The sequence below is a fragment of the Flavobacterium sp. ACN2 genome (assembly GCF_002303885.1).
Lineage (GTDB): Bacteria > Bacteroidota > Bacteroidia > Flavobacteriales > Flavobacteriaceae > Flavobacterium.
In genome coordinates this window covers 403,699-453,940 of record NZ_MRCM01000002.1, presented here as the reverse complement: position 1 = coordinate 453,940, position 50,242 = coordinate 403,699, and the positions used below count along the sequence as shown (strand labels likewise).

The following is a 50,242-nucleotide window of genomic DNA, read 5'->3' as shown; positions in this document are numbered from 1 at the left end:
TAACATATAACTTTATTTATGTGACTTTTTTGTATTTTCTGTTGTCAAACAAAAATAATATAACAAATTCGCGTATAAGGTTGTAAATAAACAAATTAGAGGCGGTTATTTTTTTCTTTTTATAATTTTTAAAGTGAAATTTCTCTTTTTTCATATAAATTAAAGTGAAATTTAAGTATTTTAAAAGAAATAAAAATAAATCTGTAATTTTGCTTTAAACAAAAAATCACACACAACTTAAAAACTTATGGACACTAATACAGTTTTCGCGCAATCGATTTCGTTAAAAGAGTTAGGAATTGAAAATGCAAAAGTTCGTTATCAACTATCTGCAGATGAATTACATGCGATTACTTTGCAGTCAGGACAAGGTGTTGAGAATTCTACAGGAGCGTTAGCAATTAATACAGGCGAATTTACAGGTCGTTCTCCACAAGATCGTTTTATCGTAAAAGATGATATTACAAAAGATCAAGTTTGGTGGGGAAATGTAAATATCCCTTTTGAGCCCCAAGCTTTTGAAAAGCTTTATAATAAGGTAACAGCATTTTTATCAGACAAAGAGGTTTTTGTTCGTGATTCTTATGTTTGTTCAGATCCAAATTATAGATTAAATGTTCGTGTTGTAACAGAAACTGCTTGGTCAAACTTGTTTTGCTACAATATGTTCTTACGTCCAGAAGATTCAGAACTGGCAAATTTTACTCCAGAATGGACTGTAGTTTGTGCTCCAAGTTTTATGGCAGATCCTGCTGTAGACGGAACACGTCAGTCTAATTTTGCTATTTTAGATTTTACTAAAAAAATTGCTTTAATTGGAGGAACAGGTTATACGGGAGAAATGAAAAAAGGTATTTTCTCTGCATTGAACTTTATTCTTCCGGTTTTCAAAAATACACTTCCAATGCACTGTAGCGCCAATGTTGGTGAAGCAGGAGATACAGCAATCTTTTTCGGATTGTCTGGTACAGGAAAAACAACTTTATCTGCAGATCCAGAGCGTAAATTAATTGGAGACGACGAACATGGTTGGACAAACGAAAACACTGTTTTCAATTTTGAAGGCGGATGTTATGCAAAAGTGATTAATTTAACAGAAGAAAACGAACCAGACATTTTTAGAGCAATCAAAAAAGGAGCGCTTTTAGAAAATGTGGTTTTCAAAGAAGGAACAAACGTAGTTGATTTTGACGATGTTTCTATTACTCAAAATACTCGTGTAAGTTACCCAATTACACATATTGATAATGTACAGCCAGGTTTGGTTGGACATAATCCTAAAAATATATTTTTCTTAACGGCCGATTCTTTCGGAATTCTGCCTCCAATCTCAAAATTAACTCCAGGTCAGGCGGCTTACCACTTTATTTCTGGATATACAGCAAAAGTTGCTGGTACAGAAGCTGGTGTAACAGAGCCTCAGCCTAATTTCTCTGCTTGTTTTGGAGCACCATTTATGCCTTTACACCCAACGCGTTATGCTGAAATGTTGAGTAAGAAAATGAAAGATGCTGGAGTAAAAGTTTGGTTAATCAATACAGGATGGACTGGAGGACCTTACGGAATAGGAAGTCGTATGAAGCTTAAATATACTCGTGCTATGATTACTGCTGCATTAAAAGGAGAATTAGACAATGTAGAGTACGTAGATCACAAAGTGTTTGGAATTGCAAAACCACAATCTTGCCCGAATGTTCCAGAAGAAATTCTAAATCCTAGAAATACTTGGGAAGACAAAGATTTATACGATAAAAAAGCGTTAGAATTAGCTCAGAAATTCAAAGCTAATTTTGCCAAATTTGAAGAGTTTGCAAATGCTGAAATCTTAGCAGGAGCACCAATTACAGAATAAAGGGAATTATTTAATTCAAAGTAAAAAAGCTGTTCAGAAATGAACAGCTTTTTTTGTTTTTTGTGTTTGTTTGATACTTCTTCCTTGTCTCCCTGAGCGGAGTCGAAGGGCATTTCAATTGGAAACTTGGCTTCGACTTCGCTCAGCCTGACAATAAGTACTTTTTAAAGACATTGAAACGCAGTTTTCAGTACAGTTTAAAGGAAAGTACCGAAAAACTGCAATTTCAAATCAACACTGAATCTTTATTTCTTAGCTTCGTCGATGCGTTTTTGAATTAAATCCCAAGCATAATAATGGAAAGTCATTCCGTTGCTCATCGCTACAAAAAGTCCGTTTTTATATTTTGGTCCTAAGTTTACGCTCGTAACATCTGCACCATCACATTCGATTGTAGAAGTCGGAACTTCTGCCAATAAAGGATGATTGTTTGGATTTTCTTTCGAACCTTCTCTTGGATAAACCATAAAAGAATTGGCCTGCTGATTGGATACTAAAATATATCCTGTAGAATCTGTTTTTTTGTAAATCGCAATTCCTTCGTGATCTGCTTTGAAATCTTTCTGACCAAAGAAAGCCAATTCTTTATTATCGTTTAAAGCTGGATCTGCTTTGTATTTTCTAATTCCAGCTTGCTCGTCGCAATAGTAAACAAAACCTAATTCGTTGTCCACAGCAATAGCTTCAATTTCTTTTTTACCGCTGTATGTTCCGAATTTGCGAACCACTTTTGCTGCAGCAAATTTTCCGTTTCCAGAAAGTTCATATTGCCATAAATAACTTCCAGAAGGACCCGTTTTTCTGCCTACAATAGCAAAGATTTTCCCATCAGTTGGGCGTGTGTATAAAGCAACTCCCATTGGGTCGCGTTGTGCTTCTCCATCAAAAACAGGAATTCCGCCGTTATCAATAGGTTCTAAATCAGGTAAACTGAAAATTCTAATTTTATTTTTTTCACGTTCAGTTGTAACCGCAACGTCTACTTTTTTTCCGTCAATAATCAATCCGTAAGCGATATCAACATTGTTTGGACGTTTTAATGGAATTGATTTTTTAAGGATTTTTCCATTCAAATCAAAAGCATACAAACCTCCGTCTGTGTCTTTATCTGTTCCAACAATTATGCTTTTTGAAGGATCTGTTGGGTTTATCCAAATAGAAGGATCGTCTGTATCGTGAGGTAAAGCTTCTGTAACAGCTGTAGGTTTTACAGCGTTTGGCTGAACTGGGGCTAATTTATCGTCTTTACAAGCTGTAAATGAAACAGCTAAAAGTAAAAGAGCAATTAAAGATTTATTTTTCATTATGTTATATATTTTAATGCAATTAGACAGAGCGCTAAACTCTGTCTAATTTAAGAATTTTAAAAAAGTTCAGATTACAAGTCTAATTTCAATCCGAAATTGTAACGTGGCTGGTAATATTCAGCTTGTTTTGTATGAGCAGCAACCCCTTGGTAGTAACGTAACGGTTGGTTGGTTAAGTTATTAGCTTCAGCAAAAAAGCGCAATTTTGGAGTAATCTTATAAGCAGCATTGGCATCTAAGAAAAACTGTTTATCATAGTAACTGTCTTTGTAAGACTCAGAACCTAATTCGTCTAAGTAATCAGATGTAAAGTTGGTTGAGATTCTTGCAGAGAAACGTTTGTTTTCCCAAGATAAAGATCCGTTAAACATATGTGGCGTTGTACCAGGAAGACTGATGTCATTTCTTTCGTTTCCGTCCTCATCGGCAATACCTTTTGCCTTAGATTGTGTGTAAGTATAGTTCAAATAGATGGCAAAACCTTTTAGGAATTTACCTGGCAAGAAATCTAACTGACGTTGGAATGCAACTTCAAATCCGTAAACATCTACATTTTCTCCATTTCTTGATTGTAAGAAAGACCAGTTTTCTCCGGCTGGAACTGGGTTTACTTGATTAGGGAAATCTGCAGCAAATTTCGCATCTGTATATTGATTATCGCTGTAGTTATAAATGAAATCGTTTAATCTTTTGTAGAAAACACCTCCAGAAATTAAACCAACAGATTTGAAATAGTTCTCAGCCATGAAATCATAATTGTATGAATAAGTAGCTTTAAGATCTGGATTTCCAGCTGTAATTTCTTTATCGGCAGCAATATTGTTTACATAAGGAGCCAATGCATAATAGTTTGGTCTAGCCAACGCAGTTGTAGCAGCAGCTCTCAAAACTAAATCTTTTGTTGCGTTGTATTGGAATGAGATACTTGGCAGTAAATTAGTGTAAGAGTTGGTGTTGTTGATTTTGCTCTCTAATTCTTCCTCGTCTAATACACGGTTTCCTGTATAATCGATATGAGTATTCTCCACACGGAAACCTAAAACCATAGAAAGTTTATCGTTAAAATCCTGATCCCATCTTACATAAGCTGCAGTAATTCTTTCTTTAGCATTATAGTTTACAGCCAAATATTCTGCTGGATCTGTTTCTTTTTCAAATAAAGAAGCATTGTTCAAATCTAAACTTCCTAAGAAAGCTGCCGAAGCAAAAGTTCCTGGTACATATTTGCTTCCTGGATTAAAATCTTTTCCGTCATAATAACTTGTTGGAACTTGCGATAATAATTCCATGTCGTCGTTTAACGGAGTGTAAGAATAAAACATATTGTTTCTCTCTTTCTCTTTCAAACGAAGTCTAAGACCAGTTCTTAATCTTCCTTTTTCTCCTGCAATAACAGAGAAAGGGAAACGAATGTTTACTTTAGCACCAAATTCGCTCTCGCTTGTTTCGTCTGTGTTTTCAGTAACAGAGTCAAATTTAAATTCGTCAACAGATTCGCCAACAGTTGTCATCAAAGGAAATCTGATGTCAGATAAGTCTTCAAACATTTCTAAACCTTTTTGACGGTATTCGATGTAACGCTCACCCGGACGGTATTCTCTAGCTTTTGCATAGTTTGCAGACCAGTCTAAATCTAATGTAGAATTGATTAAGTGCTCTCCACGAATAGAATAGTTTTGAACTCTCTGATCTTCTAATCTTCTGTTTTTGTTTCGGTTGTTGTCTAAACCACCTTTTGTCTGACGTTTTACACGGCCTTCAAAACCAACAATTTCTTCACCATTATAAAGTGGCTCAATATCATCGTAAGTAGTTCTAAAACGGTTTTCTCTATCATCTCTCCAGTTGTAGATTGCATTTGCAAAAATGGTATTGTTGTCATTGAATTTATAATCTAAAGCAACAGAAGCACTACGACGGATACGCTGTACATCATACTTTCTAATTTCAGAAGCTTGTAAATAGTCATTTCCAAACTCATCTTTTACCCATTCGTTTTCGATGTTGTCAGAACCGTAATCCACATTGTTATAAGATCCGCTAAAAACTACTCCTAATTTATCATTTGCAAAACGGTTACCATAAACAAAACCAGCAGTATAAGAAGCATGGTCACGAATTGGTAAATAACCTCCTGCAAGAGTTGCAGAAATTCTTTCTCCGTTTGGAGTTGCTCTTGTAATTAAGTTTACAGAACCCCCAATTGCATCAGCATCCATGTCTGATGTTAGTGTTTTGTTTACTTCGATTGTAGAAATCATATCAGATGGAATTAAGTCCATTTGTACGTTTCTGTTGTCTCCTTCAGCAGATGGAATACGGTCACCATTTAAAGTTACAGAGTTCAAAGATGGAGCTAAACCTCTAATAATAATGTTACGCGCTTCACCTTGATCATTCTGCATTGTGATACCTGGAACACGTTTTAAAGCGTCTCCAACGTTAGCATCTGGGAAACGTCCCATTTGATCTGAAGAAATTACGTTTCCGATGTTTTTGTTATTTTTCTGTTGATTCAGCGCTTTTGCCTGACCTTTTAAGATATCTCCAACAATAACTTCTTTCAGTTCATTCTCAGAAGCTTTAAGAGAAAAATCAATTACATTGTTTTTTCCTTGCTCCACTTTTATTTCTTGAGATAAAGAAGTATATCCAATATATTTTACTTCAACTTGGTAAGTTCCTTCATTAATATTTAATAATTCAAAACGACCGTTGTAGTCAGAAACGGTATATTTTTTCTCGCCTACAATTTGAACCATTGCTCCAGGAAGAGGCAGTTTGTCATCGGCGTCCAATATCTTTCCAGATATAATAGCCTTCTGAGCAAAACCTGTAAAGGCGAATAAAAAGAATGCTGTTAATAGATAGAATTTTTTCATTGTGTGTGTTTAGTTTAATTTCGGTTGCGAAACTAAGACCCGTGTATTACTAAAGCCTTGAAAAAAAATTAACATAGTGTTATGATTAGTCAGTTATTGCTTATAATTATTAATGTTTAACTAACATTGCGTTTTCAAACGTTTGATTCACAACTAAAAAGAAATTGATATTTTGACTGTATTTGAAAATTTGGCGTTAAATTTGCCATATCAATCACAATCAAAAATCATCAATCATGTTAAAACAATTTTTTATCCTATGTTCAGGAGCCGACCGTGATCTCTTGAAAGACTGCTCAGAAGGCGAACAAACCAAATACGTTGGTATTGGCGCCACCGTGTTCTTTACGGCAGTTATGGCTTTTCTAGCCAGTGCTTATGCGCTTTTTACTGTTTTCGATTCTATTTATCCCGCTTTAATTTTCGGATTTGTTTGGAGTTTACTAATCTTCAATTTAGACCGATTTATCGTTTCTACGATTAAAAAAAGAGATCGTTTCTTAGACGAATTCCTTCAGGCAACTCCGCGTATTGCTTTGGCTATTATTATTGCAATTGTAATTTCGAAGCCTTTGGAGATTAAGATTTTCGAAAAAGAAATCAATACCGTTTTATTGAAAGAGAAAAACGAAATGGAATTGGCCAACAAAAAACAAATTGGAACGTATTTCAAAACGGATTTAGATAAAAATAAAGCTGAAATTGCTGCGCTTAAAGCGGATATTGTAAAGAAAGAGAAAGAAGTAAACGATTTATATTCAGTTTATATTACTGAAGCCGAAGGAACAACCGGAACTAAAAAATTAGGAAAAGGTCCGGTTTATAAAGAGAAACGCGAAAAACACGATGCGGCCTTAAAAGAATTTGAAATACTTAAAAAAGCAAACGAAGCTAAAATTGCCGAAAAAGAAAAAGCTGGCGTACAGCTTCAGGCCGATTTAGATAAAAAAGTTTCGCAGACACAGCCTATTATTGAAGGTTTCGACGGATTAATGGCGCGCATCAATGCCTTAAATAAACTGCCTTGGCTTCCGTCATTTTTCATTATGTTGTTGTTTCTTGCTATTGAAACATCTCCGATTATCGCTAAATTATTAGCGCCAAAAGGGGAATTCGATTTCAAGCAAGAAGAAGCCGAAACCGCAATGAAAGCAACTTTGACACAAAATAAATACCAACGTGAATTATTGGTTAAAACAAGTGCCGAAATGCATGATAAAGTGTACGCTGATATTGCAGAAGATAAAGGTTTATTCGATCTGCAACGAAAAAATGCAAAAGAGTTACTGGAACTGCAATCTCATAAATTTGTAGAAAAGCAAAAAGCGACTTTATAAGTACAAAGTGCAAAGTTTCTAAATACAAAGCTATAAATGCAAAGCCCGAAATAGAATCTCTATTTCGGGCTTTTTTATTTTAGACAAAGTCAATAATCTTTGTACTTTGTACTCAGAACTTTGTACTTTAAAATTACATATAACTTAAAATCTCTTTTTTGTAAGCATCATATTCTCCTTGCATGATCAAACCATTATCAAGAAGTTTTTTGTAATTCTGTAATTTATCAAAAAGTTCTTCTTTAGATAAATCACTTAATCTACGTTCTCCAGCAGGTTGAGTTGGTTGCGTCGGAAGCGGTTCAAAAGTTTCTGTCACAGCTGGAGCTGCAGGTAAAATTTCTGCAAAGCTTGTTACTTCTTCTGTTTCTACCTCTTCGATTTCGTCTTCAACTTCTGCTTCTTCCACAATTTCTTGAACTGGAGCTGCTGTCTGAACAGGATTTTTTAATAAATCTAATTGCTCTTTAGCATAGGTATACATTTTTCTAGCCTGAATTTTCGGAATATAATCTATAGAAATAATCAGGTCTGTATTAGTGCTAAATGAAAATTCAGAACCTAAAATATTTTCTTTTACAAATGAGCTTGTAATATCATCCCAAGTATAATCTGTAAAATTCATTGAAAGACCTAAGTTTTTAGGCGTGCAAATAATAATACGTTTATTGGTTAAGATTATACTATCAGGAAAAACAGTAATTGCAGGCTTTTTTTGCACGGCGATATAACCAACTTCTTCACCTTTCATTAATAAATCAGTAAGTTTCGAAGTTATTTTTTCAATCGCTTTTGGATCTTGTTCTTCGTTTAGAAATTTTTTAAATTGTTCTTTCATTGTTTATTAGTTGCTAAGTTTCAAAGCGGCTAAGCTGCTAAATTTTTTTTCTTACGATGCAAATGTAATGCCTAATTTTCTAATTCGATAATTTCATTTTGAATTTTCTTTGTCAAACTTTTGAAAACCAATTCGTATGAATGGTCTATAAGTTCCTTCACGAATTTATCAGGTAAATTTCCATTCAAAGCCACGGTATTCCAGTGTACTTTACTCATATGAAATCCAGGTTGTATTTCGTCATACTCTGCTCGAAGTTCCTGTGCGCGGTCTGGGTCGCATTTTAAATTTGCTGATTGCTCATTTTTTTCCCATTGAGAAAGCGAAGACAAAGCAAACATTTTTCCGCCCACTTTAAAGACCAAAGTGTCTTCATCAAAAGGAAAATGTTCGCTGACTCCTTTTTTTGAAAGACAATATTCGTAAAACGTTTCTAAATTCATAACTGTTTATTTACCAATTTCACCTAAATGCGTGTATTTAAAGCCTTTTTCATATTTAAGACCATAACCAAAAATTCGATCCATTGCCGAATGTGAAAATAAAATAATTCCCGCTAATTGCACCATTTCAATACTTAAATAAAATCCGATGGCATAAATTAAAAGCGCAATTCCTTTGTGATGAAAGATGTTATAAAGAAATGCTCCAGCTTTGTTTCCAAAAACATAGCCCATCATTGATAAATCGGGAGCTAAAATTAAAGTAAGAAACCACCACCATTCATAATTTAAGCGGTTGAACAAAAAGATTCCAAGAAGGAATAAAGCGACTTCCTCAAGTTTTAAAACTGTTTTCATTAGACTATTTTTTCCATCATCTTTTCAGGATGATTTAATTTTGTAAATCCGAATTTCTCGTATAAAAAGTGAGCATCAGTTGTTGCCAATCGCCAGATTTTAACTTCTTGCAGTTGAGACTCATTCATCATCGCTTGAATTAAAATTGATGAGTAGCCTTTTCCACGATGTTCTTCATCAATAAAAACATCCATTAAATAGGCAAAAACGACATAATCGGTTATCACACGTGCAAAGCCAATTTGTTTGTCCTCTAAATAAATTCCAAAACAAACCGAAGCATCAATAGTTCGTTGCACTTCGTCAATCGTTCGTCCCGCAGCCCAATAAATGTCTTTTAGAAAATTTTGTATAAACAGAACGTCGAGTTTGGTTTTATCTGTAGAAACGGTTATCATTTTTATTTTTTATTTTAGATTGTAGATTTTAGATTTTGCAGTAGAATAATCTAAAATCTACAATCTAAAATCTGCAATTTTATAGAGAATCGGTTTTGATGGACTGGCATCATTTTCAAACGAAGCGATTTGAAGATTTAGTATATAATTTCCATCTTCAATTTCGTCTGGAACATAAATCATCTCAGTAATTGTAGCATTTAATCTTGCATCAGAATTTAGATTTACTGTGTCTTTTACATTCCAAAATGCTTTATGCGCTAATAATTTTCCTTCGTCATGTTCTTTGTCCACACTTGGGAGATCAATCAGTAAATGCTGAATTTCGCTTTCGCGGATGAAAATTGCAGCATCTTCAGACAAATACGGTGGATTGGTATTCGAATATTTTCTTGATTTTTTATCTTTTTGATTGGGAAGAGTGCGAATAACTAAGGCTTCGTTTGTCACGCTGAGCGGAGTCGAAGCGCTATCCACTGCTGTCACATTGAGCGAAGTCGAAATGTTTTCTTTCGTAATCACAAAATCATCTCCAATCTTTTCAGGTTCAACCGTAATCAGTTTAGCAAAAAAGAAAAATTGTTTTAGAGATTGGTTAATACTGTAAAAATCATTGGTAATATGCCCCAAGCATTCCGTATGCGTTCCATGCCCATGTGGATTGAAGAAAATATTGTTGAAATTCGTAGATGATTTTCCTTCAGAAACTTTTCCAATCCAATCGCCAAAAACTACAGGCTCAATAATAGGTTTTTCGATGTACCACGCAATCGGATTTTCATCTGTATTGGTTAATGGAATAGAAATATCAATGGGTTTTGATAAGTCGATTTCGAAGTTGTTGATTTTTGCTAACACAAATTTGGATTTTATGCCGCAAAGACGCTAAGTCACAAAGTTTAATAAATTTGAGCCTTTATGCCTTCGTGGCTAATTTTTATTCATCCAAATTTAGATAAAATAAATCTGAAGCAATTCCATCTGTTAAAAATTTTCCTTTTGGAGTTGGTTTTAAAATGTTGTTTTCTATTGAAAGTAAATTGTCATTTAAGAACTTTTGAGCTTGTTCCAGTAAATAATTCAAATATTCTGATCCGAATTCCTTTTCAATTCTTTCTAAAGAAACGCCCCAAATGGTTCGCAATCCCGTCATGATATATTCATTGTAACGATCAGAAACAGTTAAGATTTCGGTTTCGATTGGAAGTTCGTTGTTCTGAATAGCTTTTAAATACAATGAATTATTAGCAATATTCCAGCCTCTTTTTACGCCGTCATAACTATGTGCCGAAGGTCCGATTCCGATGTATTTTTTGCCCAGCCAGTAAGCCGAATTGTTTTTGGAGAAATACTTTTCTTTTCCAAAATTTGATAATTCGTAATGAATAAAACCATTCTGTTGAAGCATTTCGACCAAAATCAGAAAATGGTTGGAAGCCACTTCGTCTTGAGGTTCAGCAACTTTTCCGGTTTGAATTAATTTGCTTAAAGCCGTTTTGGGTTCAACCGTCAAAGCATAACTCGATATATGCGGAATGCCGAAATCTAAAGCCGTTTGAATATTCTGTCTCCACATTTCGTCACTCATTCCTGGAATTCCGTAAATTAAATCTAATGAAATATTATCGAAATACTTTTTCGCTTCTTCTAAACATTTTTTGGCTTCCGCCGAATTATGGGCACGATTCATCATCTTCAAATCCTCTTCATAAAAAGACTGAATTCCGATGCTTAATCTATTTATTGGGCTTTTAGATAATTCCAGAATTCGTTCAGCAGACAAATCATCCGGATTAGCTTCAAGTGTAATTTCAGGGTTTTCTACAACTTTATAGTTTTTATAAACTTCAGAAATTAAAAAGTTTATTTCGTCATTGGTTAAAACAGAAGGAGTTCCTCCGCCAAAATAAATGGTTTCTATAATCTCATTGTCACTTCGAGCGGAGTCGAGAAGCTCATTTTTGCGCATGCCAATTTCTTTGGCTAATGCCAAAACCATCTCGTCTTTCTTTTTCATCGAAGTCGAAAAATGAAAGTCGCAGTAATGACAAGCCTGCTTGCAAAAAGGTATGTGGATGTAGATACCGCTCATTTTTAATTAGATAATTAGAGAGTGTGTCAATTAGATAATTTATTTGTTGTCTATAGAAAATATCTAATTATCAAATTGGCACATTGGCTCATTTCTTAACTCGATCCTCATTCTGTTTCACAAAAGCATCCCAACCAGAATAACTTTTTCCAGCCACAACTTTTCCCGAATTAAAGAAATGACAAACCGCTGCCGCTAAACCGTCTGTAGAATCGAGATTTTTTGGTAATTCTTTTAAGCCTAAAAGCTGTTGCAACATTTTGGCAACTTGTTCTTTACTGGCATTTCCGTTTCCGGTAATCGCCATTTTTATCTTTTTAGGTTCGTATTCCGTAATCGGAATGCCTCTTGAAAGTCCTGCTGCCATTGCAACACCTTGCGCTCGTCCGAGCTTTAACATCGACTGTACATTTTTGCCGAAGAATGGTGCTTCAATTGCAATTTCGTCAGGACAATGCGTTTCGATTAGTTCAATCGTTCGCTCGAAAATGATTCTTAGTTTTTGGTAATGATTGTCGTATTTGGAAAGCTGCAATTCGTTTAATTGCAGAAATTCCATTTTTTTATTGATTACTTTAATCAATCCAAAACCCATAATTGTGGTTCCGGGGTCAATACCTAATATGATGCGTTCTTGTGTCAAGAGATTTTTGTTTCAAGTTTAAAGTTTCAAGTTAGAAAATTGACTCATTTTCTAATTGTCACATTTTCATTGCCACATTTTCAAATTGATTACTTTTGCGGCATGATTTCAATTCCTCACAAAGCTAAGCAATTCCTAGTTCTCGTAGTCAAACTTTTAATTGTTGGCGGCGCATTTTATTTTATTTATAATCAGTTGGCTAACAACGATAAATTAGACTGGCAGAAGTTTATTGCTTTGTTCCAAAAAAATCAGTCGGTTTTAGGGGTTTCATTTATCTTGCTTTTGAGTGTTTTAAACCGTTATTTCGAAATTTTGAAATGGCAGAATCTAGCGCAGGTTATTCATAAAATATCGGTTTATGAAGCGACAAAACAGGTTTTGGCTGCTTTGACGGCAGGAATTTTTACACCGAATGGAGTAGGAGAGTATGCAGGAAAAGCGCTCTATTATCCGAAATCAGAAACCAAAAGAGTGGTTTTCTTAAACTTAATCTGCAACGGAATCCAAATGATTTTAACGATCATTTTTGGGATCTTCGGATTACTCTATTTCAACGCGCAATTTAATGTAATTACGACCAAAACAGTCTTGATTCTTTTTGGCGGATTTGTTCTGATTTTGATTTTATTGTTCTCCATTAAAAAGATAAAAGTCAAAGGATATTCGATAGAAAAACTGATTCATAAAATCAATGAAATTCCGAAATCGGTTCATCAGAAAAATATCTTTTTAGGTATCTGTCGTTATTTGGTTTTCTCGCATCAGTATTACTTTTTGTTTTTAGGTTTTGATGTCGATTTGCCTTATTTAACTTTGATGGCAGCGATAACATCAGTTTACTTTTTAGCTTCTTCATTGCCAACTTTTCAGTTTTTAGACTTTGCAGTAAAAGGAAGTGTTGCGATTTACTTCTTTGGAATATTGGGCGTAAACGAATGGATTGTTGTATTTATAAGCACTTTAATGTGGTTTTTAAACGTAGTTCTTCCAGTAGTTTTAGGAAGCTTTTTTGTGCTGAATTTTAAAACGAAAACTCCAGAATGATTTTCGGATTGTTTGCCATATTAGCCATTTATATCGTTAGCATTTCTTTGCTGATTTATGGTTTTTTCAAGGTGAAACAATACCAGAAAAGTAATTTAAAGCCAAAAACAAGTTTTACGATAATTGTTCCTTTTAGAAATGAAAAAGAAAATCTGCCCCTACTTTTGGAAAGTTTTTCAAAGCTAAATTATCCAACAGATTTATTTGATGTAATTTTAGTTGATGATGCTTCAGATGAAAAATTTCAATTCTCACATTTCACATTTCACATTTCGCAAATAAACAATATTCGGGTTTCCAATTCTCCTAAAAAAGATGCCATTACAACGGCAATGCAGCACGTAAAAACCGATTGGGTTATTACAACCGATGCCGATTGTATTGTTCCCGAAAATTGGCTGTTGACTTTTGATAATTACATTCAGCAGAACAAAGTTTCCATGCTTGCTGGAGCTGTAACGTATCAGTGTGAAAACTCATTTCTAGATCATTTTCAGCAATTGGATTTAACGAGTCTGCAAGGCGCTACAATTGGAAGTTTTGGTTTAAATAAGGGTTTTATGTGCAACGGAGCTAATTTTGCTTATACAAAAGCATTCTTCGAAAGTTTAAATGGTTTTGAAGGGAACGATAAAATTGCCAGCGGAGATGATGTTTTTTTACTGCAAAAAGCGATTCAAAAGTTTCCTGAAAAAGTATATTATTTAAAAGCAGAAGAAGCGATTGTAACAACAAAACCAACCGAAAACTGGAAATCTTTATTTTATCAAAGAGTACGTTGGGCGGCTAAAACAAGTTCGTATAACAGCACTTTTGGAAAGTTTCTTGGATTGATTATTTTCTTCGGAAATCTGAGTTTTGTAATCGGATTTTTCTCTCTTCTTTTAGGGATTTGCTCTTATCCAATTTTTGTAATTTTTGCTTTTTCTAAAATTTCAATTGACTTTATTTTGCTTTCAATAACTAATAGATTTTTGACAAAAACCAGAATTAAAAGTCTTTTGTTAAGTAGTTTATGGTATCCGTTTTTTAGTTCGACTGTTGCTTTGTACAGTTTATTTGGTTCTTATAAATGGAAAGGACGTCAATTTAGAAAATAACTCATTTTGAAATTGAATGCCCTAGCCCTGATGGGAGCGGCATCCTTTTGCTTTTTTCTTTAAAAAGCAAAAGATATAGCGAACAGCAGGAATTAGCTCCTTATAAAATTACTTCTCGTCTTTTGCTTTTATAATAACAGGCAGAATAAACTGTGTTTTTACCGGAATACCGCGTTTTATGGCTGGATTTACTTTCGGAAAATCGACTAGTCGTGCGTGCAGAATGCTGTCAATTTTTATGGTATCGTAAACTACAGAATCTTTAGGAAACTGAGGTTCAAACTTCATAGTTGAGTTAGGAAAAACGGTTACTTTGACTTCGATGGTGTCCAATTCTGGATATAAAATAGATAAAGTATCAACGTTGAGTTTTTCTTGAATAAGATTCGACATCACTTCAAAAAAACATTGCTGGCGAAGCTTTTTATCACCAATTTTATCGCAATCAGGCAAAGAAGGATATTCATCAACTTCTTTCCAGTTAATAGATTTCAACTCTTTTTGAAGTAATTCTTTTTCAGACGGAACCTGCTTCTCAAAGTATTGACAAGAATTAAAAAGGATACAAATAAAAAAAGGGAAAAACTGCCTCAAAGTTTTAAAATTGGATGATATAACAAAAATACGATTATTTTTTTTGAGAAGCTTTGTATTCTAAATAATCTTCATAGTTTTCCGAAAGCCAATTTTCTTTGTTTTTTTCTGCAACTTCCTTTTGATCAGGGTATAATTTGATAAGTCTGTCTGAAAAAGCTGCTATTTGAACCGTATAGGTGTAAAATTCAATTTTACTCAGAAGGATATTAGGATTGTTTTTTTTATTAAAAAAATCGAAAAACAGATTATCAAAGTCTCTCATAGAAAAATTTATTACTTTTTTCTTATTGCTGGTGTAAAGACTGTCCTGTATTGCTTTGTCATCTGTAGAAAGTTTCTTAGATTGAGCTATCGTATTTTCGCTAATGGAGAATACAAAGAATAGAAAAAAAACTATTTTTACAAGAGTTCTCATACTATTAAAATGTTTAAAATAATAAGTACAAACTTACAAAAATATTATGGATTTACTTTTAGTACTGCTAGGATTTATATGTGTAATCGTTGGTGTTTTTGGAAGTTTTCTTCCTGTTCTTCCTGGATTATCTAGCTCTTGGGTTGGAATATTATTACTTTACCTGACTAAAGCAGTCGAAAATAATTATTGGGTTTTAGGAATTACTTTTGTTCTAATGGTCATCATTACTATATTAGACTATATTATTCCTTCAAAAGGCACTAAAAAGTTCGGAGGAAGCTCTTATGGAGTATGGGGAACCAACATTGGTTTGATTGTGGGAATCTTTGCTCCAATTCCTTTTGGAATTATAATTGGACCATTTTTGGGCGCTTTAATTGGGGAATTAATGTATGATTCTCAAAATCATAATCGAGCTCTAAAAGCAGCCGCCGGATCGCTATTAGGATTCATTGCTTCAAGTTTTGTTAACTTTCTGTTTGCGGTGGTTTATTTGGGCATATTTTTGAGTATTGTGTGGGAATATCGAAACATTTTATTTTAATTCTATAACAATTTCAGCTTTTTAGCGTTGCTAGCAAAAATAAACATCAAACTTTTCTTAACTTTTTTTCTTTTGTATTTGACAACGAAAGGGTTGTGTTTGCTAGTGTTAAGACGTTTTTAGTGTTAAGAACTGGTTATTAAGAAGGTAAATTTTTAACTTAATTTTTGGAAATGTTAAAATTTTTTATATTTTTATCTCGATAAACGATAAAAAGCCTCATTTTATCGATTATTTTAAATCAGTATAAATAATTATTTTTTAAGTTATGAGTATGACCCCAAACCTACAAATTGAACTTAGACGCTTTATTTCTTCTAATGTTGTCTCCAAGTTAAACAAGTTTTATTTTGAGAATGATGCACTTTTAATAAAGGGAATAGACGTCTCGATCGGTACAATTTTAATGGGACTCTACAACAAAGCCGAAGAATCTGATTTTTATTCTGAAATCGTTTCATTAATCCAAGAAGATTCTACTTTTTACCAAGAAATAGACTTTAATGCAGGCAGAATTTTATCAGTCGACGACTGTTACCGCATAGAAGGAAATGCTTTACTGAAAGAATTATTCTCCAACAAAAAAGGCAGAATTTCAGAAATGGTTTCAAACGAAGTTGGTATCAAAAGCGAAACAGCCAGAGAAATACTTAACTTTTCAGCATTACTTGTAATGTCTTATTTAAGATACAATCTTCAATTAATAGAAAGTTTAAAACTCCTTTTAGAAGACCAAAAAAGAGATATTTTAAACAGCATTCCTCCCGGAATTAAAATCATCCTAGGTTTTTCATCTTACGAAACTGTAGAAGATAAAAACCAATCTATCGGAAGATCTATTTTTACCCTTTTCGGACATAATTTCTTTAGTTTTTAAAAATAAAAAATCCCATTTTCTAGAAGAAAACAGGATTCATTTATGACTTAAATTTGAAAAATGCTTATGTGTTTTTCAAATTGATAACTTCTTGATCGGTCAAAAAGCGCCAGTTTCCACGAGGAAGATTCTTTTTGGTTAATCCAGCAAACGAAACACGGTCAATACGCAATACATTGTATTCGAAAGATTCAAAAATTGAACGCACCACTTTTACGTTAGCAGTACGCAGTTTAAGACCAACTTCGCTTTTTGGTTCATTATCAATATAGCTTACTTCTTCAACAAAAACGCGGTGTCCGTCAAGAACTAAACCTTTGCTGATTTTTTCTAAATCTTCAAATTTTAAGTTTTTGTCTAAAGAAACCTGATAGATTTTAGACGATTTCTGGTTTGGCAATGTAAACTTACGAATCATATCAGTATCGTTTGTAAACAATAATAAACCAGTTGTATTCTTGTCCATTCTTCCTACAGCAGCAATTTTTGCATTTGTAGCGCCACGAACAAGTTCTAGAACGTTACGATATTCCTGACCTTCGTCAAAGGCAGTCGTAAAGTTTTTAGGCTTATTTAATAAAATATATTCTTTCTTTTCAGGAGTTAATGTAACACCGTCAAAGTTTACAACATCATTTAGTTTTACCAAATAACCCATTTCTGTAACTACAGTACCGTTAACTTTTACGTTTCCAGACTGAATATAAATGTCGGCGTCACGACGAGAACAAACACCAGAATTAGAGATGTATTTGTTCAGACGAATTTCATCTGAAGCCTTTTGTCTCTTTGCTGGCTGATTTTGTTTTCTCAATTTTTCAGCAGCAGCTTCCTGAGCAGCTTTAACTTCAGGTTTTACTTTTTTAGGCCCTTGCGCGCGCTTAGCCATAGGAGGTTTTGGCTTGTTAGAGTTTGGTCGTGAGCTATTTGGTCTCGATCCGCCTCTTTTATTGTTGCCTTCCTTGTTGTTCATAGAATCATTAATTTGTGCAAAGATAGTTTTTTCCTGCTAATAAATCTTAAGTTCAATGTTCTTAGATTAATAGCGCTTTATTTTAAGAGGTTTAGTAGCAATACAATTGGCTTTTTTTGAGGCATGGTTTCCCGCTTTCCGTTTCAATTTTTTATTTTTTAAAGAAAAAAATAAAAAGATTTCCACTATAATCGGGGCTAAAAAACAATCAATTGGCTTCTTTTAAAGATTGTTATTTCACAGAGATTCGCAAAGTTTGCACAGAGCCACACAAAGAAAAAAATCTGCTAAATCTGCGGGAGATTAAAGAGCTTTAGTAATTAGAAATCAATTCGCGACCATGCCATAAGACGCTCGGGTTAATCAGAACAATGCAGCAAACGCCAGATACAATGAGGAACTTAAGGACATTATGAAGTCTTAAATATTGTTCCTTAGAGTCCGATTTCCATAAGTAAATCAAGAAGAAAAGAAGAACTCCAAAACACACATAAAAATAAATGTCCATATAGCCTACATCATAAATATTAACCAAAACGTAAACAGGTAAAATGGTAGACAAAGTCAACCCCGTGATAATTTGCTTAGAAATTTTTTCTCCATATAAAACTGGAATTGTTCTATAGTCGCTTACTAAATCGCCTTTCAGGTTTTCTAAATCTTTTATCATTTCGCGAATCAATAAAAGCAGAAACAAGAAAACCGCATGTGCCGAAATCACCACAAAATGACTCATATGATTCTCAATTTCTTCAAACGAAATCTTATTATAGAAATATAAAAGAATGGCAAAAAAAGGTGTTACAGCAAGCAAAGCAGACATTAAATTTCCAATAATGGGATATTTTTTAATTTTATGAGAATAAAACCAAATCATAAAAATATAACCTGAAAAGAACAAAAAAGCTCTCCAGGAAACAATAAAAGCCATTAGAACGGCAAGAAAATTCAAACTGAAATAAACGTTCAATTTAGTTTTCTGACTAACCAAACGATCCAGCATCGATTTATTCGGACGATTAATCAAATCCTTCTGACTGTCGTAAAAATTATTGATGATATATCCTGAAGCGATTGTAATAGCCGAAGCAAAAACAATTAAAAACAAGTGAAAATCAAGCAAAATATCCAATGCTCTAATTTCTGGCGCCAATATAAAAATTGCTGATAAATACTGGGCTAAAACGATGATTGGAATATTGTAACCTCGAACTACAGAGAACAGACTAACAATTTTCATTACTAAAAGTTTTTGTTGTCTGCTTAACATAGATGATATAGTGGGATTGATTTGATGTAGGGAAGTTAAAGTATATTTTTTGATTCTGAAAACTAGAGCTTGTTTTTTAACAATTCTTCAGATCCGTAACCTAATTTTCGAATGCAGGCCAAAGCTTGTTTTTGCGTAATATCGATTTCTGTAATATCTTTTTTATCTACAAAAACCACCGACCCGCTCCAAGGGTTTGGAGCATCTGGTATAAAAACTGTAGATTTCTCATCACTGATTTGTTCTATTAAAAAAGCAAATTGTAAACCAGCATCAGTAGGAACTAATATTACTTTTAAATCGTCTTTAGATTCTAAACCCAATATGTTTTCATTCATGCTTTTCATAAATGAATAACCGGGAACAAAACTTAAAATTCCTTCTTCTAATTTCTGAACCAATTTTTCTGCCGCTGCAGTTCTTGCCAATAATCCAGCAACCAGACAGATTAGAATTATGATTAATAATCCAACAAGTTCTTGAATTGCAAGTCCTAAAACGCTTACTTTTGGTAAAGCACTTACTAACGGAAGTGTTGTTTTTTGTACAATACCATATCCTTTTTCCAAAACAATTAATAGTACAACTAAAGGCACTAAAAAAAGAATTCCTCCTAAAAAAGTTGCTTTGATAATCTTTAAAATACTTTTCATAGGCAATAATTTTTTAAGATTAAATGTTAGGAAAGGGTATTCAATAAATCACAACAATATTTTTAAGAGGTTTAACTTTAAAATTGATAAACTACTTCTAATTTATAGTCTTTTAAGGATGCTTTGGCTCTTTCTAGATCTTCGGTAAAACCAAGGATATAACCGCCTCCTCCAGAACCGCAAAGTTTTAGGTAATAATCGTTAGAATCAATTCCGTGTTGCCAGATTCCGTGAAATTGTTCAGGAATCATTGGTTTAAAATGATTTAAGACAACTTTAGAAAGTTTTTTAGTATTGGTAAACAAAGATGTCATATCGCCATGCAGGAAGTTTTCTACGCAGGCATCTGTATATTTCACAAACTGATTTTTAAGCATAGCACGGAAACCTTTATCTTTTAAGTTTTCCATAAAAATACTTACCATTGGAGCAGTTTCTCCAACAATTCCTGAGTCTAACAAAAATACAGCACCTTTTCCGTCAAAACTTTGAGTCGGAATTCCAGTTGCTTCAATATTATCTTTCGAATTGATCAGGATTGGAATGCTCAAATAGCTGTTTAAAGGGTCTAAACCAGAACTTTTTCCGTGGAAAAAGCTTTCCATTTGAGAAAATATATTTTTTAAATGTAATAATTTTTCGCGAGTCAGATTTTCCAGAACAGTGATTTTGTTGGTAGCATATTTATCGTAAATAGCTGCTACAAGTGCACCGCTGCTCCCAACGCCATATCCCTGCGGAATACTAGAATCGAAATACATTCCAGTTTCAACATCATTTTTTAAAGTTTCTAAATCGAAAGTAACCAATTCAGGCTGTTGCGTATGTAGCACTTCAAGATAAGAAGCAAAACTTCTTAAGCTTTTGTTTGATGAAATGGCTTCTTCTGTAGGCTCTTCAGATTTTTTTAAAGCGCCGTTGTAAAAATTATAAGGAATAGAAAGTCCTTTAGAGTCGCGGATAATTCCGTATTCTCCAAAGAGTAATATTTTTGAGTAAAATAGTGGTCCTTTCATGATTTATTTTATGTCTTTCTTTATTTTATTTGGGTTTTGTCTAGTGTCGAAAATGTTGTGAATCCTGATTTCGTTTGCGCTAAAACTATATAATAGGCTCGATTGCTTTGTTATAACACATTTTCGATATTTTTTATTCACAGTTGATTTTGGAAAAATTTCTGGATTCATCACCATTATTGAAATTGCTTTTTCAAATTTGACAATAAAAATCTTTTTTGATTTTTCTGACCATCTTGCTTCAATGAACTTTAAAACTGAATCTAAATTTTTCTCCGCTGTTTTTGAAAAACTTACTTTAAGATCCACTATCTGTATTTTTTCATCACATCCTCATAGCTCGTAAATTCTCCTCTTTCAAATTCTAATTCACTTTGAGCTATATCCTCTTTTTGTTGATCGGTCAAATCGTCCCACCAATCTTTTTTGTTTTTTCTAAGCAATTTTGCAACTGCCATAATGATTGAAGGATCATCAGTTTTTTTCAACATCTCCATCGCTTCGCGTTTTTCTAATTGAATATCCATAACCAAGAAAATTTAATTAAAGATACGGAAAATTATAATGCAATTGCACCGTGTCCAATTTTGTCGCAAATGTATTGACTATTCTGACAAAATACAACTAATTCGTCCTGAATAAATTGAAGTACTTTTTCGCTAACGTTTTCGGGATAAAGTACGTGCACATTTGCTCCAGCATCTAGCGTAAAACATACTGGAATCTGGGTTTCATTTCTAAATTTCCAGATTGCATTTATGATCTGCAGCGTGTTTGGTTTCATCAAAATAAAGTACGGCATAGAGGTCATCATCATAGCGTGTAGTGTCAATGCTTCACTTTCTACAACTTTTATAAACTCGTTTAAATCTCCGTTTTCAAAAATGGAAATTAATTTATCCAGATTTTCATGTGCCTGAGCAAAACGTCTTTCAGCATACGGATGGTTGTGCATTAAATCGTGCCCAACTGTGCTCGAAACTTGTTTCTCGCCTTTGTCAACCAATAAAATAGTATCTTGATAATTCTTGAAATTTTCATGAATCGTATATGGAAATTCTACTCCAAACAAATCTGTACTTCCTTCAATATTTTCCTGATTTCCCCAAACGACAACATTCCCTTTCACACTTCTGCAAGCGCTTCCAGAACCTAATCGAGCTAGAAATGAAGCTTTTTGATAGAAATAATCATCGGTCATTTCTGGATTCAATTTTCTTTCTAAACTCATAAAATTCATTGCTAAAGCCGCCATTCCGGAAGCCGAAGAAGCAATTCCTGAACTATGAGGGAAAGTATTTTGAGTGTCAATTATAAAATGATATTCTTTCAAAAACGGCAGATAAACTTCAACTCTTTCTAAAAACTTCTGAATTTTTGGTTTAAAGTCTTCTTTTGGTTTTCCTTCAAAAAGTAAATCAAAAGAAAAACCATTTGTCTCGCTGAGCGAAGTAGAAGCGTTCCTTTTTTCAAAACCTAATTTTGTAATTGTTTTACAGTTATTTAGAGTAAAACTAACAGAAGGATTTGCTGGAATCTGGTTGTCTTTTTTTCCCCAGTATTTCACTAATGCAATGTTGCTTGGAGCGCTCCATTCAAAGTTTCCGTTTTCGATTGCTGAAGTATATGAATTTGGTATAAAATCGGCTGCTGTTAACATGAATTATAAAATTTTGGCAAAGATAGTTTTTTCGCCCTAAAGGGATAATTTTTTATCTATATGGTTTAAACTTTTCTTTTGACTATTTTTGAATTCAAAATTTGATGTCATGAATAAATTTGTAAAAATCGCTATAGCTTTAGTAATTTGTTTAACAGTTGGATATTCTGCTAGTTTAGTAACAAGACCAAGTATTGAGACTTGGTATGTAACGTTGGAAAAACCAATTTTTAATCCGCCGAATTGGATTTTTATGCCAGTTTGGACAGTTCTTTACATATTTATGGCAATTGCAGCAGCATTGGTTTGGGATCGAATAAAAGAAAACACTGAGGAAGTTAAAAAAGCACTGCTTTTCTTCATCATTCAATTGATTTTAAATGCCATTTGGTCTTATTTATTCTTCGGATTAAAAAACCCGATGTTGGCTTTAGTCGAAATCGTGCTTTTATGGCTGATGATTTATGAAACGTATTTGAAATTCGTCAAAATCAATAAAACTTCAGGTTATTTATTGATTCCCTATTTAGCTTGGGTTGGATTTGCTACAGTTTTGAATGCTAGTATTTGGTGGCTGAATAAGTAGTTTTTTGTTTCAAGTTAAGCTATTTCAGCTTCTTAAATTCCTCATTTTTAGCATATAGAAAGTCTAACAATTCCAAATCATTTGATTTTTCTAAAAGTGTTTTAGATTTCGAATCGGCATTACAAAAGTTTAAGAAAATTTCTTTTTCTTCGGGTTTTATTTTCAAATTCTTCATAAAAAAATCCGGAGGACAAGTAGCGATGACGAGTTTCTTAAAACGGTCATCACGTGGCTCAATTTTTTTCTTCGGTTTATCAAAAATAGGGTAACTGAAATCTAATCCATTTTTGATCCTCCCGTCATAAACTGTCACTTTTGAAGTGACTTCGTCAAATTTCTTTCGAATTATAATCTTATTTATTTCTTCTTTATCATTTGCGATTTTTTTAATTTCAGCTTTATTAAAAACGGATCTAGAAACTGTAACATTCTCCAATTCTTCAGCTTTTGGAGTCATTTCGACAATGAGATAGTTTTTTTCTAGATCTTTTGCGGTTAGTTTCAATCTTGTAAATAAGTAATTATTGGAAAAAAACAATATACTGTCTTGCTCTTTCACTAAAATTGAAAATTCTCCAAATTCATTTGTTCTCGTGCTGGTTTTGGCTGTTTTATTAATGACTTCTACATTTTGAAGCGCATTTTCCTGAGAAACAACTTTTCCGTTAAGTAGTTTTTCTGTCTGCGAAATACTAAGCTGATAAGTAAGAAAAGAAATTGTAGTGAGTAATTTTACTTTCATTTACGGATTTTTTAGTTTTTAATTCCAGTATTCAATTTTTTAAATTCTTCATTTTTAGCATATAAAAAATCCATTGTATAAAGTAAATTTTTCTGTTTTAGAATAATTTCAGATTGCGGATCGGCTGTGCAAAATTCTAGGAAAAGAGCTTTTTCATCAGGATTTAATTTTAGATCTTTTGTAAAAAAATCTAAAGGACAAGTTGCTTCGGCGAATGTTTTGAAATCCAATTCAGGAGTTTTCTTTTTAGGTTTTTTGTTGCCACTATCTTCTTTTTTAAATAAACTTAAAAGACCTGCTCCCATAGCGCCAAAATTCATTCCGTTTGCAATAGTACCGTCATAAACACCAGTATATTTTCGTAAATCTTGCGAAGATCTCATTAATGTAATCGAATCCGAAACTTCTTGAGTAGGACCAACATGAGGAAATTTTATAGTTGTAATTAAGACTTCATCGAGTTCTTCCGGTTTCAAAATCATATTGACAACTAGGTTATTTTGTTCTATGTTTTCCTGAGAAATTTTAAATCTTTTAAAGAAATAGTCTTTGGAGTAAAAAAGAAGGCTGTCTTGTGGACGGACTAAAATTGAAAACTCGCCTAGCTCATTTGTTCTGGTACTAATTCGAGCTGTTTTGTTAATCACCTCTACTTTATTAAGCGGAATGTTTTGCGAAAAAACTTTTCCGTTTAATACTTTTTCCGTTTGAGAAACGCTGAGCTGATAAGTGAAAATAGAAATTGTAGTAAGTAATTTTACTCTCATATAGGATTAATTAGTTGAGAGTAAAATTATTAGAATTGTCTTAATGAAAACTTACGGAATATGTAAATTCTTGTTAATAAAATTATCGCATGTTTTGAATAAATTTTTCCAGTTCTCCATTATTAAATAAAACTGGTCCGTGACCAAAACACAATATTTTAGGTTGTAATGATGCCAATTTGAGAATCGATTTTCTATTGGTTTCTTTATTAGCAGTAAATAAATGGGGAGGTTCATGCAAACCGACTTTTGTAGTGAGAAGATTCATATTGGTCATCACATCGCCTACAATTAAAACGCCATCCTTTTCTCTGAAAAAAGAGATATGTCCGCTTGAATGTCCAGGAGTTTCAATAACCGTGAATCCGCCGATCTGATCTCCTTCTTTTAAAGTTTCAGAAACGGGATGTCCTTTTCCTGCCCAAAAGTTTTTCTGAAATTTAGAAATGATATGATTCGGATTTGGGTATTCTGTAATTACATTTCCGTTTTCAGCAAATGCTTTTTCAGGTTCACTGCATAAAAGGGGGATATTCAAAGTTTCGCAGAGTATTCTACTGCTTCCCTGATGATCGGCGTGAGCGTGCGTCAAGGCGTGTTTTGTAATGGATTTATCTTTAATTGCTTTTACTATTTTACTGGAAGAAGTTCGAATTCCGGCATCGATTAAAACATCTTCAATTACGTAACAATTAATGGCGTTGCGCGGAAATAAAGGAATCTGGTAAACTTCTTTGGCAATATTCTTCATCTTTTTCAAATTTTATTTTGACAAAGATTCGAATTCAGATTCTTAATCCACTTGATAAATGTTAAGAAATGTCCTGACGGATTCTGCTCAAAGATTCTGGAGTAATTCCGAGAAAGGAAGCGATATAAATTAAAGGCGTTCGCTGAATTATTTTGGCTGGAGCCGATGCCAAAAAAGTCTGGTATTTTTCTTTTGCCGGAATCATTTGCAGTTTTAAAACGCGATCAGCCATACAAAGGTAATTCTGCTCGGCGAGAATTCTTCCAACACGTTCCCAATTCGGAATTTCGTTATACAGAAACTGCATTTTTTCGAAAGTAATCGAAAGAACTTCGCAATCTTCAATACACTGAATATTTTCAAAAGAAACGGATTGATTTATAAAACTGGAATATGAAGCGATAAAACCCTCATCACAACTTAAATAAGTCGTAATTTCTTTTCCGTCTTTTAAATAATAAACCCGCGCTAGACCTTCGACAACAAAAAAGATTTTATTGCTGATTTTTCCCATTGAAGAAAGAGAATCTTTAGCGGTAAACTTTTCATATTCAAAACAAGAATCTATTTTTTCGATTTCTTTTTCAGAAAACGAAGCGATTGATAGTATTTGTTTTTGTAATTCAGCATTCACGATTTACAATTTACAATATTTCGATTAACTCCGAAGCATTATTAATAACCGCTTTTGCCCCGCTAGATTTCAATTCATCTGCTGTTCTGTAGCCCCAAGTTACTCCCACAGGAAACATATTAGCATTTATAGCCGTTTTCATGTCAATATCAGAATCTCCGACAAAAAGAATTTTTTCGGGTTTTAAATTCCATTTTTTACTGATTTCAATCGCTTCAAACGGATTTGGTTTTTTTAGTTCTTCTGTGCTTAAACCAATAGCTGTGTCGAATTGTTTTGGAAATAATTCATAAGCTATTTTCTTTGTCAATTCATCTGCTTTGTTAGAGAAAACTGCCATTTTGATGTTTTGAGAAGTCAGATTTTCTAACAATTCTACAATGCCTTCATAAGGTTTTGTTTTCAGCGTACAGATTTTAGTGTATTCATCGACCATACATTCAAAACAACTTTCGATTTCATCATCAGAATTGTTTGTAGCAGGTAAAGCTTTACTTACTAGATTTCGTAAACCGCTCCCAATAAAATATTGATATGTGTCGTAAGTATGTGTAGGATAATTTAAAGCGGTAAGCACTTTATTCATCGCATCTGAGATGTCTTCTAAAGAATTGACTAATGTACCGTCTAAATCGAAAATAATTCCTTTAAATTTCATTTTGTATTAAATATTTTGAGCCAGAATAAACCCGCTTGTCCAGGCATTCTGAAAATTAAATCCTCCCGTTATGGCGTCGATATTTACAATTTCACCAGCAAAATAAAGATTTTCGTGAATTTTACTTTCCATCGTTTTAAAGTTGATTTCTTTTAAATCGATTCCGCCTGCCGTTACAAATTCTTCTTTAAAAGTGCTTTTTCCGTTTACTTTAAATTCGGCTTTTGTTAATTGTGAAGTTAGATTCTGCAATTGAATTTTAGATAAATCGGCCCATTTGGTTTCAACTTCAATTCCCGAAGCCAAAACTAAACTTTCCCATAAACGATTCGGAAAGTCAAATGGAGATTTTTTTGAAACTGCTTTTTTAGCGTGTTCCTGTTTTAAGTCTTTTAGGATTTTTTCGGCATCTTCAAAATCAACATCATTTAGCCAATTAACGAAAATGGTAAATTGATAATTTTTATCATGTAAAATACGAGCGCCCCAAGCCGAAAGTTTAAGAATTGCAGGTCCGCTCATTCCCCAGTGCGTGATTAACAAAGGTCCTGTAGATTCTAATTTAGTATCTTTTACATTTACGGTTACTTGTGCCGCAACGCCGGGTAGTTCTTTAATTCGAGAATCTTTGATATTGAAAGTAAATAGGGAAGGAACGGGGCTCACAATTGCGTGTCCGTGTTCCTGAAGCATTTCCCAAATTTTTGGGTTGCTTCCCGTTGCCATAACTAATTTTTCGGCAGCATAATTGTCGCTTTGTGTATCTATTTTCCAATGATTTTCTTTTTTGAAAATAGATTGAACGCTTTGTCCTGTCAGCACTTTTATGCCTAGTTTTTCGGTTGCTTTAAGGAAACAGTCAATAATAGTTTGGGATGAATTGGAAACAGGAAACATTCTTCCGTCTTCTTCAATTTTTAATTCTACGCCGTGTTTTTCAAACCATTCAATAGTATCTCCAGAACAAAATTGATGAAAAGGCCCGCGAAGTTCTTTTTCGCCACGAGGATAAAATTTTACCAATTCATTAGGTTCAAAACAGGCGTGCGTAACGTTGCATCTTCCGCCTCCGGAAACGCGAACTTTAGAAAGCACTTCTTTTCCTCTTTCTAAAATGGCAATTTTAAGTTTCGGATTTTTCTCTGCAATATTAATCGCGGTAAAAAAACCTGCAGCGCCTCCGCCAACGATGATTATGTCGAAATTTTTGATCATATTTTTTTGGTTGCCACTCCCGATAGCTATCGGGATCACGAATTTTTTATTGAACCCTGATGAACTTTGACAAAGTTTCTCGTAGCTGATTTTATATTTTATCTGGATTATCAGAGATAATTCCGTTTACTTTATAGCTTTTTACTTTTTCAATGTCTTCTCTTGTGTTTACTGTCCAAGGTAAAACTAAGAATCCTTTTTCCTGAATTTGTCGAACATTTTCTTCATTCAATAAATTAAAATCAGGATGAATGGCTTTTGCTTTTATTTTTTCGGCGAAAGCCAAAGCGGTTTCAAGATTTTCTTCTGTTAAAATACCAATTGGAATATTCGGATTTAGATTTGAGGTTTCTTCCAGCATATTCCAATCAAAACTTGAAATGATGAAATGACTGTAATTCCAGTTTTTTTCTGAGATATATTGTTCTATAAGAGATACAACTTTGCTTGGAGTTCCTAAACCTTTTAATTCTATATTGATGAAGCATTTTTTGTCAACCAAATCAAAAACCTCGTTTAGAGTTGAAATTTGGTATTTACCATCAATTAAAAAAGATTTCAATTCAGCTAAAGTAAAATCATTTACAAGACCTTTTCCATCGGTGGTTCTGTCTATGGTTTCGTCATGAATTACGATAACATGTCCGTCAGCGCTTAGATGAACATCTAGTTCAATTCCATCAGAATTTAAGTCTAAGGCCTTTTGAAAAGCTTGTAAAGTATTTTCAGGTTCGTAGGCTTTGGCGCCTCGATGTGCAATTTTGAGCATTTTGCAGTGTTTTTTTCTAACCGCAAAGGTCGCAAAGTTTTACGCAATCCCGATAGCTATCGGGAGCAAATATTATAAAAAAATGTTAGCCACAGATTATTAGGATTAAAAGAATTTTAAAATCTGTAGTAAATTATATGTCTCTCGCAGATTTAGGAGATGGAGCATGTAATTAAAAAAGAAATCCGACGAATCTGCAAAATCTGCGAGAGAAAAAATATTTATTGGTTTAAATCTCTTCTAGTAAAACAATGTCAAAATCATTGTCTATAATCACTTTCCCATCAATTACTTCGACTTCTTGATTTGAATAAGTATCTTTTAATTTAGTTCCGTTTGGGAAGATATCGCCAACTGGAAGTTCTTTTCTGCCTTTTGGTAAATCTACTCCGATAACTACTTTATCTGTAAAAGAGCCTTTTGTAAATATTCTGGAAAAAGTATAAGGATACGGATTAATGAGTTTATGAACTCCAGCTCCAACCGCAGGATGATTTCGTCTAAACTGGCCTAATTTCTGCCAGTGCAAAAGTATTTTTTGCGTTTCAGGATTGTTCTGAATCTCCTCCCAATTCATATTAGAACGTAGAGTTGCATCACCTTGAGTGCCTTCAACAACTAAAGAACGATTTGATTCATCACCATAATAAACCTGAGACATTCCAGGCGAAAGCAGTAGTTTATTTGCGGTTTCGATACTTTTTACTCGATTGGCATCAAAAGGCTGCCCATCGTCATGAGAAGACATATAGTTAAGGACAGAATATCCCTTTAGTTCATTGTTCAAAGCGTTAGAATATTTCGAAAATAAACCTTCGTAATCGTTTTGAGCAGCATTCCATTTAAATTCAAAGTTGATCATGCTGTTGAAACCATTCTGAAAATAATTTACTTTTCGATCTCCAAAATCATAATCCTGCCCACCGCTGATTCCGTAACCGTAAACTTCGGCAATAGTATAAAACGGATTCTGATCTAAAACCTGCATCGGATGGTGTTTTTTCCAAGTCTCAAATGCATAATCACATTCTTTTTTAAAGTCTGCCCAAACGCCTTCTTCGGTATGTTTTACAGTATCGGCACGGTAACCGTCAATTCCGAATTCCAGAATATAATCGGTCAACCATTTTATAATGTAATATTTTGGTGTTCTTGGATATCCTGTTCTTTTGAAGAATTCATCCAACGAAGCAATTTCTTTTTCATAACGTCCTTCTTTTTTCCATTTTTCTATTAAAAAAGGAGGGAGTTCGACTTCTTGTACACTTTCAGTTCTAATATCTGGAAGATTCTCAACCAAAGTACACATCGTAGTATTTTCAAAAGATTTATAATCGCATACTACGCCAGTTCTTACCCAGTCAGAAGGCCAAACGGGATCTTCGGGAGTTACTGGTCCTGTATGATTAATTACGCCATCCAGAATTATTCTGATGCCTTTTTCGTGTGCTTTTTTTACCAGATTGGCTAAATCTTCTTTTGTTCCAAAGTTCGGATCGAGAGCCGTCCAATCTTTTGCCCAATAACCGTGAAAGCCATAACTCAATCCAGTTCCTTCGTCAACGCCATCATGAATCTGTTCTACAATCGGCGTAAGCCAAATGGCATTGATTCCTAATTTTTCAAAATATCCCGATTCTATTTTTTTGGTAATTCCGATGATGTCACCACCTTCAAATCCACGTAATTTTCCCGGAGTTTTGGTTCGATTGAAATTGACGTCGTTGGAAGTGTCTCCATTGTAAAAACGATCTGTAAGTAAAAAATAAACATTTGCCCCTTCCCAAACGAAAGGTATTTTCGAAGTGTTTTCGTTATTCATTGTAACTGATTTTGAGCCAGAACAACTCATTGTTAAGTATACTAAAGATAAAAAAAGGAAAGTGTATTTTTTCATTATTTTAGAATATTTTAGGATGGATTGTGTTGAAAAAAATAGCCACGAATTCACGAATTATTTTTTAAAATCTGTGAGAATAAAAATTCGTGAATTCGTGGCAGAAAAAAAACTTTGCGTTTAAATTTTATTCCAATTCTAAAACCAAAGCTGATTTTGGTTCTAAAGTAATTTCAGAAGCTAAATCGAATGTTTTTCCTGAAATAACATCTTTTCCTGATTTGTAGTTTTTGATGCTTTCTTTAAAGCGGTTTGTTTTTACAACCTGCTCTTTTGCATTGTTATTGAAAACCACCATAACCGTTTTATTATCAGTATATCTGAAATACACATACGTATTATTTTCTGGAATATAATGCTTCATTTTTCCGAAATGAACCGCTTCGTTTGTTTTTCTCCAGTTGAATAATTTTGCACTGAAATCAAAGTAAGCCGCTTGTTCTGGAGTTCTTCCTTCTTTGGTGAAAGCATTGTTTTTGTCCCCAGCCCATCCGCCTGGAAAATCCTGACGAATATCGGCATCTCCGCCTTTGCCTTTATCTCCACCCATTCCGATCTCTGAACCGTAATAGATTTGCGGAATTCCACGAACTGTTGCCAATAAAGTCATTGCCAGTTTGTATTTTGGTAAATCATATTTGAATTTTTCATTCATACGATCCGTGTCATGATTTTCGGCAAAAACCAAAATGTTATTGGTATTTGGATATAGAAAATCCATAGCAAAATTGTTGTAGAATTTAATCAATCCGCTATCCCAGTTTGGCTCATCTTCACTAAAGGCAGAAGTAATCTGACTTTGAAGCGTAAAATCCATTACACTTGGAAGATTCGAATTGTAGTTTTCAATAGCACCAATTTTACTGTCTTTCTGCCAAAAAGCTAAATTTGCTTGATTGTGCATCCAGATTTCACCTACAATGTTAAAATTAGGGTATTCATCTGTAATAGATTTTGCCCAATTTGCCATAGCAGTTTTATCTGAGTAGTTATAAGTATCTACTCTGAAACCATCAAGATTTGCAAATTCAATCCACCAGATTGCATTTTGAGTTAAATATTTTGCAACCAAAGGATTTCTAAGATTTAAGTCTGGCATTGAAGGCACAAACCAGCCGTCAACACAAACTTCCTGATCTATTTGAGAAGCGTGAATATCTGTAATTACTTCACGTCTGTGGTGTGTTTGTGTAAAAGTTTCAAATTGATTGAACCATGTTTTGGTTGGAATATCTTTCATCATCCAGTGCGTAATTCCCCAGTGATTGGTAACATAATCCATAACCAGTTTCATGTTATTTTTGTGCATTTCTGCCGATAAACGAGCGTAATCATCGTTTGTTCCGTAACGTGGGTCGATTTTGTAAACATCCGATTGTCCGTACGTATGATACGAATGCTGTTTGTCGTTGTCTTCGCATAAAGGTGTGCTCCATATTGTAGTTGCACCAAGAGAAGAAATATAATCTAAGTTTTTAATAATTCCTTCGATATCGCCACCATGACGTCCGCTTGGATCTTGACGGTTTCCTTTTTCAGTTAAAGAAGCATCGCTGTCGTTTTTAGGATTTCCGTTAGCAAAACGATCCGGCATAATTAAGTACATCAAATCAGATGCATCATAACTTTTTCTTTCGGCCGAATTCGCTCTTCTTTCTTTTAGAGCATATTTTTGTTTAAAGGCAACTTTATTATTGTTTTTGAAAGAGAAAACCAATTCAGAAGTTTTTACGTCTTTTGTATCGATTGTCACGAAAAGATAGTTCGGGTTTTCTGTTTTTTCTACATTTTTAATTACAACATTGTTTGAAACCGAAGCTTCATACTGTGCAATGTTTTTTCCGTAGAACATAATCTGCAGTTCTGAATTTTTCATTCCAGCGTACCAGAAAGGCGGTTCTACTTTTTGAATTTGCGCTTTCGCGGAAGCGGAAAACAACAATACCAATAAGGCTAATTTATAGATAATAGATGTTTTTTGATTTTTCATAGTTTGTAATTTTTATTTCTTTTGTTCAAGCATCCATTTATAAATTTCAGGATTTGTTTCATAGAGATATTGAATCTCATGTCCTTCATTTTCTAAACGAGTAAACTTGAATTTATTCTTAGTTTCACACGATTCAAGACCTTTTGCAATTCTTTCCGTTTCACTAAATGGGATTTTATCATCGGCTGTGCCATGAAAAGCCCAAATTGGAATTTTACTAAGATTGCAAACTCTCGTTAAATCGCTGTCGTTAATTCCGCCGCAAAGCGCAACAACTGCAGCAAATTGGTCAGGAAAGTCTAGAGCTGTAATGTAAGCTCCGTAACCGCCCATGCTAATTCCGGTAATGTAAATTCTGCTTTTATCAATTCTATATTTTGCTTCTAAATCGGCAAATAATGTTTCAAACCAATTTTCTGTCGACCAGTATTTATTATCTGGACATTGAGGCGAAGCAATTATAAAATCAAAATTTTGTCCTTTTTCAACTAAATAAGGTAAACCGTATGTTTTGAGCTTATTTAAATCATTTCCTTTCTGCCCTCCGCCATGAAGATAAATTACAAGTGGATATTTTTTATTTTCTTTTGAATAGTCTTTTAGCACGTATAATAAATAATCATATTTCGCTGCAACTTTCTGTTGAGAGTAGCTGTTAAGAGTCAAAAGTGTTATTAAAATAATTAAAAAGCTTGATTTGTAATTCATTTAAATCGGATTTAAGTAGGATTATGATTTATGCCTAACAGATTTTGAAACCTGTTAGGATAAGCTTTTTGCAATTTAAAAAAAAGACAAGTAATCTTGGGGTTAATTACTTGTCTTTAAAAATTATTTGTTTTCAATAATGCTTATCGCATAACCTCCACCTGGAGCAGAAAACTGAGATAATTTTGATTTGTTTGTTACAGCAATTTTTTTGATAGTATAAGCCTGCGGATTAGTTTTGTAATGCGCATCTTTTGCATCAGCATAAATTGTTGCGGTATATTTTTTACCTTTTTCAAGGAAACCGAAATCGATGTTTGACGTACGAGAATTGTCTCCGTTTACGTTTCCAACGAACCAGTTATTAGTTCCTTTTGCTTTACGGGCAACAGTGATAAAATCTCCAGGTTCAGCCTCGATATATTTACTTTCTGACCAATCTACAGCTACATCTTTAATGAATTGAAATGCATCTGGGAAACGGTTATAGTTTTCTGGAGTATCAGCCGCCATTTGTAATGGGCTGTACATGGTAACGTATAAAGCTAATTGGTTTGCAATTGTACTGTTTACATGAGATTTGTTCTCAGGATTCATTTTACTGATATCCATTTCGAAAATTCCAGGAGTATAATCCATTGGACCACCAATTAAACGTGTAAATGGTAAAACGGTAACGTGGTTTGGTTTAGAACCTCCAAACGCTTGGTATTCTGTTCCTCTTGCTGCTTCGTTTCCAATTAAGTTAGGATACGTTCTTGCAATTCCTGTTGGGCGAACTGCTTCGTGAGCATTCACCATAATTTTATAATCAGCCGCTTTTTCGATAGCATATTGATAGTGGTTTACAATCCATTGGCTGTAGTGGTTTTCACCTCTCGGTAAAATATCTCCAACATAACCGCTTTTTACAGCGTCATATCCGTTATCGTTCATGAATTTGTAAGCAGCATCCATATGGCGCTCGTAGTTACGAACAGATCCTGAAGTTTCGTGGTGCATGATGATTTTTACACCTTTAGATTTTGCATATTCGTGAAGACCTTTTACATCAAAATCTGGGTAAGGAGTTAAGAAATCAAAAACATAATCTTTTGAATGTCCAAACCAGTCTTCCCAGCCTTCGTTCCATCCTTCAACTAAAACAGCGTCGAAACCATTTGCAGCAGCAAAATCAATGTATTTTTTTACGTTAGCATTGTTTGCTCCGTGAGTTCCGTTTGGTTTTGCTTTTGAAAAATCAGAAACACCCAATTGAACTGTCGGGAAATCGTTAGTGTAAGACCAAGAACTTTTTCCTGTAATCATTTCCCACCAAACACCAACATATTTTACTGGTTTGATCCAAGAAGTATTTTCAATTTTTGATGGATCGTTTAAGTTATAAGTCATTTTTGAAGCTAAGATTTCTCTAGCGTCGTCGCTTATGATAATCGTTCTCCAAGGCGAATGATTTGGTGCTTGCATGTGACCTTTGTCTCCTTTTGCATCTGGTGTTAACCAAGATTCGAAAATCAAGTTTTTATCGTCTAAATTCAAGTGCATGCAAGAATAGTCGATTAAAGCTGCTTCGTGTAAGTTGATGTAGATTCCGTCAGCAGTTTTTAACATCAAAGAAGTTTGAACTCCTGTTGGTGAAAAAGATTTTTGAGAAACGTTTGCTGTATATGCTTTCTCAGATAAACCTCTAATCTCAGATAATTTAGATTTTGTATAATCATATTCCTGTGTGTCATAATCTCCTGGAATCCAGAAAGCAGTATGATCTCCAGTCATTGCAAATTGTGATCTTTCTTCTTTGATTACAAAGTAAGTAAGATTTTTTTGCGCTGGAAATTCATATCTAAATCCTAAACCATCATCAAATAAACGGAAACGGATAATAATTTGTCTGTCTGTTCCTTTTTGGTTTAAAGTCACAGCCAATTCATTATAATGATTTCTGATGTGATCTACTTCTCCCCAAACCGGTTTCCAAGTTTCGTCAAAAGTGGAAGTTTTAGTATCAGTAATTGTAAAGTCGTTCAATAAAGATTTTTTATCATCTTTAAGTTCAAGACCTAATTTGCTGGTTTTTACAACTTCTTTATTTTTGTATTTTAAATTGTACGTTGGAGTTCCGTCGTTTTGAAGAGAAAATTCCATTACGAACTTGCCTTCGGGTGATTTTAATTGTTGTGCTTCAGCGATTGAGCTAAAAGCAAACAAGATTAAACTTGCGAAAAATAAGTTTTTCATGTTTTTTAGATTTTTAGTGTATTGTAATTTAATTTATTTGTACAAATTTACTTGCAATTTCAGGTTTTCCATTAACAATAATTGTTAAATCTTGATCGCCGTCTACAGTAAAAGTTGTTTCGTTATGATTTACAGCTACTTTTAAAATTTGGTTTCTGAAATTAATTTTAAAAGAGTAACCTTTCCATTCTTTTGGAATTTTTGGAGAGAAATGTAATTGATCATTTTTCACTCGCATTCCACCAAAACCTTCTACAATACTCATCCAGGTTCCAGCCATCGACGTGATGTGACAACCTTCTTCCACTTCTTTATTATAATCATCCAAATCCAGACGAGAAGTTCTTAAATAAAATGTATATGCCATGTCCATTTTATCTAAAGCTGCAGCTTGAATCGAGTGCACGCAAGGCGAAAGCGAACTTTCGTGTACGGTAAATGATTCATAAAATTCGAAATTGCGTTTTAATTCTTCTTTTGAGAAATGATCTTCGAAGAAATAAAAACCTTGTAAAACGTCTGCCTGTTTGATGTAAGGAGAACGCAACACACGATCCCAAGACCATTTTTGGTTAATCGGGCGTTGTGAACGATCTAAATCTTTTACCGGAACTAAATCTTTGTCTAAGAAACCATCTTGCTGTAAGTAGATTCCAAGTTCTTCAGAAATAGGGAAGTACATATCGTCTGCCACTTTTTTCCATTCTTTGATTTCTTCAGATGAAAGATTAACTTTTTCCATCACTCTTTTGTGATCTGCTGGATATTCTGAAGCTACTTTTTCAATTTGTTCAGCAGCAAAATCAATACACCACTTTGCAATATAATTGGTGTAGAAATTATTGTTGATGTTGTTTTCGTATTCATTTGGACCTGTAACGCCCAAAATCACGTATTGATTTTTATCTTTTGAGAAAGAAGCTCTTTGGTGCCAGAAACGTGCAATACCAATTAAAACTTCTAAACCTTTTTCTGGAATATAAGAGTAATCGCCCGTGTAACGGTTATAGTTGTAAATTGCAAAAGCAATCGCACCATTTCTATGGATTTCTTCGTGTGTGATTTCCCATTCGTTGTGGCATTCTTCACCATTCATGGTAACCATTGGGTACAACGCTGCGCCGTTTTTGAAACCTAAATTATCCTTAGCATTTTCAATCGCTTTGTCTAATTGATTGTAACGATACGTCAATAAGTTTCTTGCAACCTGCTGGTCTTTTGTTGCCATATAAAACGGAATACAATAAGCCTCAGTGTCCCAATAAGTAGATCCGCCGTATTTTTCTCCTGTAAATCCTTTTGGACCAATATTTAAACGAGAATCTTTTCCTGAATACGTTTGGTTTAATTGGAAAATGTTGAAGCGAATTCCCTGTTGTGCTTTTACATCTCCTTCAATGGTAATATCTGACATTTCCCAAACTTTTGCCCAAGCCTCAATTTGATTTTGAAGCAAAGTATCATATCCTAAGGCAACCGCAGATTTGATTACTTTTTCGGCTCCAGCCAAAGTATTTTCGTGGTTTAAAGAAACCGTATAACCTCCAATTTTTTGGATTGTTGAGGTTTGTCCTTTTGCGATAATAGTACCGTACGTATATTGAACTTTATCTACAGTTGAATCGATTGTTGATGGCGAAACATTGATGTTTTCTCCATTTGCCAAAATCGTATTGTGCATAAAAGTCGTTACTTTAAAATGCGTTTTGAAAGTTTGAGCCGTTACAAAAGCTTCATTTGTACCTTTTTTAACTTCCAAAGGTTCCCAGAATTTTTCTTCCCAGTTGGCATCTTCATTGGTTACACCAGCGTCGATATAGGGTTTATAAACGATTTTTGCATCTTTATTTAAAGGTGTAATATCGTATTTGATCACTCCAGCTTCGTCTAAATCTAAGGAAAGAAAACGACGAATGTTTACCGCAATCTCAGTTCCGTTTTTAAGAACAGCTTCAAAAGAACGATTGTACCATCCTTCTTTCATATTCAATTCTCTGCGGAAATTTTTAACTTCGGTACAATTGTGTAAATCAAGGTTTTCTTCGTTGATTTCAATATCAATTCCAATCCAGTTTGGTGCATTTAGTACTTTGGCGAAATATTTCGGATAACCGTTTTTCCACCAGCCCACTTTTGTTTTATCTGGATAATAAATCCCTGCGATATAACTTCCTTGGAATGTTTCGCCAGAATATGCTTCTTCAAAATTCGCACGCTGCCCCATAGCACCGTTTCCGATACTAAAAAGACTTTCGGACGATTTTACTCTTTCGACATCAAATCCTTCTTCTATTATGGACCAATTGTCTGGTTTTATATAATCTTGATTCATTTTTAAATTAGATAATGTGGCAATTTGAGGAATTAGAAAATGTGTCAATTTGATAATTAGATAATTATTTTTTTGACGCTTTTTTTACCTTTTGAACTGCTTGGTTGTTCTACGTTTTTTTTAAGTGAAATAATTTGTCGATCTGATCATTAAATAATTCTCATTTTAGAAATTATCTAATTATCAAATTTTCTTATTGACTAATTAAATCGTTAATAAAGCTTGTTTCGATTTGGGTAAAATCTTTAAAAATATGATCAGCTTCATGTAAAATTGTTTCCTCACCAATTCCAACACTTACCATTTCTGCGATGTTTGCTGCCTGAATTCCGGCAACAGAATCTTCAAATACGATTGAATTTCTTGGATCAATATGTAATAATTGAGCCGCTTTTAAGAAAACTTCTGGGTCTGGTTTTGCATTGGTAACGTCATTTCCGTCAACAATAACATCGAAGTAAGATAGAACTCCAGTTTTTTCTAAAATTGGTCTTGCATTTTTGCTGGCAGAACCCAATGCAATACCTTGATTTTTCTCTTTTAATAGTTTTAGAATTTTTAAAACTCCTGGAAGAACCTCACTTTCATCCATGTCAACTAAATAAGATAAATAATCTTCGTTTTTTTGAATTAACCATTTGTCTTTGTCCTCTTGCGAAGCCTGAACATTGCCTAATCCAAGTATAATATCCAACGAACGAACTCGGCTTACACCTTTTAAAAGTTCGTTGTCTTCATGCGTAAAATTTATATTTAACGACTGAGCAATTTTTTGCCAAGCCAAAAAGTGGTATTTAGCGGTATCAACGATCACGCCGTCAAGATCGAAGATGAATGCTTTTTTATTATTCATGGATTTCAATTTTAGTTTTACTATTTACTCTAAGAGTCAATAATCCTGCGAAAATCATTGATATACCTCCAATTATTAGAGCGTAAATAGGTTCATTATGGAAGAATTGTTTGATTACGAATCCTAATATCGTAGCGGCTACGATTTGCGGAATTACTACGAAAAAGTTAAAAACTCCCATATAATAACCCATTTTTGCAGCTGGCAAAGCACCAGACAACATCGCATAAGGCATTGATAAAATACTCGCCCATGCAATACCAACTCCCAGCATTGGAAGGATAAGCATTTGTTTGTCACCAATAAAATAAATTGAAATTAAACCAACACCTCCAGCGCATAAAGCCAATAAGTGTGTTGCTCTAACGCCTACTTTTTTTGCAATAATTGGCAGTAAAAAGGCAACTGCAGCGGCAATTCCGTTGTAAACTGTAAACAATACCGAAACCCAGTCGGCGGCATCATTGTAGGTTTTCGAAGTTGTATCTGTAGTTCCAAAAATATGCTGAGTGACTGCTTGAGTTGTATAAATCCACATTGAGAAAAGCGCAAACCAAGAGAAAAATTGAACCCAAGCTAATTTTTGCATTGTTTTTGGCATATTCAATAAATCGGTCATGATTATGGTAAAACCATTCTGAACTTTTTTTGTTCGTAATTGCGATGCAATTACAAATAAAACACCCATGAAAATTAGACCGATAAATAGAATGTAAAGTTCTTTTGCCAGACTGTTTTCGAAAATTAAAAATGAAATTAATGCTCCGATACCAGCAAACAGTAATCCTAAAAGCAATTGTTTTTTTGTAGAAACGCCAGATTCTGTTTCAGAATTTGATATGCCTTCGGAGTCTTTTTTGCTGTTTGCTTCAAAAGCATGAAGTTCTTCAGGCGTATATTCGGTTGATTTAAAAACGGTCCATAAAACGGAAAGCAGAAAAACGATTCCGCCAATATAAAATGACCATTTTACGGCATCTGGAATAATTCCTTTTGGCGCAACATTGCTGACATCAAAAACATTTGTGAAAAGATAGGGCAGAACAGAACCAACAACGGCACCGGTACCAATAAAGAAACTCTGCATAACAAAGCCCAAGGCACGCTGATGGTCGGGTAAATTATCGCCTACAAAAGCACGGAAAGGTTCCATTGAAACGTTGATCGAAGCATCCATTATCCATAAAGTTCCTGCAGCAATCCATAAAGTTGGAGAGTTGGGCATTACGAACAAAGCCATCGATGACAAAATAGCGCCAATTAAAAAATAGGGGCGTCGTCTCCCTAAACGAGTCCAAGTTCTATCACTGAAATAACCAATAACGGGCTGAATAATTAAACCTGAAACAGGCGCAGCAATCCACAAAATTGGGATTTCATCTATTTTAGCACCAAGGGTTTCAAAAATTCTTGAAGTATTTGCGTTTTGCAGTGCAAAACCAAATTGTATTCCTAAGAAACCGAAACTCATGTTCCAAATTTCCCAGAAACTTAATTTACGCTTTTCCATTATCGTAATTTGAAAAATTATACGATAAGCGCTTTGCTTATCAAAACTTTGTTCTTTTCGAAGTAAAACTAAAAGCCTTGACGGGCGTAAAATTATAAATTATTTTTTTATATATGCTAATAAAAAAGCCATAAATATTATTTATGGCTTTAGAAAGTGTTGATTTTAAGTTTTTTAGTCAGTAGATTCTCTTTTTATTAAATGAGTTTCTATAACTTCTGTGGTGTAATTTTCAGTATGTTCTTCGTCGTCATCTTCTTCTGCTTCAAGTCTTTCAATAAGCATTTTTGCTGCTTTATTGCCCATTTTTTCTCCACTTTGACTAACGGTTGTAATTGTTGGAGTCGAGTATTTTGAAATGATTCCGTCAGTAAATGCAATTACAGCTAAATCTTCAGGAACTTTTAGTCCCATTTTATTTGCTGTTTTGATAATTGTTACAGCAAAAAGCTCATTTACAGCAAAAACGGCATCGAAAGCTCTTTCATGCAAAAGCTGACTAATGGTTATTTCGCAAGTTTCTACATCTTCAATTTTTATGATTAAATCTTCATTAAAAGGCAATCCATTGTCTAATAATGCTTTTTCGTAGCCGTCGGTTCTCAGTTTTCCAACACTTACATAATCGACCGTAGTTACCAGAGCGATCTTTTTGCGGCCGTTGTCAATTAAACTTTGAACTGCTTCATAGGCTGCAGATTTATCATCAATAATTACTTTATCGCATAATATATCGTTTGTAACGCGATCAAACATTACTACAGGCATTCCTTGGTTGATCACTTCGGTAATATGATGAAAGTCGCCTTTAAATTGTGTTTCTTTAGAAAGAGACATGATAAAACCATCGATACTTCCGTTGGCTAACATCTCCATATTTAGAACTTCTTTGTCAAAAGAATCGTCTGATACACAGATAACTACGCTGTATCCGTATTCGTTTGCAACCTGTTCTACTCCGTTGATGACAGTAGAGAAAAAGTAGTGTACGATTTCTGGAATAATAATCCCGATACTCTTGGTTTTTCGGTTCTTTAAACTAAGGGCAATATTGTTGGGCTTGTAGTTGTAAAACTTCGCAAAAGCCTGCACTTTTAGTCGTGTTTCTTCGCCAATTTCTAGACTGTTTCTAAGTGATTTTGAGACAGTTGAGATAGACACGTCAAGCTCTTTTGCAATCTGTTTGAGGGTTATTTTACGTTTCATGGAGTTAATTGAAAAAAATCTAATTAATAATAAAGGTGTGCAATATTTTTGGTATTTGCAATTTTAACGCTAAAAGATTACAAAAAATAGAAAGTTTTCAACACTACCACGTTTTCGTAAAGCAATAAAAATTGTCTCTGGTTGAGCATGTTAATAAATTCATAATTTTGGAGTTCGAAGTAAAATTAAAAACTTAACTAACAGTCAAAAACTCAAAACTAATTTAAACAAAAAGTATGAAAACAATTTACAAAAAGTTGTTATTTTTATTCCTTCTGCTTCCGTTTACAGTACTAGCTCAGAGTACTTTAAGTGGAGTAGTAACTGATCATGCCACAGGTCAGCCAATACCAGGGGTAAATGTAAATGTACAAGGTTCCGCAACTGGTACCTCTACAGATTTTGATGGTAAATTCCAATTGCCAAATTTAAAAAATGGAGACAAGATTTTAGTTTCATTTATTGGATACAAAACAGCGACTATTGTCTTTAATGGTCAGAAAAACTTGCCAGTATCTTTAGAAGAGGATACCAATCAATTGCAAGAAGTTGTAGTGCAAGTGGGTTACGGAACTGTTAAGAAAAAAGATGCAACAGGATCTGTTTCTCAAATTTCAGCCAAAGAATTTAATAAAGGTATCAACGTTACTCCAGAATCTTTGATTGGTGGACGTATTGCTGGTGTAAATGTTGTTGGAGGAGGTGCTCCAGGAGCAAAAGCAGATATTAGAATTCGTGGAGGATCTTCATTAAGTGCTTCAAACGACCCATTGATTATTTTAGATGGACTTCCTTTAAGCAACGCTGTTCCAAGTGGTGCTACAAGTATATTGTCGACAATTGACCCAAATGATATTGAGTCATTTACAGTTCTTAAAGATGCTTCTGCAGCGGCTATTTACGGTTCACGTGCAGCAAATGGTGTAATCGTAATTACAACTAAAAAAGGAACTAAAGGTGGTGTAAAAGTGAACTTCAGCTCTCAAGTTGGTATCAATACAGTAGCTAATACAGTTGATGTTTTAAATGCAGATCAATTTAGAAGTTTTGTAAACTCAAAAGGATCTGATGCTCAAAAAGCATTAATGGGTACTGCAAATACAAATTGGCAAGATGAAATTTTCCATACTGCTTTAACAACAAACAATAATATCTCTGTTAGCGGTTCTTTATTCAATAAATTACCAGTACGTTTATCTGTTGGTAATGTTGATAATCCAGGAATCTTAAGAAACACTTCTTTTGAAAGAACAACGACATCGATATCGTTAAATCCAGTATTGTTTGATAATCACTTAAAAATTGATATTAGCGGAAACTTATCTTTCAGCAAAAATCAATTTCAAGATGAAGATGCAGTTATTGGTTCTGCAATTAGTTTTGATCCAACACAATCTCCTTACGAAGCGGGTTCTCGTTACGGAGGATATTTTGAATGGTTGGAGCCAAACGGAAACTTAGCATTATTACCTGCTAAAAACCCAGTTGCAAGATTAAATCAAGAAGATAAAAGATCTAAATCTACTAGAAAATGGGGTAACATCAGCCTTGATTATAAATTCCACTTCTTTGAAGATTTAAGATTTGTTGCTGAAGCTGGTATCGATAGATTCGATAGTAGCGGATACAACAGACAAAGTACAGAAAGTGCTTTAGGATATCAGCCAAACCCATTCAGTTCTGGAAACTGGGTGAATTTAGGTAATAATGATACTTATACAGATGATCTTCAAAATAAAAACTTGAATGCATATTTTGTGTATAGCAAAACTTTTGGAAAACTTAAATTGGATGCTACAGCTGGTTACAACTATCAGTTATTCCAAAAAGAAAAATACCAATCTGGAGCTCTAACTCAGCCAGCAGAAAGTAGAAATGAAGATGTTATTACTGATCCAGATATCAATTTACAATCTTATTTTGGACGTGTGAATTTAGGTTGGGACAGTAAATATTTATTGACTTTAAACTACAGAAGAGACGGAACTTCTCGTTTCTCTGAAGAAAACAGATGGGGTAACTTTATGGGAGGTGCTTTTGCATGGAATATTGCTGAAGAGTCTTTCTTAAAAGATAACGAAACTCTTTCTAGTTTGAAATTAAGAGTTGGTTACGGTACTACAGGTCAGCAAGATATTTCTGCTCAGTATGACTATTTAAGAAGAGTTACACTTGGTACTGTTAATACTCAATATATATTTAATGGTGTTGTTTACAGAACAGCTAGACCAGAAGGATATAACCAAAATATCAAATGGGAAGAATTGGCTGAGATGAATATCGGAGTTGATTTTGGATTCTTAAAAGATAGAATTACTGGATCTGTTAACTATTTTGATAAAAAATCATCTGACTTATTAGCTGATGTATTAGTGCCAGATGGTGCTAACTTGAGAAACCAAGGATTTAATAATATTGGTGATTTACGAACTAAAGGGGTTGAATTCAGCCTTCAGTCAGATATCATCAAAAAAGATAATTTAACTTGGAACGTAGCGGTTAATGCTACTTATTTAGACCAAAAAATTGAAAGTTTAGGTCAGACTGTTGAAGGTTTCCAAGGTTATGAAGTAGGAGATAATATTAAAGGTGGAAACGGAAATAAAGTTTTAATTAATACAGTTGGATCTGCTCCAAATTCATTCTTTGTATACGAGCAATTGTATGATGCAAACAAAAAACCTATCGCTGGAGCTTATGTTGACAGAAATGGAGATGGTAAAATTGATGGAAATGACCGTTACAGATACAAAAAACCAACAGCAGATTATACTTTCGGTTTATTCTCAACTTTAAACTACAAAAAGTTTGATTTTACAATGAACTGGAGAGCAAGTTTAGGAAATTACATTTTTGATAACGTAAATTCTAACTTAGGATATTCAGATGCAGGTTTAAGAAGACAAACAGACTTATCAAACGTAAGTTCAGATTATTTAAATACTGGATTTACTTATGAAGATAATGGAACTCAGCGTTATTTATCTAATTACTATGTAAAAGATGCTTCTTTCATCAAATTAGATAACGTAACAGTTGGTTATACTTTGGATAAAGCTTTATTGAAAGCTGCTTCTTTAAGATTCTCAGCAGGTGTTCAAAATGTTTTTGTACTTACAAAATATGATGGATTAGATCCGGAGAAATTCAACGGAATCGATGGTAACGTTTATCCAAGAGCAAGAACATTCTTGTTTGGAGTAAATGCAAGTTTCTAATAGTACATTGAAAAACAAAATTTTAAAACATACAAAATGAAAATATCATTTAAATATATATCTTATTTCTTCCTATTTATTTTAGGAATAAGTATGACGCTTACTTCGTGTACTGACGATTTAAACGTGACACCAAAAGATGATGATGAATTTTTATCGGAAACTTTTTTTGAAGATCCAGCATCTTACAAGCAGGTTTTAGCAAAATTATATGCTGGACTTTATGTAGGAGGAAATGATGGTGACGGACAAGCAGATATTGCTGGTCTTAGCGGGGATTTTAGTAGTTACTTGCGTTTGCTTTTTGTAACGCAAGAATTACCTACAGATGAGGCTGTTATTGCTTGGGCTGATGGTGCTTTGCCAACATTAAACACACAAACATGGTCTCCTGTAAATGAGTTTTTATACGGAACTTATTCTAGAGCATCTTACCATATCAGTTTGGCAAATGAATTTTTAAGACAAACTACAGATGAGAAATTAGAAGCAAGAGGTGTTGATGCAAGTCTAAAAGCTGAAATTGCAACTTTTAGAGCAGAAGCTCGTTTCTTAAGAGCTTATTCTTATACAAACTTAATGGATTTGTTTGGTAATGTGCCAATTACAACAGAAGCAGATCCGGTTGGATTCTTTTATCCAGTACAAAAATCGAGAGCAGAAGTTTTTGCTTTTGTAGAGTCTGAATTAAAAGATTTAGATAATAGTTTAGCAAATGCTAGATCAAATGAATACGGTAGAGTGGATAAGGTAGCGGCTAAATTTTTATTAGCTCAAATTTATTTGAACTCTAAAGTATATACAGGAACAGAAAGAAACAATGACGTAGCAACTTTATGTACTGAAATCATTAATTCAGGATATACATTTGCAAACGTTCCTTATTCTTATTTATTCTCTGCAGATAACAATACAAATGGTGCTCAAAACGAATTTATTTTCCCAATCATAAGTGATGGAAATGCAATTAGAGCAACTGGTGGAGGAATGAGTTTTATTATTCACGCTGCTATTGGAGGAAGTATAGATGCTGCTTCAAGAGGAATGGACGGAGGTTGGTTCGGTACTAGAACTCGTAAAGAATTCGTGGCTCTTTTTCCTGATGCAACTGCTACCGGAGATAAAAGAGGAACATTCCATACTGATGGACAAGCTTTAGATATTACTAATATTTCAACATTTACAGATGGTTATGCTGTGACTAAATATATTAATAAAAAATCGGATGGTTCACCAGCTCAAAGAACTGATATTCCAGATACTGATTTTCCAGTATTCAGAGTTTCTGATGCTTATTTAATGTATGCTGAAGCTGTTGTACGTGGTGCAACTACAGGTAATTTGGCTACTGCTGTAGATTATGTTAACCAAATTAGAACAAGAGCAGGAGCAACTACAATATCTAGTGCAAATTTAACTCTTGATTTTCTTTTGGCAGAAAGAGGTAGAGAGTTATTCTGGGAGTGCCACAGAAGAACAGATTTAATTCGTTTTGGAAAATTTACAGGAGGAAGCAAAATCTGGCAATGGAAAGGTGGCGTAATGAATGGTATGGCAACAGATTCATATAGAGACTTAATGCCTATTCCTTCTAAGACAATTCAGGCGAACCCTACATTGAAACAAAATCCTGGGTACTAATATCTAATAGAACTGTAAAATGAAAAATATATATAAAATTTTAATCGCATTTATTGGTGTGCTATTGGTGTCGTGTAATGCGGACTCTGTAGACGAAAGACCAGTGCTTAATGTTGTTGCAGCTCCAGAAATTACAGCGCCAACAACAGGTCAGAATTATGTTCTTGATGTTGATAAAGCATCAGACGAAGTGGCTAAATTTACTTGGTCGGCTGCGCAATATTCTTCAACTGTAGCAATAAAGTATACTTTGCTTATTGATAAGAAAGGCGGAGATTTTACTGCTGCAAAAACATTGCAGAGTACTACAAACAGTCTTACTGAGGTTTCTGTACTAGGTAAAGAATTAAATCAAGCAGCAATTGATTTAGGAGGAAAACCAGAAGAAGCGGCTCAGTATGATGTGAAACTTACTGCTAATGTTTCTGGAGGTTTTGTTCAAGTTGGAAAAAACTTAATTACAATTAGTGTTACTCCTTATTTAGGAAGAGTTACTTATGATTTCACAGATTGGTATCTAATAGGAGCGGCTGTTGCTGGCGGATGGGATAATAATGTTGATACGAAACATCAGCCAATGTTCAGAGATGGTAAAGATGATACAAAATATAAATTTGTTGGTTATTTCAAAGCAGGTAACTTTAAACTAATATCTGTAAAAGGAAGCTGGGATTCTCAATTGGGGAAAGCAGATGACAGTTCGATTGAAATTAAAAATAATGCAGGTGAATTTACAATTCCAGCAGATGGATATTATAATTTCCAGTTTAATACCAAAACTTTAAAATATACTTTGACACCTTACACAGATGCTGCATCAATAGCAAAATTATATGATACTGTTGGTGTTATAGGAAGCAGTACTCCTGGTGGCTGGGATGCTTCTACTGCATTAGATAAATCGACTTTTGACAAACATGCGTGGTCATTAGGAGCAACAAGCTTAAATGATGGAGAAGCAAAATTCAGAGCGAATAATGCATGGGATGTTTCATGGGGTGGAACTACTGCTTTTTCTGGTGGAGGAACTGGGGATAATATACCAGTAGCAAAATCTAAATATGTAATTTATTTCAATGATTTAGACGGAAGTTATTTGATGATTCCAAATCAATAAAAACTTCAGTTAATAACTGAAAAAGGGCTATCTCAGATAGCCCTTTTTTAATCAAACTTACTAATCAAATAACCACACTGATTATGAAAAAAACTTTACTATCAATATTTTTATTGATGGCACTAACTGCTTTTGCCCAACAGCAAACGGTTAGTTTTTCAATAAATCCACCCACTTTTGAAGATGCCACTTCTATAACTATTTCAATTGCAGGAACAAGTGTTAATGAAGACACTTGGGGAATTACAGACAATGCCTTATATCTTTGGTCATGGTCTTATGATGTAAATGATGCAAATCAAGCAGATTCTCCTTCAAACGGATCTTGGACCGCTTCAAATGAAGCCAGCAGATTTACGTACAATGCAGGAACCGACACGTATACCAAAACATTTATACCCTCTGTATATTTTGGCAGAAACGGAATAGGCAGAATAGGTTTTTTGGTTAAAGCAAAAGACGGATCTGGATCAAAACAATCTCAAGATGCTGTTGTTGAAGTAGGAGCTTTTCAAGTAAATCTCACTTCACCAGTCGAAAATAGTGCTTTAATTATAGCTTCTGGATCAAATTTTAATATCGTTGCAACAAATACAAATGGAGCGGCAAGTTATTCTTTAAAAGCAAATGGAGTAGTTATAAATGCGAATGCAAGTACAGCAAGCTATTCCTATTCTCATACAAATGTTACAAGCAATCAGACCTATGAATTGAGTGTAACTCGAGCAGGAGTTACCCTTATAAAGAAGTTTTCGGTTGTTGTAAATCCGAATACAGTTTCTGAAGCAATGCCAACAGGATTGGCTGATGGAATTAATTATTCTAGTGATGTTTCCAAAGCAACATTAGTGCTTGATGCTCCATCAAAAGATTTTGTTTACGTTGCTGGAAGTTTCAATAACTGGCAGCCTACATCGGCGTATGCCATGAAAAAAGATCCTATTTCGGGGAAATTTTGGTTAGAATTGACTGGATTAGTTTCAGGTGTAAATAATACTTTTCAATATTGGGTTGTAGATGCTTCACCGCTGGCTAATTCTCCATCTTTAGTAAAAACAGCAGATCCTTACTCAACTTTGGTTTTATCTCCTTATGATGATCCTTGGATTCCAGCATCTTCCTATCCAAATTTACCAGTTTATCCTGCAGGCCAACAATTTGAAGTTACCGTTCTTAAAACAGGACAGACTCCATACAACTGGCAGGTTACAAACTTTGTAAAACCAGAAAAAGAAAAACTGGTGGTTTACGAAGTTTTGGTTCGTGATTTTGATGCTTCTCGTAATTTTCAAAGTTTAATAGACAAGATAGATTATTTTAAAAATCTTAAAATAAATGCTATTCAGCTAATGCCTGTAATGGAGTTTGAAGGCAATGAAAGCTGGGGTTACAACACTTCGTTTCATATGGCTTTAGATAAGTTTTATGGAACTTCAGATAAACTAAAAGAGTTTATCGATTTGTGCCATCAAAATGAAATCGCAGTAATTTTGGATGTTGCCTTAAATCATGCTTTTGGAAGAAATCCGATGGTTAGAATGTGGATGAATGATCCTGACGGAGACGGTTTTGGATCGCCAACAGCAGAAAATCCATATTTTAATACCGTAGCAAAACATACTTATAGTGTAGGAGAGGACTTTAATCATCAGTCGGATAAAACGCAATATTATGTAGAGAGAGTAATTAAACAATGGATTGAAGAGTATAAAATTGATGGATTTCGATGGGATTTAACCAAAGGATTTACTCAAGCTTGTACGGCTTCAGATAATGCATGTACCGATGGTTATCAGCAAGATAGAGTAGATGTTTTAAAAAAATATGCCGATTATTCTTGGAGTTTAGATCCAACTCATTATACCATCTTTGAGCATTTAGGAAGTGACGCAGAAGAAAAACAATGGGCAGATTATAAAATTTCTGAAACGCCAAGTAAAGGAGTGATGATGTGGGGGAAAATGACAAAAGAGTACAATCAATTGTCAATGGGATATGCTTCTGAAAGTAATATTTTTAGAATGAATAGTGCAAACCACGGATTTGCGGCCAACCGTTTAATGGGGTATGCAGAAAGCCATGACGAAGAACGTTTAATGTATAAAAATGTACAATACGGAGCTTCAAACGGAAGTTATAATGTAAAAACATTAAATACAGCTTTGTCAAGAATGTCCGCCATTGGAGCCGTTTCTTTATTAATTCCAGGACCAAAAATGATTTGGCATTTTGGAGAACTAGGCTGGGAGAATTCTATTTTTACCTGTAATGATGATTCTGTAAATTCAGATTTTGATGCAGTTGGCGGAGATTGTAAATTAGATACAAAGCCACAGCCTCAATGGGTAAACAATTGGCTAGGAAATTCAAATCGTAATAAAATTTATAATGATTGGGCAAAAATGATTACACTTAAAAAGACGGAGCCAGTGTTTTTAGGTACAGCCATAATTCCAGACGCCAATACATTAACTTTAAATGTAAAAATTACGAATGCAAATCTTACTTCAGCACAGTTAAAAGATGTCTTGATTCTAGCTAATTTCGATACTTCGGCACAAAATATTTCAACTGGTTTTCCATATACAGGAATTTGGTATAATTTGATGGATAACACGACAATAAATGTTACCGATGTAAATGCACCAATTAATTTACCAGCTGGAGAGTATAGAATTTATGGTAATAAAACAGCAAATTTGGCAATTGAAGATTTCGAAAAAGGAAGCCAAGTTAATTTATATCCAAATCCTGTTGCAGATTATTTTACTTTAGGATTCATAACTTCAAAAGTAGAGATCTATTCTGTTACAGGACAATTAGTAAAAACATTTAATACAAACGGAAATACAGACTATAAATTCTCTGTAAGCAATTTAGCATCTGGATTATATCTAGTAAAAGCGTTTGACGAATATAATAAGGTTCGCGTTGTGAAGTTTATTAAAAATTAGGTTTGGTTAGTAATGAAAAAGGGCTGTCTAGAAATGGACAGCCTTTTTTTTGTTAAGTAGTTTTTTAATGCAAATGTTTTATTTTGATGTTTTTATATCTTTTGAAGTAATTGAATAAGCAGATATTATTTTTTGTGGTTTAGCTATAATTA

General features: G+C 33.9%; 44 protein-coding genes (1 of these 44 cut by a window edge). 11 read left to right on the top strand and 33 right to left on the bottom strand.

Going from position 1 to position 50,242, the window contains the following annotated elements; translation table 11 throughout:
• Positions 1-247: 247 nt before the first annotated feature.
• Positions 248-1,852 carry a phosphoenolpyruvate carboxykinase (ATP) gene (gene pckA / locus BSF41_RS03850; protein WP_095928189.1) on the top strand — a complete coding sequence of 535 codons (1,605 nt, stop codon included), beginning with the start codon at positions 248-250 and terminating at the stop codon, positions 1,850-1,852.
• 245 nt (positions 1,853-2,097) lie between these two features.
• Here pckA and BSF41_RS03845 read toward each other — a convergent pair whose 3' ends face one another.
• Together BSF41_RS03845 and BSF41_RS03840 are read right to left on the bottom strand one after the other, a co-directional pair.
• The gene (locus BSF41_RS03845) at positions 2,098-3,156 is read right to left on the bottom strand and encodes a phytase (protein ID WP_095928188.1); all 1,059 of its coding nucleotides are present in this window, start codon (positions 3,154-3,156) and stop codon (positions 2,098-2,100) included.
• Positions 3,157-3,230: 74 nt separating this feature from the next.
• A complete protein-coding gene (locus tag BSF41_RS03840; protein ID WP_095928187.1) occupies positions 3,231-6,041 on the bottom strand; it encodes a TonB-dependent receptor in 2,811 nt (936 codons plus the stop codon).
• 236 nt (positions 6,042-6,277) lie between these two features.
• Here BSF41_RS03840 and BSF41_RS03835 point away from each other — a divergent pair, with 236 nt between their 5' ends.
• Complete coding sequence (locus BSF41_RS03835) at positions 6,278-7,378, top strand: DUF4407 domain-containing protein (protein WP_095928186.1); 1,101 nt, start codon at positions 6,278-6,280, stop codon at positions 7,376-7,378.
• Between the two features lie 133 nt (positions 7,379-7,511).
• Here BSF41_RS03835 and BSF41_RS03830 read toward each other — a convergent pair whose 3' ends face one another.
• The 7 genes from BSF41_RS03830 to ruvC all read right to left on the bottom strand — a co-directional run bounded on the left by BSF41_RS03830 (position 7,512) and on the right by ruvC (position 12,149).
• A complete protein-coding gene (locus BSF41_RS03830) occupies positions 7,512-8,216 on the bottom strand; it encodes a PH domain-containing protein (protein ID WP_095928185.1) in 705 nt (234 codons plus the stop codon).
• Between the two features lie 71 nt (positions 8,217-8,287).
• Positions 8,288-8,659, bottom strand: a complete 372-nt coding sequence (locus tag BSF41_RS03825) for an MmcQ/YjbR family DNA-binding protein (protein WP_095928184.1) — start codon at positions 8,657-8,659, stop codon at positions 8,288-8,290.
• A 6-nt stretch (positions 8,660-8,665) separates the two neighbouring features.
• The gene (locus tag BSF41_RS03820; protein ID WP_095928183.1) at positions 8,666-9,016 is read right to left on the bottom strand and encodes a DUF4260 domain-containing protein; all 351 of its coding nucleotides are present in this window, start codon (positions 9,014-9,016) and stop codon (positions 8,666-8,668) included.
• Positions 9,016-9,414 (bottom strand): GNAT family N-acetyltransferase, encoded by a 399-nt coding sequence (locus tag BSF41_RS03815; protein ID WP_095928182.1) that lies wholly within the window; start codon positions 9,412-9,414, stop codon positions 9,016-9,018. The genes BSF41_RS03820 and BSF41_RS03815 overlap by 1 nt, the downstream gene beginning before the upstream one ends.
• A gap of 57 nt (positions 9,415-9,471) precedes the next feature.
• The gene (locus tag BSF41_RS03810; RefSeq protein WP_095928181.1) at positions 9,472-10,272 is read right to left on the bottom strand and encodes a cyclase family protein; all 801 of its coding nucleotides are present in this window, start codon (positions 10,270-10,272) and stop codon (positions 9,472-9,474) included.
• Between the two features lie 79 nt (positions 10,273-10,351).
• Positions 10,352-11,506 (bottom strand): radical SAM family heme chaperone HemW, encoded by a 1,155-nt coding sequence (gene hemW / locus BSF41_RS03805; RefSeq protein ID WP_095928180.1) that lies wholly within the window; start codon positions 11,504-11,506, stop codon positions 10,352-10,354.
• A gap of 88 nt (positions 11,507-11,594) precedes the next feature.
• Positions 11,595-12,149, bottom strand: a complete 555-nt coding sequence (gene ruvC / locus BSF41_RS03800; RefSeq protein WP_095928179.1) for a crossover junction endodeoxyribonuclease RuvC — start codon at positions 12,147-12,149, stop codon at positions 11,595-11,597.
• Positions 12,150-12,251: 102 nt separating this feature from the next.
• Between ruvC and BSF41_RS03795 the strand changes: the two genes are divergently transcribed.
• The gene (locus tag BSF41_RS03795; protein WP_095928178.1) at positions 12,252-13,196 is read left to right on the top strand and encodes a lysylphosphatidylglycerol synthase domain-containing protein; all 945 of its coding nucleotides are present in this window, start codon (positions 12,252-12,254) and stop codon (positions 13,194-13,196) included.
• Positions 13,193-14,296, top strand: a complete 1,104-nt coding sequence (locus BSF41_RS03790; protein ID WP_095928177.1) for a glycosyltransferase — start codon at positions 13,193-13,195, stop codon at positions 14,294-14,296. The genes BSF41_RS03795 and BSF41_RS03790 overlap by 4 nt, the downstream gene beginning before the upstream one ends.
• Positions 14,297-14,404: 108 nt before the next feature.
• Here BSF41_RS03790 and BSF41_RS03785 read toward each other — a convergent pair whose 3' ends face one another.
• Together BSF41_RS03785 and BSF41_RS03780 are read right to left on the bottom strand one after the other, a co-directional pair.
• Entirely contained in the window at positions 14,405-14,890 is a 486-nt protein-coding gene (locus BSF41_RS03785; protein WP_095928176.1) for a hypothetical protein, read from the bottom strand.
• Positions 14,891-14,924: 34 nt separating this feature from the next.
• Positions 14,925-15,308: a hypothetical protein gene (locus tag BSF41_RS03780; protein WP_095928175.1), complete on the bottom strand. Its 384-nt coding sequence runs from the start codon at positions 15,306-15,308 to the stop codon at positions 14,925-14,927.
• Between the two features lie 46 nt (positions 15,309-15,354).
• Between BSF41_RS03780 and BSF41_RS03775 the strand changes: the two genes are divergently transcribed.
• Positions 15,355-15,855 carry a DUF456 domain-containing protein gene (locus tag BSF41_RS03775; RefSeq protein WP_095928174.1) on the top strand — a complete coding sequence of 167 codons (501 nt, stop codon included), beginning with the start codon at positions 15,355-15,357 and terminating at the stop codon, positions 15,853-15,855.
• Positions 15,856-16,129: 274 nt separating this feature from the next.
• Complete coding sequence (locus tag BSF41_RS03770) at positions 16,130-16,732, top strand: DUF937 domain-containing protein (protein WP_095928173.1); 603 nt, start codon at positions 16,130-16,132, stop codon at positions 16,730-16,732.
• A 64-nt stretch (positions 16,733-16,796) separates the two neighbouring features.
• Here BSF41_RS03770 and BSF41_RS03765 read toward each other — a convergent pair whose 3' ends face one another.
• The 6 genes from BSF41_RS03765 to BSF41_RS03735 form a co-directional block, all read right to left on the bottom strand.
• Positions 16,797-17,705: a pseudouridine synthase gene (locus BSF41_RS03765; RefSeq protein WP_095928172.1), complete on the bottom strand. Its 909-nt coding sequence runs from the start codon at positions 17,703-17,705 to the stop codon at positions 16,797-16,799.
• Positions 17,706-18,018: 313 nt separating this feature from the next.
• Positions 18,019-18,975 (bottom strand): geranylgeranylglycerol-phosphate geranylgeranyltransferase, encoded by a 957-nt coding sequence (locus BSF41_RS03760; RefSeq protein WP_095928171.1) that lies wholly within the window; start codon positions 18,973-18,975, stop codon positions 18,019-18,021.
• Positions 18,976-19,037: 62 nt separating this feature from the next.
• Positions 19,038-19,628, bottom strand: coding sequence for a DUF502 domain-containing protein (locus tag BSF41_RS03755; RefSeq protein ID WP_095928170.1), 591 nt, complete (start codon positions 19,626-19,628; stop codon positions 19,038-19,040).
• A 77-nt stretch (positions 19,629-19,705) separates the two neighbouring features.
• Positions 19,706-20,644 (bottom strand): mevalonate kinase, encoded by a 939-nt coding sequence (locus BSF41_RS03750; protein ID WP_095928169.1) that lies wholly within the window; start codon positions 20,642-20,644, stop codon positions 19,706-19,708.
• Positions 20,645-20,952: 308 nt separating this feature from the next.
• Positions 20,953-21,171 (bottom strand): hypothetical protein, encoded by a 219-nt coding sequence (locus BSF41_RS03740; RefSeq protein ID WP_095928167.1) that lies wholly within the window; start codon positions 21,169-21,171, stop codon positions 20,953-20,955.
• A gap of 32 nt (positions 21,172-21,203) precedes the next feature.
• Entirely contained in the window at positions 21,204-22,304 is a 1,101-nt protein-coding gene (locus tag BSF41_RS03735; RefSeq protein ID WP_095928166.1) for a diphosphomevalonate/mevalonate 3,5-bisphosphate decarboxylase family protein, read from the bottom strand.
• Positions 22,305-22,413: 109 nt separating this feature from the next.
• Here BSF41_RS03735 and BSF41_RS03730 point away from each other — a divergent pair, with 109 nt between their 5' ends.
• On the top strand, positions 22,414-22,890 hold the full coding sequence (locus BSF41_RS03730) for a TspO/MBR family protein (RefSeq protein WP_095928165.1): 477 nt from the start codon (positions 22,414-22,416) through the stop codon (positions 22,888-22,890).
• 19 nt (positions 22,891-22,909) lie between these two features.
• Here the strand turns inward: BSF41_RS03730 and BSF41_RS03725 are convergent, their stop codons facing one another.
• The 15 genes from BSF41_RS03725 to BSF41_RS03655 all read right to left on the bottom strand — a co-directional run bounded on the left by BSF41_RS03725 (position 22,910) and on the right by BSF41_RS03655 (position 41,160).
• Positions 22,910-23,632 carry a hypothetical protein gene (locus tag BSF41_RS03725; protein WP_095928164.1) on the bottom strand — a complete coding sequence of 241 codons (723 nt, stop codon included), beginning with the start codon at positions 23,630-23,632 and terminating at the stop codon, positions 22,910-22,912.
• An 11-nt stretch (positions 23,633-23,643) separates the two neighbouring features.
• The gene (locus tag BSF41_RS03720; protein WP_095928163.1) at positions 23,644-24,399 is read right to left on the bottom strand and encodes a hypothetical protein; all 756 of its coding nucleotides are present in this window, start codon (positions 24,397-24,399) and stop codon (positions 23,644-23,646) included.
• Between the two features lie 82 nt (positions 24,400-24,481).
• Positions 24,482-25,150, bottom strand: coding sequence for an MBL fold metallo-hydrolase (locus BSF41_RS03715; RefSeq protein WP_095928162.1), 669 nt, complete (start codon positions 25,148-25,150; stop codon positions 24,482-24,484).
• Between the two features lie 61 nt (positions 25,151-25,211).
• Positions 25,212-25,784, bottom strand: a complete 573-nt coding sequence (locus BSF41_RS03710; RefSeq protein ID WP_095928161.1) for a Crp/Fnr family transcriptional regulator — start codon at positions 25,782-25,784, stop codon at positions 25,212-25,214.
• 10 nt (positions 25,785-25,794) lie between these two features.
• Positions 25,795-26,442 (bottom strand): HAD family hydrolase, encoded by a 648-nt coding sequence (locus BSF41_RS03705; RefSeq protein WP_095928160.1) that lies wholly within the window; start codon positions 26,440-26,442, stop codon positions 25,795-25,797.
• 6 nt (positions 26,443-26,448) lie between these two features.
• Positions 26,449-27,657, bottom strand: coding sequence for an NAD(P)/FAD-dependent oxidoreductase (locus BSF41_RS03700; RefSeq protein ID WP_095928210.1), 1,209 nt, complete (start codon positions 27,655-27,657; stop codon positions 26,449-26,451).
• Positions 27,658-27,748: 91 nt separating this feature from the next.
• Positions 27,749-28,426, bottom strand: coding sequence for a glycerophosphodiester phosphodiesterase family protein (locus BSF41_RS03695; RefSeq protein WP_095928159.1), 678 nt, complete (start codon positions 28,424-28,426; stop codon positions 27,749-27,751).
• A 229-nt stretch (positions 28,427-28,655) separates the two neighbouring features.
• On the bottom strand, positions 28,656-30,323 hold the full coding sequence (locus BSF41_RS03690; RefSeq protein ID WP_095928158.1) for an alpha-amylase family glycosyl hydrolase: 1,668 nt from the start codon (positions 30,321-30,323) through the stop codon (positions 28,656-28,658).
• Between the two features lie 127 nt (positions 30,324-30,450).
• On the bottom strand, positions 30,451-32,313 hold the full coding sequence (locus BSF41_RS03685) for a glycoside hydrolase family 13 protein (protein ID WP_095928157.1): 1,863 nt from the start codon (positions 32,311-32,313) through the stop codon (positions 30,451-30,453).
• Positions 32,314-32,325: 12 nt separating this feature from the next.
• Positions 32,326-33,021, bottom strand: coding sequence for a prolyl oligopeptidase family serine peptidase (locus BSF41_RS03680; RefSeq protein ID WP_095928156.1), 696 nt, complete (start codon positions 33,019-33,021; stop codon positions 32,326-32,328).
• 123 nt (positions 33,022-33,144) lie between these two features.
• Entirely contained in the window at positions 33,145-35,259 is a 2,115-nt protein-coding gene (locus BSF41_RS03675; protein WP_095928155.1) for a glycoside hydrolase family 97 protein, read from the bottom strand.
• A 28-nt stretch (positions 35,260-35,287) separates the two neighbouring features.
• Entirely contained in the window at positions 35,288-37,591 is a 2,304-nt protein-coding gene (locus tag BSF41_RS03670; RefSeq protein WP_095928154.1) for a glycoside hydrolase family 65 protein, read from the bottom strand.
• A gap of 193 nt (positions 37,592-37,784) precedes the next feature.
• Entirely contained in the window at positions 37,785-38,444 is a 660-nt protein-coding gene (pgmB, locus tag BSF41_RS03665; protein WP_095928153.1) for a beta-phosphoglucomutase, read from the bottom strand.
• Positions 38,437-39,954: an MFS transporter gene (locus tag BSF41_RS03660; RefSeq protein WP_095928152.1), complete on the bottom strand. Its 1,518-nt coding sequence runs from the start codon at positions 39,952-39,954 to the stop codon at positions 38,437-38,439. The genes pgmB and BSF41_RS03660 overlap by 8 nt, the downstream gene beginning before the upstream one ends.
• A 174-nt stretch (positions 39,955-40,128) precedes the next feature.
• The gene (locus BSF41_RS03655; protein ID WP_095928151.1) at positions 40,129-41,160 is read right to left on the bottom strand and encodes a LacI family DNA-binding transcriptional regulator; all 1,032 of its coding nucleotides are present in this window, start codon (positions 41,158-41,160) and stop codon (positions 40,129-40,131) included.
• A 236-nt stretch (positions 41,161-41,396) separates the two neighbouring features.
• On the opposite strand from BSF41_RS03655, the gene BSF41_RS03650 reads away from it, so the two are divergent.
• The 4 genes from BSF41_RS03650 (at position 41,397) to BSF41_RS03635 (ending at position 50,090) form a co-directional block, all read left to right on the top strand.
• Complete coding sequence (locus BSF41_RS03650; protein ID WP_095928150.1) at positions 41,397-44,378, top strand: TonB-dependent receptor; 2,982 nt, start codon at positions 41,397-41,399, stop codon at positions 44,376-44,378.
• 36 nt (positions 44,379-44,414) lie between these two features.
• On the top strand, positions 44,415-46,019 hold the full coding sequence (locus tag BSF41_RS03645) for a RagB/SusD family nutrient uptake outer membrane protein (protein ID WP_095928149.1): 1,605 nt from the start codon (positions 44,415-44,417) through the stop codon (positions 46,017-46,019).
• Positions 46,020-46,038: 19 nt separating this feature from the next.
• Entirely contained in the window at positions 46,039-47,136 is a 1,098-nt protein-coding gene (locus BSF41_RS03640) for a SusE domain-containing protein (RefSeq protein WP_095928148.1), read from the top strand.
• An 83-nt stretch (positions 47,137-47,219) separates the two neighbouring features.
• Positions 47,220-50,090, top strand: coding sequence for an alpha-amylase family glycosyl hydrolase (locus tag BSF41_RS03635; RefSeq protein WP_095928147.1), 2,871 nt, complete (start codon positions 47,220-47,222; stop codon positions 50,088-50,090).
• A 149-nt stretch (positions 50,091-50,239) separates the two neighbouring features.
• Here the strand turns inward: BSF41_RS03635 and BSF41_RS03630 are convergent, their stop codons facing one another.
• Positions 50,240-50,242, bottom strand: partial view of a DUF6814 family protein gene (locus tag BSF41_RS03630; protein ID WP_095928146.1) — the final stretch only. The gene runs 237 nt beyond the window's last position; the window shows 3 of its 240 coding nt (coding positions 238-240); its start codon lies off the right edge, out of view; the stop codon is at positions 50,240-50,242.

Excerpts from the sequence above, each read along its gene's own strand:
- BSF41_RS03740 (WP_095928167.1), bottom strand. The coding sequence starts at position 21,171 with ATGGATATTCAATTAGAAAAACGCGAAGCGATGGAGATGTTGAAAAAA.
- BSF41_RS03825 (WP_095928184.1), bottom strand. The coding sequence starts at position 8,659 with ATGAATTTAGAAACGTTTTACGAATATTGTCTTTCAAAAAAAGGAGTC.
- BSF41_RS03695 (WP_095928159.1), bottom strand. The coding sequence starts at position 28,426 with ATGCTCAAAATTGCACATCGAGGCGCCAAAGCCTACGAACCTGAAAAT.
- BSF41_RS03685 (WP_095928157.1), bottom strand. The coding sequence starts at position 32,313 with ATGAAAAATCAAAAAACATCTATTATCTATAAATTAGCCTTATTGGTA.
- BSF41_RS03835 (WP_095928186.1), top strand. The coding sequence starts at position 6,278 with ATGTTAAAACAATTTTTTATCCTATGTTCAGGAGCCGACCGTGATCTC.
- BSF41_RS03795 (WP_095928178.1), top strand. The coding sequence starts at position 12,252 with ATGATTTCAATTCCTCACAAAGCTAAGCAATTCCTAGTTCTCGTAGTC.
- BSF41_RS03815 (WP_095928182.1), bottom strand. The coding sequence starts at position 9,414 with ATGATAACCGTTTCTACAGATAAAACCAAACTCGACGTTCTGTTTATA.
- BSF41_RS03640 (WP_095928148.1), top strand. The coding sequence starts at position 46,039 with ATGAAAAATATATATAAAATTTTAATCGCATTTATTGGTGTGCTATTG.
- pckA (WP_095928189.1), top strand. The coding sequence starts at position 248 with ATGGACACTAATACAGTTTTCGCGCAATCGATTTCGTTAAAAGAGTTA.
- BSF41_RS03660 (WP_095928152.1), bottom strand. The coding sequence starts at position 39,954 with ATGGAAAAGCGTAAATTAAGTTTCTGGGAAATTTGGAACATGAGTTTC.
- BSF41_RS03765 (WP_095928172.1), bottom strand. The coding sequence starts at position 17,705 with ATGAACAACAAGGAAGGCAACAATAAAAGAGGCGGATCGAGACCAAAT.
- BSF41_RS03730 (WP_095928165.1), top strand. The coding sequence starts at position 22,414 with ATGAATAAATTTGTAAAAATCGCTATAGCTTTAGTAATTTGTTTAACA.
- BSF41_RS03650 (WP_095928150.1), top strand. The coding sequence starts at position 41,397 with ATGAAAACAATTTACAAAAAGTTGTTATTTTTATTCCTTCTGCTTCCG.
- BSF41_RS03725 (WP_095928164.1), bottom strand. The coding sequence starts at position 23,632 with ATGAAAGTAAAATTACTCACTACAATTTCTTTTCTTACTTATCAGCTT.
- BSF41_RS03845 (WP_095928188.1), bottom strand. The coding sequence starts at position 3,156 with ATGAAAAATAAATCTTTAATTGCTCTTTTACTTTTAGCTGTTTCATTT.
- BSF41_RS03840 (WP_095928187.1), bottom strand. The coding sequence starts at position 6,041 with ATGAAAAAATTCTATCTATTAACAGCATTCTTTTTATTCGCCTTTACA.
- BSF41_RS03670 (WP_095928154.1), bottom strand. The coding sequence starts at position 37,591 with ATGAATCAAGATTATATAAAACCAGACAATTGGTCCATAATAGAAGAA.
- BSF41_RS03770 (WP_095928173.1), top strand. The coding sequence starts at position 16,130 with ATGACCCCAAACCTACAAATTGAACTTAGACGCTTTATTTCTTCTAAT.
- BSF41_RS03700 (WP_095928210.1), bottom strand. The coding sequence starts at position 27,657 with ATGATCAAAAATTTCGACATAATCATCGTTGGCGGAGGCGCTGCAGGT.
- BSF41_RS03690 (WP_095928158.1), bottom strand. The coding sequence starts at position 30,323 with ATGAAAAAATACACTTTCCTTTTTTTATCTTTAGTATACTTAACAATG.
- BSF41_RS03820 (WP_095928183.1), bottom strand. The coding sequence starts at position 9,016 with ATGAAAACAGTTTTAAAACTTGAGGAAGTCGCTTTATTCCTTCTTGGA.
- BSF41_RS03635 (WP_095928147.1), top strand. The coding sequence starts at position 47,220 with ATGAAAAAAACTTTACTATCAATATTTTTATTGATGGCACTAACTGCT.
- BSF41_RS03760 (WP_095928171.1), bottom strand. The coding sequence starts at position 18,975 with ATGTTAAGCAGACAACAAAAACTTTTAGTAATGAAAATTGTTAGTCTG.
- BSF41_RS03790 (WP_095928177.1), top strand. The coding sequence starts at position 13,193 with ATGATTTTCGGATTGTTTGCCATATTAGCCATTTATATCGTTAGCATT.
- BSF41_RS03655 (WP_095928151.1), bottom strand. The coding sequence starts at position 41,160 with ATGAAACGTAAAATAACCCTCAAACAGATTGCAAAAGAGCTTGACGTG.
- BSF41_RS03775 (WP_095928174.1), top strand. The coding sequence starts at position 15,355 with ATGGATTTACTTTTAGTACTGCTAGGATTTATATGTGTAATCGTTGGT.
- BSF41_RS03705 (WP_095928160.1), bottom strand. The coding sequence starts at position 26,442 with ATGAAATTTAAAGGAATTATTTTCGATTTAGACGGTACATTAGTCAAT.
- BSF41_RS03830 (WP_095928185.1), bottom strand. The coding sequence starts at position 8,216 with ATGAAAGAACAATTTAAAAAATTTCTAAACGAAGAACAAGATCCAAAA.
- BSF41_RS03780 (WP_095928175.1), bottom strand. The coding sequence starts at position 15,308 with ATGAGAACTCTTGTAAAAATAGTTTTTTTTCTATTCTTTGTATTCTCC.
- BSF41_RS03750 (WP_095928169.1), bottom strand. The coding sequence starts at position 20,644 with ATGAAAGGACCACTATTTTACTCAAAAATATTACTCTTTGGAGAATAC.
- BSF41_RS03735 (WP_095928166.1), bottom strand. The coding sequence starts at position 22,304 with ATGTTAACAGCAGCCGATTTTATACCAAATTCATATACTTCAGCAATC.
- BSF41_RS03755 (WP_095928170.1), bottom strand. The coding sequence starts at position 19,628 with ATGAAAAGTATTTTAAAGATTATCAAAGCAACTTTTTTAGGAGGAATT.
- hemW (WP_095928180.1), bottom strand. The coding sequence starts at position 11,506 with ATGAGCGGTATCTACATCCACATACCTTTTTGCAAGCAGGCTTGTCAT.
- BSF41_RS03675 (WP_095928155.1), bottom strand. The coding sequence starts at position 35,259 with ATGAAAAACTTATTTTTCGCAAGTTTAATCTTGTTTGCTTTTAGCTCA.
- pgmB (WP_095928153.1), bottom strand. The coding sequence starts at position 38,444 with ATGAATAATAAAAAAGCATTCATCTTCGATCTTGACGGCGTGATCGTT.
- BSF41_RS03680 (WP_095928156.1), bottom strand. The coding sequence starts at position 33,021 with ATGAATTACAAATCAAGCTTTTTAATTATTTTAATAACACTTTTGACT.
- BSF41_RS03720 (WP_095928163.1), bottom strand. The coding sequence starts at position 24,399 with ATGAGAGTAAAATTACTTACTACAATTTCTATTTTCACTTATCAGCTC.
- BSF41_RS03645 (WP_095928149.1), top strand. The coding sequence starts at position 44,415 with ATGAAAATATCATTTAAATATATATCTTATTTCTTCCTATTTATTTTA.
- BSF41_RS03715 (WP_095928162.1), bottom strand. The coding sequence starts at position 25,150 with ATGAAGAATATTGCCAAAGAAGTTTACCAGATTCCTTTATTTCCGCGC.